Raw genomic sequence first — 53342 nt, 5'->3', positions numbered from 1 at the left:
GCGTCTTTTTATCGACATTTTCAACTTATTTCAAACTCACCCGGCTTGCTGCTTTCGCACCACCCCGTCGGCATGGCGCGCATTATAGGGCGTTTTTGAAATGGCGCAAGCGGGAATTTGAAGAAATATGACATTTTGAATTCAACCGCGCACTAAATAAACAAACTGAGGATTTAACCAACAAATATTGGTGAATAATGCCGGAGTAGCAGCAGAAGAATGCAAAAATCTTCCTTTATAGAGGTAACCATGGTTTCGGTTTATACCTGTTACAGGCTTAAAACAGCACTACATATATAAAGAAACAACAAAGCTGACACAAGCAATACAAGTACTCCTTTTGTCAGCTCTTCTATGCCTATAGCAACAAAAAGTTTAGAAGTCGTATTTGGCAGAAAACTGCAGGCGGTTTAAATCGCCTTCTAAATCTGACTCTAATACTCTGTTGGCATGGCGGAACTCAACCCCCACTGACACTTTACTGGCCAACTGATAAATCAGGTTGGCACTATAGCTGTGAGTGCTTTCAGTTTGAGCCATACCAGTGTACTGCACAGGGTTATCAATTTTTTGTGCTGAATAGAAGATGCTTGAACGCAGCTTTTCATTCCAGGCATGTTTATAAGCAAGGGTGTAACCAACACTTTTAATAGCTTCAAGTTTGTTGTTTCCACGCAGCACTGCATCATTACCGGTGTTTAAACTCATATAACGACCCAGCGCGTCACCGTAGTTCACAGCAAAACGGATATCATCGGTTTTAGAGATATTCAGTTTACCGCTGAACGATAAACCATACCCCTGCACCTGATCATCAATCGCACCGTTTTCATAAGAAAGCTGGCGCGACAATGCCGCTACCGTCAGCCCCCCCCAATCCGCCGTATGGTTATAACGTGCCACTAAATCTGGTGTTGAATTGTCATCGGTGACCAAACGGGTGCCGCCATTGAGTGGCGTGACCGTCGTTTCAGGGTTTTCAATCGCAAACTGGAAACCACCTGTGGTGTAACGGATTTGCGCCTGGCGCACGAAAATAGTGCCATCTGTAGTGCCAACAAAGTCCAGACTATCCGGCAGCGCATTCACATCCATAAAAGTCGACCAGGTTTGACCAAACAACCAACCATCATAAGCAATAAAAGCATGGCGGATTTCTGGTGCATAACCGTTACTGACGCGCTGATCGCCAATGGTGGTTGCCATCATGTCAAACTCAAAACGGCCGCTGATTTTTTTGCCGTTTTCCAGCATAGTGTCGCTGGTCAGGAAAAAGCGCGACTGGCGGGCATGCATGTCCCACTTGGCAGATTCTGAATCGCCTCCTACCGGAATAAGGCTTGGCACGTAAAAGTCACGGCCTATACCTGTGGCAATGCTACCGTCCGAAGTGTCTGTCACCATAGCGTCCAGTTTCAGGTAACCACCAATACCAATTTCGGTGTTGTCACCCATTTTAAAACCTGCATATGCACTCTGGCTGCAAAACAGCGCCAGCATCATTGCCGCCGCCGGTACTAATTTATTGTGAACATTGTTTGTCATAGGTTGTTGCATCTTGATGCTCCGCTGCCTTGTCAATTATCTTTGTTAGCTGTAGTTATGGTGTTTTATCGCCGCTTAACTGTGGTGCAGGAATACAAAGTCCTCAATTAGCCTTTAGTCGAACACTAAATAATCAACAGTTTGCAGCTAGACTAATGTCTAATTTTCGTTGCCAAGCTGATAAGGTAGAACAGCTTTATTAAAAACATCAGGCGCCTGGCGCCAACGGGGAAGACAAATCATGTCGCATCAACAACTTTATCCGGTGACTGAGGCTGCCAAAGCCAGAACTTATCTGAACAATGACACTTATCTGGCGATGTACCAGCAATCTATTGATGCACCGGAACAATTTTGGGCTGAACACGGTAAACGTATTGATTGGTTTAAGCCTTTTAGCAAAGTGAAAGACACCAGCTTTGAATTGGGTAACGTGCATGTAAACTGGTTTAGCGACGGCACGCTCAACGCCAGCTACAACTGTTTAGACCGTCACCTGCCGGAAAAAGCCAATCAGGTTGCTTATTATTGGGAAGGTGATGAACCAGGTGTAGATAAAGCTGTGACTTATCAGCAGCTGTATGACGAAGTTTGTCAGCTTGCCAATGGCATGAAAAGTTTAGGTGTTGGTAAAGGCGACAGAGTCACTATTTATCTGCCAATGATCCCACAAGCTGCTATTGCCTTATTAGCCTGCGCCCGTATTGGTGCTGTGCACTCAGTGGTTTTTGCCGGATTTTCACCGGATGCTCTGGGTAGCCGTATTGTTGATTGTGACTCTAAACTGGTGATCACTGCCGATCAGGCGTTGCGTGGCTCCCGCGTCACTGCACTCAAAGACAATACAGACCAGGCGCTGGCGCATCTGGGTAAAGCCAATCCGGTTAAACACGTGATTGTTGTCAAACATGTTGGTCAGAACACCGACGAACACGCCGGCCGGGATATCTGGTATCACGAGTTATTGGCCAGTCAGCCAAAACATTGTGAACCTGAAGCGATGAACGCTGAAGATCCACTGTTTATTCTGTATACCTCAGGCTCAACAGGTAAACCTAAAGGGGTATTACACACCACAGGCGGTTATATGGTGTGGGCCTCTATGACCCATCAATATGTGTTTGATTATCATCCGGGTGATGTGTATTGGTGCGCAGCTGATGTCGGCTGGGTCACTGGCCATACTTATATAGTGTACGGCCCGTTAGCCAATGGCGCGACCAGCGTGATGTTTGAAGGGGTGCCAACCTACCCTAACGTCAAACGTATAGCGCAAATTGTTGATAAATTTAAAGTAAATATTCTCTACACAGCGCCAACGGCTATTCGCGCCCTGATGGCGCATGGTACAGCAGCGGTAGAAGGCACCAGTCTGGCTTCGCTGAACATTTTAGGCAGTGTCGGTGAACCTATTAACCCCGAAGCCTGGCACTGGTATCACCAGCAGATGGGTAAAGGCAACTGCCCTATTGTCGACACCTGGTGGCAAACCGAAACCGGCGGTATTTTAATTACGCCATTGCCTGGTGCTACAGCCTTAAAACCAGGTTCTGCTACCCGGCCGTTTTTTAGTGTCAAACCTGCCATTGTGGATAACGAAGGCAAGCTGCAACATGGCGTTGCTGAGGGCAACTTAGTGCTGCTCGATAGCTGGCCCGGTCAAATGCGCACTTTATATGGTGACCACGACCGTTTTGAACAAACCTACTTCTCTACTTATAAAGGTATGTATTTTACCGGCGACGGTGCCAAACGGGATGAAGACGGTTATTACTGGCTGACAGGCCGGGTTGATGACGTATTAAACGTATCAGGCCACCGCTTAGGTACTGCCGAAATTGAAAGTTGTTTAGTAGCACACGAAGCCATTGCTGAAGCTGCTGTTGTTGGTTACCCACACGACTTAAAAGGCCAGGGCATTTATGTGTTTATTGCACCAAGAGTAGGTGTAGAGCCGAGTGATGATTTAACCAAAGCAGTGAAAGAATGGGTGCGACGCGAAATTTCCCCTATCGCCAGTCCGGATCTGATCCAGTGGGCACCTGGTTTACCCAAAACCCGCTCCGGCAAAATTATGCGCCGTATTTTGCGCAAAATTGCCGCCAATGAATACGATCAATTAGGTGATATTTCTACGCTGGCCGATCCGTCAGTGGTCGAGCATCTGATTGAAAACCGTCTGAATAAATAACAGCACAAAGGAGCATAAATCAGTCAATGGTTTATGCTCCGGTTGAAAGCATAGACAGTCAGCAATGTCTTGATTATGCTGGGGTCATAAACACGGCGTGCTTTTATTCTGCGCCGCCTTGTCGCACCGGAGTCCAGTATGGCCAAACTGATAGTTGCGGATGATCATCCGCTGTTTCGTAACGCCCTGATCAACGCCATCAGCAATACCTTTGTAACCAAAGCCACCATTGAAACCGATTGTTTTGAGGCCACCTGTCAGGCACTGGAGCAACATCCGGACACCGACTTATTACTGTTGGATTTGCATATGCCTGGCAACTGCGGTTTTCTGGGTTTAATTCAGCTGAGAAAAAACTACCCGGCTTTGCCGATAGTGGTGATTTCTGCCAGCGACGATCCGGACGTCATTCGGCGTGTCATGACTTTTGGCGCTTCAGCTTATGTGCCGAAGTCTGCTCATCCGGTGGAGATTGGCAAAGCATTAAATGCAGTAATGAATGGCGATATCTGGTTGCCGCAAAACATGCAGCAATTGTTTAAACCGGATCCAAATAACCTGAACGATTTGGATTTAGCCGCCAAAGTAGCGCAGCTCACCAATCAACAATATAAGGTGTTGTATTACCTGACCGAAGGTTGGTTAAACAAACAAATTGCTTATGATTTACATATTTCAGAAGCAACGGTCAAAGCGCATCTGACTGCCATTTTCCGGAAACTGGGGGTGAGTAACAGAACCCAGGTGGTGATTCAGGCACAAAGATTACAACTTGAAGCGCCGGTAGACCGTGCTATGGCGCAGCAGCAGGACGCTTAATATTGCCTTTTTTTGCGGTGCTGCTGTACTGCTGAAAAACACCCAAATGCTATGTGCCGGACATTTTAGCCGGCAAACCTAATAAAAATTTTTATGCCGACCTCTGTGTTACAGCTATCACCTGATGATTGTCGTTTAGCCGCAGTTGCAAATCTGCAGCGCTGGCAAGCTGGGTAAAACTTGCGCAGGTCAGACGTTCAAAACTTGCCATAAAAAGCTGCAGCTCAGTGTCGTTCATCCCTTTACCTGTTTTGGCTCTCAGTTCTTCTTCCTGCTGCGCCCGCCAGCGGCAAATTTGTGGCCAATCCGGCGCCTGCAGCCAAATCATGGGAGTTAATAATTGCCAAAAATCCTGATAAAAAGCGCCAAGCTGCTGATTAACAAAAAGCCGTAACTGGCAATGCGGGTCAAGCTCTTTTTCAACATCGTTAACAGGCTGTGCCAGCTCAGTTTCATTTTGCGGTTTCAGGCCGAGGCACCAGCCTTCCACAACTAGTAAATCAAGCTGTTGCAAAGGCCGCTTTGCCACGGGTTCATCCCGCGCTTTATCAAAACACGGCAATGCAACAGGCTTGCCTGCCAACACGGCCTCTGCGTCTTTAATAGCCGCCTGAATATCATGGGTACCTGGCACACCCCGTTGGCGCAACAGCGGATGTATTGTGCTCGCCAGCCAAGCTCTTTGGGCGCCGGATACATAATAATCGTCCAGCGACACAGCGGCAGCGCGAATGCCAAGCCCGCAAAAATGAGCAACCAACAGTGCAGCTAAAGTGGATTTACCACTGCCCTGCGCGCCGCTGATGCCTATCACTGCCGGATAAGCCGGTATTTTTAAGCGGGAAAGCAGCGCCGGTAAGCTGTCTTGCGGCGCATTCAGATACTGCATCTTCATTTGTTATTGCTGATCCGCATCACAGCTATCACCTATTGCGCCGGATTTTTGGCAGCAGTTTCGGCCGGAACTGAAGCTTCAGTGTCCGTGCTTGCCGTCACAGTGACTGACTGTGCTGTTGCCTGTGTTGCTGTTTGTGCTTCTGTAGCTTGCACTGCTGTTGTTTGTATTTGTGCAGCCTCAACACCAGCTGCATGCACCCTCTGACCTTCAGCTAAAAACAACGGTGGCTGGCGATGACCTTCATCATCAACAGGTTTAGCGTGGTTAAATTCGCTCATAAAAATTTGCCAGAACGCCATAAAAAGCGCTGCCACTAAAGGCCCGAGCACAAAACCATTAATACCAAGCAAAGTGATTCCACCCAAAGTGGAAAACAACACTATATAGTCCGGCAGTTTGGTATCACGACCTACCAACAAAGGGCGCAGGATATTGTCGGCAAGACCAATGACAATAGCGCCATAAGCAATCAGCACTGTTGCCTGCCACCACTGCCCACTGGAATACAGATATAAAGCAACCGGAAACCACACCAAAGCAGCGCCTATCGCCGGTAACAAACTTAAAAAGGTCATCACCACACCCCAGAGCACAGGCGCAGGTACATCTAAAATCCACAAAATCAAACCACCTAAAGTGCCCTGCACCACGGCAACCACCATATTGCCTTTGACAGTGGCGCGGGTAACTTCGGCAAATTTGGCAAACAACATACGTTCACGTTCATCACCCAACGGCAGCGCCTTCACCAACAGCTCTACCAGTTTGGCGCCATCACGCAGCAGAAAAAACGCCAGATAAAGCATTAAACCAATATTTAAAAACAAACCCGCCGCATTCTGCCCTATCGCCAAAGTTTCTTTGGCAAGCAAGCGACTGCCTTCCACTGCGGCATCAGATAACTGCTGGCGCAAATTGTCGGTATTCACACCAAACTCTTGCAGAGTTTCAGACACCCTTGGAAAAGCACTGCGGATTTTGTCCAGAGTAGCTGCCGGGTTTAATTCACCATCCTGAATACGCTGGTAAAAAGCCACCCCTTCCTGGGCAAAAGAAGCGCCTATAGCCAGCAGCGGCAGCACCACCATCACCATACAAATCAGCAAGGTTAACAACGCAATACGATTGGGTTTATCACCGAGCTTATGGGTTAAAAAAGTTTGCAGCGGATAAAAAATAACAGTAAGGGCACAAGCCCAAAAAATGGCGCCCCAGAATGGTTCCAGTACCAGACCAAAAGCGACGGTCACAGCCACCAATAATAAAAGAAAAAAACGTCGTTCCAATTGAGCCCGCATGAGCTGCTATCTCCTTGTTTGCACATTTATTTATCCTACCACGTCTGCCGGTATTTCCGCTGAAACCAATTTATTGTCGCTCAAGCGCTGTTACCGGCCTTTACTGAGCCGGACTGAATTTAAACAAGCACGCAGCGCGGCTGCTTTTATCGGTTTGGCCAGAAAAATCATGCCAAGCTCACGCGCTCTGGCCGGTAAATCCGGTTCCGGCGCCGCTGAAACTAATAATGCCGGCACCGATGGCCAGAATTGTTGTAAATCCTGATATAAACTCAAGCCATTGCCAGTGCTGCCAAGCTGATAATCAATGATCACTAAATCCGGCGCAGGTGCTTCTGCTGCCGCCAGCAACAGCTCTTCTGCACTTTGTGAACTTTGCACCTGTGCCACTTGCCACTGTTGCAACAAAGTGGTCAGAGCCGCCAGATTTGTAGCATCGTCATCAACACAAAATACCGAAAAATCAGCAAAAGGTCCGGCCTGCTCGCCCGAAATAACAGCAGGCTTTTCAGCTACATGGTCAGCACTAACACCAAGCAGAGGCACTGTCAGCCGAAACACTGTGCCTTTGCCCGTGATGGATTCAACACTGACCTGATGCCCCAGACTCTTCGCCATGCGCTGCACCACCCCCAGACCAAGGCCCACACCTTGCTCACCACGGGCTGTCGCATCAACGCGGAAGAAGTCGTCAAAAATATGTTTTAAATCAGTGCTGTTAATACCAGGTCCAGTGTCCCAGACTTCAATTAAAAGTTGGGAGCCTCGGCGCCGGCAGCCAAGTAGCACTCTGCCCGACTGGGTATATTTAATGGCATTTGACAACATATTCTGCAAAATACGACGTAAATAAGTAGAGTTGCTTTGCACCAGATAAGGCGCTTGCCGAACTTTTAGTTTCAGGTTTTTCTGGCTTGCCAATAATAAAAACTCGTCACCCAGTTGCGCCAGCATAGGCGCAAGCTTTAATGGCTGAATATCCGGCTCCATCTTGCCGTCGTCCAGTTTGGCAATTTCCAGCAAAGTGGAAATAAGCTCTTCGGTGGCTTTAAGCGAACTGTCGAGCTGCCGGATAGTTTCCTGTTGCCGTGCGGGCTCCGCTTGTCCTTGCAAAGCCGCGGTAAATAACCTTGCTGCATTGAGCGGCTGCAGAATATCGTGACTGGCCAGCGCCAAAAAACGGGTTTTAGAAGCATTCGCCGCTTCGGCTTCGGCTTTAGCCAGCAATAATTGCTGCTCAGTGGTGCGGCGCAGCTCTATTTCATCTCTGAGCTCTTCGTTGATACTGCTTATTTGTGCTGTGCGCTCCAGCACCCGCTGTTCCAGGTGTTGTTTGGCTTCGGCCAGTTGCTGCACTGCGCGCACATGTTCAGTAATATCGGTAAAGCTGGTGACAAAACCGCCACCAGGGATAGGGTTACCGCGCATTTCAATCACGGAGCCATCAGGGCGAACCCTTTGAAAAACATGGGCTGTGCCACGTTGCATATGTTGCAAGCGCTTTTGTACATGTTCTTCAGCGCTACCCTCGCCACAAAGCCCCCGCTCGGCATTAAACCGCACTATGTCGGCAATGGCGCGGCCCACCCGGACCATACCTTCGGGGTACTGAAACATTTCCAGATATTGTTTATTCCAGGCTACCAGCTGTAAATCACGGTCCACCACGCTGACACCCTGACTTAAATGTTCAAGGGTGGAAAACAAAATTTTACGGGAAAACTGAATAGCCTGACGGGTGTCATCAAAAAGCGTCACCACATCTTCAAACGCCAGCTGACGGCCATCCAATACGGCATTGACCATAGCAGCAGCACTGGAAGAACCAATCACACCAGCCAGCTCGCGCTCCACATGGCGCACCAGCGCAGGCATTGGCGTTTCATCCAGCTGCAACGGCTGAGGCTGACGGCGGCTGAATTCAGCCAGCGACTCACGGGCACGGCCTGCACCAACAAAACGTTCGAGCAGAGTTTTTAAATCATGACCATGCACGCGGGTGCGGCGCAACGATTTGTCATCATCGAGTGGCAAATTAGGTTTTACAAAAGCAACGGCCTGTAATCTGTCGTGTAAATCGGCTTTATGCAGCAGCGAAATACCAATATAAAACAGTAAATTAAGCCCCAAAGACCAAAATACACCATGACTGAGCTGGTCAAGCTCCAGCCCAAAAAGTGCCGTAGGTTTCAGCCAGCTTTGACCAAAAGCGCCGGCTAACATCCATTCTTGCCCGAGCACGCCGACACTGACCAGCTGCGGCAGCATCAGACAATAAAACCACAAGGCAAAACCAACACTCACACCGGCATAAACGCCAAGTGCATGACCTCGGCGCCAGTACAAACCACCAAGCACGGCCGGGGCCAGCTGGATCACCAGCGCAAATGCTAATAAACCGGTTTCGGCCAGCTCATAATTACGGGCAAATAAACTGTAATAGCCATAAGAGAGTGCCATCACGGCAACAATCATTAACCGCCGTACCCGTAAAATCAGCGGGCTGTAATCTTGTTCCAACTGTTCAACAGTGCGGCCGTGCAACAAAGTGGGCATCACCACATCGTTACTAAGCATATTACTCAGTGCCAGAGTGGCGATAATAATCATTGAGGTCGCGGCGGAGAAACCACCGATAAATACCAGCGCGCTGATACTTTCCCAGCCCTGACTGGCTGGCAGCAACAACACAAAACTATCTGCTTGTGCCAGTTTGTCGGGAAACAACTGTAACCCCGCCAGCGCAATAGGTAATACCACCACTGTAACCAGCAGCAGATAACTACCAAACCAGCGCCTGGCTTGTTTCAGATGGTCAGTATTGGTGTTTTCAACAAAGGTGACATGAAACTGTCTGGGTAACAAAAAAATGGCCGCCATCGCCAGCACTGTTTTGGTGATAAAAGCTAACACACCACCTTGTTCATTCTGACTATGATTCAGGGTGTAAGAAGTAAAATCTGCCACTATCTGCCAGGGGCGGTCGAGCACAAACCAGCTGACCGCCAGTGCCAGCGTTAATAATGCCGCCAGTTTAATCACTGATTCAAAAGCAATGGCCACCATCACACCGCGGTTTTGTTCGGTCAGATACACTTTGCGTGTACCAAATAAAATGGCAAACAAGGTCATGGCCAAAGCACTTAATAAAGCAGAATCCTGCCACCAGATCTGCATTGATTCTTCACTGCGCCCCAAAAGCACCTGGTAAGACACAGCCACTGCTTTGAGTTGCAATGCAATATATGGCACCACGACCACCAGACATAACAAGGCGGTCATGGTTGCTATGGTGTGGCGTTTGCCATAACGGGCACTGATAAAATCGGTAATAGAGGTGACGTTGTGTTTTTTCGCCACCAGCAGCAGTTTTCGAAGCACAGGCTGACCAAACACAAATATCAGCAAAGGCCCCAGATAAATAGGCACATAGTCCCAACCGGAACTAATGGCAGAGCCAACAGCACCATAATAAGTCCAGGAGGTGCAATAGACCGCCAGTGCCAGACTGTAAATCAGCCCCCCATACTTTCGTAGTAGTTGATCTGATGCATGGCGCTCCGCCCAGTTGGCGATGCCAAATAAACCACCGACGTACAGCAGTGCCAATACCGCTACAATCCACGCTGCCACGCCGTTCTCCTCTGTACAGATTATTTTCAGCACCAGACCTATCTTCGCAGGCGCATCAATGAAGTCAAGCCAGGGCTGAGTCTCTTCGACTAAAGTCGGGCTATCGCTTGACAAGCCAACTGCTAGATTAAGTTGGCTTTAAAAAAATAACTAGAGGAAACAACTATGGCGGACGACAAACACAACGCTCAGGCCTATTGGCAAGCCAACTTGCGCCTGATCATCATCAGCCTCGTCATCTGGACCGTCGTGTCTTATGGCTTTGGCATTTTATTAAGACCTATGCTGGCAGGTATTGAAGTCGGCGGCACTGACTTGGGCTTTTGGTTTGCACAACAAGGCTCAATTCTGACTTACATCGTGCTGATCTTCTTCTATGCCTGGAGAATGAACAAGCTCGATAAAGAATATGGCGTGGACGAGGAGTAACTCTGATGAGTCAGTTTGCAATTAATATGATCTTTGTGGTCGGCTCCTTTGCGCTTTATATCGCGATAGCAATTTGGGCCAGAGCAGGCTCTACCAAAGAGTTTTATGTGGCCGGTGGTGGTGTTCACCCCGTGATGAACGGTATGGCAACAGCCGCTGACTGGATGTCAGCGGCATCTTTTATTTCAATGGCAGGTTTAATTTCAGTCGGCGGTTACGCCAACTCAACTTACCTGATGGGCTGGACCGGCGGTTATGTGCTGCTTGCCATGTTACTGGCACCCTACTTACGCAAATTTGGTAAGTTCACTGTGCCTGATTTTATCGGTGACCGTTTTTACAGCTCTGGCGCCCGCTTAGTGGCAGTGGCCTGTTTAATCATCGCTTCTGTTACTTACGTGATTGGTCAGATGACAGGTGCCGGTGTGGCCTTCTCGCGCTTTTTAGAAGTCAGCAGCGATATGGGGTTAATCATCGCCGCAGTTGTGGTCTTTATGTACGCTGTGCTTGGTGGCATGAAAGGTATTACTTACACTCAGGTGGCGCAATATGTGGTGTTAATTGTCGCTTATACCATTCCTGCAGTGTTTATCTCTTTGCAACTGACTGACACTTTATTACCACCAATTGGTCTGTTCTCTGAACATACCCAGTCTGGTGTGCCGCTGCTGCAAAAACTGGACGAAGTGGTCCGTGAGCTTGGTTTTGTTGATTACACAGCTGATGTTGATAACAAACTGAATATGGTGTTATTCACCCTGTCGCTGATGATTGGTACTGCCGGTTTACCACACGTGATTATCCGGTTTTTCACAGTGCCAAAAGTAGCGGATGCACGCTGGTCTGCTGGCTGGGCATTAGTCTTTATCGCTATTTTGTATCTGACAGCACCTGCTGTTGCATCTATGGCACGGTTAAACCTGATGACAACCATTTACCCTGCAGGCCCAACTGCTGATGCCATTCAATATGCAGAGCGTCCGGATTGGATTAAAAACTGGGAAAAAACCGGTTTAATTAAGTTTGAAGATTTAAATGGCGATGGTCGTGTGCAGCTGTATAACCACACCCCACAATTTGCTGAAAAAGCAGCAGAACGTGGCTGGAAAGGCAACGAACTGACGGTGAACAACGACATTCTGGTATTGGCTAACCCTGAAATTGCCAACTTGCCAGGCTGGGTTGTGGGTCTGATTGCCGCTGGTGGTTTGGCTGCTGCTTTATCCACTGCCGCTGGTTTATTGCTGGCTATCTCTTCAGCCGTCAGCCATGACCTGATTAAAGGCTCTATTAACCCAAATATCAGTGAAAAAGGTGAACTGCGTGCTGCGCGCATTTCGATGGGAGTTGCCATTGTGGTGGCCACTTACCTCGGTATGAATCCGCCTGGTTTTGCCGCGCAAACAGTGGCACTTGCTTTTGGTATTGCGGCAGCTTCAATCTTCCCGGCGCTGATGATGGGCATATTCTCCAAGCGTATTAATAGCAAAGGCGCTATTTGCGGCATGCTGGCTGGTTTAATCTCAACCTGTACTTACATCTTCTTGTATCAGGGTTGGTTCTTTATTCCGGGCACAGCTTCATTTGAAAATATTCCTGCCAATTGGTTCTTTGGCATCTCCCCACTGTCCTTTGGTGCTGTCGGTGCACTGATTAACTTTACCGTCGCATTTGTGGTATCGGCTGTGACAGAAAAACCACCTGTGCATATTCAGGATCTGGTTGAAAGTGTGCGCTTCCCACGGGGTGCTGGCACTGCGGTTGATCATTAAGTAGCATAAGGCTCTGACCTTAAGCCACTTTTCACTCACGGGCTTTAGCGGTTGTTAACCCTAAGGCCCGTTTTATTTCAGGAAATACATTATGTTGTGGGAACTTGTTGCAACTGTTTTTGCCGGTTTAGGTGCCGCCGGTATTGCCTTGATGTTACGTAAAATTTCTGGTCAAAAACTGCCCCGCGCTGTGGTGCCGGTGTTTGCAGGCCTTGGCATGCTTGCTTTTCAGATCCACGGTGAATACAACTGGTACAGCCATCAGCTGAGTTTATTGCCCAAAGATGTGGTGGTAGTCAAAGCTGTGGAAGAACAAATCAACTGGAAACCATGGACTTATCTTAAACCGCAAATCAGCCGCTTTATGGCGGTTGATGTCAAAAACTCCGCCGCCAATAGCAATAATGCCAATTTGGTGCTGGCCAATCTGTATTTGTTTGAACGACGTCAGGCCGCTATCAATGTAAAACTGGTGATCGATTGCCAGGCGCAAAAACGTGCCAATTTTACCGAACAATTAGTGCTGCCGGCCCCCGGTGAAGCAAGCGGTGCAGATTTTATCCCCATCAACAATGATGAAAAAACGCTGCTGTCGGTTTGTACTACAGCCTCTGCTGCCAATACCGACTAAAGTAGACTTTCGCCACAAGGGCGCTATTGCTAGAGTGACAGTGTTGTTGGTGTCTGGTCACCACAACACTGGCATGGCAAAGGAGCCGCGATGGAAATCAGCGAAGTTATTAAATTTCTTGCCAAAACCACCCCATTTAATCATTTGTCGCAAGCTGAGCTGGCGCAGCTGTCAAAACATATCTCGGTGTATTATTACCAGGCGCAGGACAAGGTGCCGACCAACGGCCGCCGCCTGCTGATAGTACGCACCGGGGTTTTTGCACTCTACAGCGACCAACAACAATTGCTGGCCAAATTGCAGGAAGGTGACTTTTACGGATACCAGCTGCTGCTGACCGATTTAAATGATGACGATCTGCTGCAATGTGACGAGGACGGCCTGGTGTATTGGCTTGCCGGCGACATGTTTCATCATCTGCGCCACCAGTTTAAAAATGTCGATTTATTTTTCCAGCGTTTGTTTAGCCGCCGTTTGCATCAGTACAAAGAGCAACAACAAAACTCGCGTTTTACTTTAAAACTGCTTGATGTGGTGCATGCCCATAAAATTGCTATTTCGCCTGAGCAAACAGTACAACAAGCGGCGCAGCTGATGACTGAAAAACGGGTATCATCTTTGCTGGTTGAAGATGCAGAAAAACTGGTTGGCATTATTACCGATAGAGATTTACGCAGCCGTGTGTTGGCAGAAAATTTACCGGCCACCTCCCTTGTCAGCCAGATCATGACCCGTCAGCCGCACACTATCGACAAAAACGCTTATTTATTTGAGGCCGTACAGCTGATGAGCCGTTTTAACATTCACCATCTGCCGGTGACAGAACATGGCGTGAGTTTCAGCATGATCACCGCCACCGACATTATCCGCGCGCAGCAGGATCATCCGGTATATCTGATTGGCGAAATTCATCGCCAGCAAACAGTTGACGGCCTGGAACAATGTAGTCTGCACATTCACGAGCTGGTGCAAACGCTTGGCAAACAACAGGTGCCGGCAAACGAAGCTGGCCATATCATGACCACCATCACGGATGCCTTAACACAAAGGCTGATCAAACTGGCCATTCTTCAGCTTGGTGAACCCCCTTGTGTATTTTCCTGGTTGGCTTTTGGCTCGCAGGCCCGGATGGATCAAAGCCTGAACGCCGATCAGGACAATGCATTGTTACTGGAAAAAGAACCCAAAGGTGAGATTGAAGATTATTTTTCACAGCTGGCTGAATTTGTCTGTCAGGGCCTGGCGCGTTGTGGTATCAAGCTTTGTCCTGGCAATATTATGGCCAGCAATCCTGAATTGCGGCTTAGCCTCAAAGGCTGGTCGAGCCGTTTTGCCCGTTGGATCAACACCCCAACACCACAAGCACTGCTGAACGCCAGCATTTATTTTGATTTGAGAGTGATAGAAGGCAGCCGCGGTTTATTTAACGCGTTACAACAAGATATTCTGGCCAAAACGGCCAATAACGATTTGTTTTTATTGCATTTATCAAAAACAGCTCAGGAGCGCACTGCCCCGCTTGGCTTTTTTAAGAATTTTATTCTGGAGCAGGACGGTAAACATAAAAAAGGGCTGGATTTAAAAAAACGCGGTATTAGCCTGATCACTGATTTAGTCAGGGTGTACACACTGGCAGCTGGGATCAGCGAAGTGAATACCCGCCAGCGACTACAGGCTTTAGCGGCCGCTCATATGATGGATAGCCGCGATAGCCAGAATTTGCTGGACGCTTTTGATGTACTGGCGCAACTGCGCTGGGACAAACATTTGCAAGAGCTGCAGCAAGGCCATGATGTCACCAATTTGCTGGATCCGGCGGTGTTGTCTGCTTTACAACGTCATCAGCTGAAAGACTGTTTTGCCGTCATCCATGAAGCCCAGGCTGCGATGCGTTATCGTTTTAGCCGGGAGCTTTAAATGTTTGACTGGCTGAAACTGAAAAAAGAGCCGGTTCATGCCGTGGTGCAGCAGTTTGAACTTGTAGCCTGGCCTTCGCCTGACACGCCCGTGTCGCAGTGTCGTTTTCTGGTGCTTGATATTGAAACCACTGGCCTTGATGCCAAAAACGATCATATTGTCAGCATCGGCTGGTTGTTGATTGAACATCAGGAAATTAATCTGGCACAAGCCAGGCACGTCCTGATCAAAACACCGGTCAGCGTTGGGCAAAGTGCGGTCTTTCATGGTTTACATGATAAAGATTTATCAGAGGCACAAGAGTTGGCCGAGGCTATAACCGAGCTGCTACAACAATATGCCGGTGCTGTTTTTGTTGCCCATCATGCCAGTATTGAACAGAAGTTTTTAACCATGGCCTGTCAGCGTTTATACGGTCGTTCACCAAAATTTAAGTTTATCGACACTATGCAACTGGAATGGCAACGTTTATTAAATCAAGGCAAAGTGATCCACCAACGGGATTTACGTTTACCCTCCTGCTTAAACCGTCACCATTTACCTCAGAGCCAACATCACCACGCACTGGAAGACGCCTTTAGCTGCGCTCTGTTATTGCTCAGTCAGCTGAAAAAAAGCCGCGATCAGCAAATGACTTTAGGTGAACTACAGGCACTAAGCCGGGGTTAACTGAACTACTTACTGTTGGCATCAGCAACACCCGTTTTGCCCTGCCACCACCGACAATGGCTGCTGCATTTCCGCTGTACCGTACTTACGGTATATAAAAAAAGCCAGTCGGTGACTGGCTTTTTTATGACAAGCGTACGGCTAAAAATTATTTAGCACGGCCACGGTATTCGTCAGTACGGGTGTCGATTTCGATTTTGTCACCAGTTTCAACAAAAGCTGGCACCATCAGTTCAAAACCTGTGTCCAGTTTAGCTGGTTTCATGACTTTACCTGAAGTGTCGCCACGGGCAGCTGGTTCAGAATAAACCACTTCACGTACAACGAACGGAGGTAAATCTACAGAAATGGCGCGCTCACCGTAGAAAACCACTGAACATTGCATATCCGGCACTAAATATTTCAGTGCGTCAGTCATGTTTTCAGCTTCGATTTCGTATTGGTTGTATTCAGCGTCCATGAATACGTACATTGGGTCGGCATAATATGAATAAGTTACTTCTTTAGTGTCTAACATAACTTGTTCAAATTTGTCGTCAGCGCGGTAAACAGTTTCCAGACCACCACCAGACAGCAGGCCTTTCATTTTCATTTTTACAACGGCAGCGTTACGGCCAGATTTGTTGAATTCAGCTTTCTGAACAACCATTGGCTCGTTGTTGACCATGATCACCTGGCCAGCGCGTACTTCTTGAGCAGTCTTCATCATAATTGAAATATCTTCTTGTTAGGAAAAATTGCGGGGCATTTTACATTTATTTTCAGCAAAACGCACGAGGTTGCTGGCAAGATCTTCATGTGTCATTAAAAAAGAACGCCATTGTTGGTTATAAAGTGCAATTTTATCTTTGTTTTCAAGCAATAAAGGCCAAAGCTCCGCAAGAGGTAACTCATTATCCCAGCGCCTGTGTAACGCCAATAATAGTGCTTTTAACGGCTCTGGTGCTGCTGCCAGATACAGCGATAAAAATGCCTCCAGTTTCACCTGATGGGCCTGCTCTTGCTGGCGGTAAATTTGCCAGATAAAAGCTTTGGCAGCCCAGTGCGCCCGAATCACAGAATCTTCACCACGAACAAAATTAATGTCACAAGCCGCCAGCAAATAGTCGTATTGCGGCTGTGGCATAAAAGGCAAAATATCAATCCGAAGCGCTCCGCGCTGCGCAGAAGTATGGGTTGCAAGCTCTGGCCAAAGTGTTTTTAACTGATTGGCCAGCACTCCTTCAGGCACCAACAGTGCCGTGCTTGTTTGTGCTGTGCAAAGCTGCGCTAGCCATGACTCTATTGACGCCTGGCCATAAGCAAACAGCGACACTTTGGTATCAAAGTCAATCACATGCGATAGTCCCAGTTCAGTCCAGAACTGCTGTTGTGCTGCAGTGCTGCCGGCAAAAGCATCCAGCCGCTGCACCAGGTCCCGCTCCCGTAACAAAGCACCGGTTTGTTCGGTAAAACCCGGGAAGAAAAAATATTTATTTAATGACAAACCTTGTTGTGGTGATGCTAAACCATGACAACCATGCACCCAGTCTTCGGCCGATAAATACTCCAGATTCAGCCAAAGTGCCTCTGGTTGATGCTGTGCCAAAAGTTCCAGATAAGTACGGGGAATAGTGCAAGCCAAAGCTTCAATCACAAGCTTTGGGTACTCCTGCGGACTTAACTGTGGCAAGGGCTGACTCCAAAACCGTACCCATACCCCGGCGATACGCTGCGTTAAAACTGCAGGCTGAACTTCAGGGCAAATACGGGCAAAACTTTTCAGGTCATCCACCCACAAAGTCACATCCAATTGATGTTCGGCCACCAGCTGTCTGGCAAGGCGCCAACAAATACCAATATCACCAAAATTATCGATAACACTGCAAAAAATATCACAACGACGAAGCATGCTTGTCATTCAAAAACCTTTTATATCAAACGCCTGAGCAACACCGACACCAGCTTGGCACTGGCATAACAACTCAGCAGCAATAAAGCCAGTGTCATCAAAGCCAGACTGTGCAATTTCAGCCGGTAAAACATAAGCCGCAGTTTATCACGCAGGGGTTGCAAACGAGGCGCTGGCGCAGCACTGCCAAAAGCAGCCCCAACCCATAAATACAACAACAGCCATAAACCCAGCACTGCAGGCAGCAATAACCACACATTGGCGACATTCAGCCATAACAACAGCGGTAAACTTGCAAAAATAAGGCAACAACAGCCCCAAACAACGCCGTCGCGCGGGTTTTGCTGTTGTGCAAGTAAAAATAAAAGATGCAAATAACGCCGGTAATACCCAATCACCCCGGACTCCTGGCCTGACGCCATAACTCCAGCGGGAATAACGGCACTATACCCGACAAACCAAATAAGTCGCCGACTAACCAGATTTGTTCAAAAGGATGTTGGCTTGGCAATAACAAACGGGGTCTGTGTTGTTGTAAATCCTGACTGCGCCAGTGTGGGTTGGCATTGCGGATCACCAGCCACACCCTTTTACTGTCGTAACTTTTATGGCCTTTTTGTTCAATCAGCCGGTTCAGCGCTTCCAATAACCGGTCTTCAGCCGGTACTTGTTGTAACGCCAGTAATTCCTGGTGGGTTTGCAATGACAAAGGTCTGCCTAAAATCTGCATGGCTTCCACTTCACTGCCATATAAGTGGGCAATTTCCAAATCCAACCGCTCATCGGCCAGATAACAGGAAACGTCTGGTTTAGCCGGTTCGTTATGCCATATATGCCGCATAGGTCTTTGATATTGTTGTTCATACAACCGCATAAAGAGTCTGGCGGCATCATGCTCCAGCTTAAGCTTTTCCAACTGCTGCTCGCGCATCGGGCTGAAGATCCTCCGGCATCGGCAAATATTTAATAAGGGTTAACAGAAAACAGCAAAAGCCGCACCAAAGCGGCTTATTCATATGTTATTGCCCTGTTGTTTTTTTAGCTTTGAGCGCTTCATAACCGCCGGCATTCACCACTTTGCTGTATCCCAGCGCCTGCAGACTTTCCAGCGCCAAACCAGAGCGGCGGCCACTGCGGCAATACAGATAAATCACCGCATTTTTATCTGCGGTCACAGCCGCAATTTTATCGGCTATTTGTTCATGGGGAATATGTACCGCACCTTGCAGATGACCGGCGTTATATTCTTCGGCAGTACGCACGTCAATCCAGATAGCAGTTTCGGCCTGTTGTGCCTGTGCTGCAGCTACTTGTGTTGCTTCGGCGTTTGAGGCTGGGCTTGTGATGGCAAGTAACAAGGTCAGTGCCCATACTGGAGCCGCTATCAGAGTGCGGCTTAGGGTCAATTGTGTATTCATGTTGCTCTCCATTTAGTTCTTGGCCATTTAATTCTTAACCGTTTAATTTTCAACCACTTTAATGGCTGCAAGATAACCATCAGAATGGCATCTGCTGTTGCATAATTTCCTGCACTACAGGCCAAACCGAAAGCAACAACAATAACGCCATCGCCATATTAAAGATACGTTGTGCTGTAGGTTGGTTCAGCCAGCGCCTGAGTAAAGCGCCAAATAATAACCAGCTGCCGACACAAGGCAGGCTCATTAATAAAAATGCCAAAGTGATTTGCATCACATCCTGATAAAACTGGCCCTGCATAGTGGTAAAAGCGGCCACTGCGCCCGATGCCATCACCCAGGCTTTACCATTGACCCACTGAAAAGCGGCCGCCTGCAGGAAACTAAAAGGTTTGCTGTTGCTGCCTTCAAGCGAAGTGGGTCTGCTACTGGCAATTTTCCAGGCCAGCCAACACAGATACAACACCCCCAGCACTTTAATCGTCAGGTGTAACCAGGGCTGATTGCTTAGCACCACACCAAAACCCAGCCCTATCATCAGCACCATCAGCGGAAAGCCAACACAGATGCCGAATAAATGCGGCAAACTGGCTTTAACACCATAATTCACACCTGAACTCATCATCATAATGTTGTTTGGCCCAGGCGTGATGGTGCTGGAAAAAGCAAAAAACAATACGGCAAAAAATACGTCCACTGAGGCTCTCTTATAGTTCGGCTTTGTCAGTCCATGGTAATGCCCGCCAGCAGTGATTGGCAAGATTTGCCGGGGTATTGCAGGTTTTATTCAACAATCCACGCCTTGCCGCCATAACTGGCCCTTTTGCACTTTGCTGCAGCCTCGCCGCCAACAGCAGCTCCGTATAAAAAAGCATAAAAAAACCAGCACAATGCTGGTTTTTTACGGAATCACATCAGGTAACAGGATTTAATCTTCGAAGAAGGTATCCCGCAGTGCCACAGTGCGGTTAAACACCAGCTTGTTTTTGCTGAAATCTTTATTGTCGGCGCAATAATAACCTTCACGCTCAAACTGATAAGCCTGCTCAGGCTTGGCATCAACCAGACTTGGCTCGACAAAACCATGTTTGATAGTTAATGACTGCGGGTTAATCACCTGAATAAAGTCCTCTTCCGCTGCCGGATTTGGCACGGTAAAGAGCTTATCGTACACACGAAACTCTGCCGGCCTGGCCTGACTGGCTTCCACCCAGTGAATTACACCGCGCACTTTACGGCCATCGGCAGGATTGACACCTAAAGTGTCCGGGTCGTAACTACAAATCAGCTCAACAATATTACCGGCTTCATCTTTAATGACTTCGTCAGCCCGCACCACATAAGCACCACGTAAACGTACTTCACCACCAGTCACCATACGTTTGTATTTTTTATTGGCTTCTTCTCTAAAATCGGCGCGGTCGATATAAATCACTTTACCAAAAGGCACCTGACGGCTACCCATGGCTTCTTCTTTCGGGTGATTGTGTACGTCCAGCCACTCGACTTTATCAGCCGGATAGTTGCTTAAAGTGATTTTCAGCGGGTCAATCACCGCCATAGCACGTGGCGCATGGGCGTCTAAATCTTCACGGATACAAGCATCCAGCGCACTTGCTTCAATCATATTGTCTTGTTTGGTGATACCAATACGTTTGGCAAATTCACGCAAAGACGCTGGTGTATAACCACGGCGGCGTAAACCGGCAATGGTTGGCATCCGCGGGTCGTCCCAACCAGACACATGACCCCCTTCCACCAGGGTGTGCAACTTACGTTTACTCATCACCTGATATTCCAGGTTCAGACGGGAAAACTCAATTTGCTGCGGGTGGCAGGCAATAGTGATGTTATCCAAAATCCAGTCGTATAAACGGCGGTTGTCCTGGAATTCCAGCGTACAGAGCGAATGGGTAATGCCTTCGAGCGCATCCGAAATACAGTGCGTGAAGTCGTACATTGGGTAAATGCACCACTTGTCACCGGTTTGGTGGTGATGGGCAAACTTCACGCGGTAAATCACCGGGTCGCGCATACAGATAAAAGGTGATGTCATATCAATTTTGGCGCGCAGTGAACATTCACCTTCTTTAAAACCACCAGCACGCATTTTTTCAAACAGCGCCAGGTTTTCAGCAGGTGTGGTGTCGCGGTACGGGCTGTGTTTGCCAGGCTCAGTTAAGCTGCCACGGTACTGACGCATTTCTTCGGCATTTAAAAAACACACATAAGCCAGACCTTTGTTAATCAGTTCAACAGCATAACCGTACAAAGCGTCAAAATAATCAGAAGAATAACGCACTGCGCCATCCCACTGAAAACCCAGCCAGTTCACATCATTCTGAATGGAATTTACAAAATCGATGTTTTCTTTTTCCGGGTTGGTGTCGTCAAAACGCAGATTACACTGGCCCTGATAATCCTGGGCAATACCAAAATTTAAACAAATAGATTTGGCATGACCAATGTGCAGATAACCATTTGGCTCAGGCGGGAAACGGGTTTGCACTGTGTTGTGTTTGCCGGAAGCTAAATCGGCATCAATAATCTGCCGGATAAAATTGGTTGGGCGTGTTTCGATGTCCGCCATATAAATCAGATCCTTGTGTGTCGACAAAAATAAAGGAAGAAAAAAATCAGTTGGCCGCATTATAACAGCAACCTAAGCGCTGACCAGTAGCGAGTTTGGCTTTCGCTGTTTTTGTGATCGTTGTTTTTGTGATCTTTGTTTTTGTGATCTTTGTTTTCAGGCGACCACACAAAAGCTGTAATGGGCACAGCGGCGTCCCTTCACAATATCGGGCCTTTGCATCATCAAGACTTCTTACCGGCAACCAATAAAAAAGGGCTGCCTTGATGACAGCCCTCAGAACCTATTTTATAAGCTGAATTTAATACTTAGCTGCTTTATCTGCCGCAGGTAACGTCGCCTGAATAAAATCACGTAAATCCTGGTTCGACTGTTTTAAATCTTCGTAGCGTAAATACATCATATGGCCGCTGCGATAGCCTTTAAAACTCAGGCGGTTTTTCATTTTGCCGCTTGGATCCAGCTGCCACATGCTGTATTTGGCGTCAAAATAGTTGGTGGCACCGTCATAATAACCGGACTGGATCATCACATTCAGGTAGGGGTTTTGCGCCATCGCCTGCCTTAAATTTTCGCCGGTATTGTCGTCGCTGTTGTCCCAGGGCCGCACCGGACCAAACATATTGTATTTCACATCAGTTTTGTAATTCAGCTCAGTACGCAGGTAATGGTTAATAGCTGGCGTAAAAGAGTGCAGCCAGGACGTCAGCTCGGCGTTAAAATCGGGTTCTACCCCTGCGTCTTTGCGGTCAATGCCGATATAACGGGAATCTAACCGGCCCACGGTTTGGCCGCGGTCACGCAGCAGCTCTTTCCAGAAAAAATCGTTTGGAATATCCAGATTGTTCTGCAGCACGGCTTGCAGAGATAAACCGGCATATTGCGCCACCTGACGGGCTACCTGATCTTTTTCTTCCGGGCTGATAAAAGCGCCTTTGGCAAGGGCTGGCAAATATTGGTTAATGGTGAAGTCTTCGACTTTTGGCAATATATCCATTAAGTCTTGTTGCTGCAGCTCAGGGCTGAGTTTTTTGTGATACCAGGCGGTGGCGGCAAAATACGGTAAACGGTTCGCCACATCCACCGGGCCTTCCCTTTTAATACCAATTTCGGTTGGCGACACCAGCACCACACCGTTTAAATACATCCACTGCATATTTTGCAGCGCAAGAGCTAAACCAGACACCCTTGTGGTACCGTAGCTTTCACCAATCAGATACTTAGGCGACTGCCAACGTTCGTTACGGCTGACAAAAGTGTTGATCCACTCAGCCAGGTATTTGACGTCGGCGTTGACACCAAAAAACATTTTGGCCTGCTCGTCTTTACTCATCATTTTGCCGTCTTTGCCAGGCAAAACGCGCGAATAAGCGGTGTTCACCGGATTCACAAACACAATGTCAGCGGTATCCAGCACCGAATATGGGTTTTGTTTAGTGCCATAAGGTTGTAGCGGATAACCTTCACTATCAACATTCAGCGCTTTAGGGCCGGTGTAAGCAATTTGCATCCAGACCGAAGCAGAGCCAGGGCCACCGTTAAAAGAAATTAATAAAGGCCTTTTGCTTTTATCTTTAATATCAGTGCGTTGGTAATAAGTGTAAAACACAGCAGCAACAGGGTTACCTTCATCATCCCACACCGGCTGAGTGCCAGTGGTGGCGCTGTATGGAAACGACTGGTCATTCACTGTGGTTTTATGTTGGGTTACCACCACAGTGTCGGCTTCTATTTTGCGCTCAGTGGCCTGAGCCGGCGCAGCAAGCGCCAGCACACAGCAAGCGCCTAGTAAAAAGAGTTTTGTTTTCATCATATTCCGGGTATTTGTTGTGGTTTTAGTTATCCCAGCGCACCGGGTTCTTCAGCCTCATTTAACTGAAGTTTGTTCTGAAGCACAAAAAAGTTGAGACTAGCGCCAGCAAAACAGGTCGGTTGGCAAATTGTCCGCGGGTAAAAGCTCATCACAACAGCAACTCAGGCCGATGCCACACAAGCCGTTTTATCCTGAAACTTTTGTTCACGGTATAAATAAGAAGGCAACTGCACTTCAGCCAACGCTTTGGTTTTTTCGGCGTCAGATACCGCCTCTGTGCTCAAACTAAGTTGTTTGCTGGTTTTGTTGTAATGGCCTTTTACCGCTTGTTGGTTCGGTTTTAAAATCACCAGCTCATGCTGTTCGTTTTGCTGCAGAGCGTTCTGCCGGTCATCCTGCTGCATCAGGGCAAAATATTGATCAAACTGCAATAAAGCGCGGCCAGGGCTTGTGCTATCACGACTAAAATCACGCCCTGTCAGCGGATGGCAAGCGGAAATACCGGCCATCGACAATATCGTTGGCGCCAAATCAATTTGGCTGGCTAGCGTGTTAATTTGTTGCGGCTTTATATCGGCGCCTAAAATCAGTGCCGGAATTTGGAATTTTTCCACCGGCACCAGGTTACTGCCATACACCCTGTTGTCGTGATCGGCCACCACTAAAAACAAAGTGTCTTGCCAATAATCAGCTTGCATCGCCTGCCTGAAAAACTGCCCCATGGCCCAGTCTGCGTATTTCACCGCGTTATTCACCTGCGCTTTAGGCTCTTGATGCAAACTGATACGGCCGTCAGGAAACTCAAAAGGCTCATGGTTGCTGGAGGTGAAAATTAAACTAAAAAAAGCTTTGCCTTGCTGGTGTAACTGCTGCAATTGTGCGTGTGCTGTGCGAAATAAATCTTCATCACTGGCGCCCCAACTGCCAACAAATTGTGGTTTATCAATTCTTGTAAAATCAACAATATCGCTAAAACCATTGCCGGTAAAATAACTACGCATATTGTCAAAATGCGCTTCTCCACCATAAATAAACTGGGTGTGATAACCCTGTTTTTTTAAGATGGAGGCAATAGTGCTGAAGTTGTTTTGGCTGTTTGAAAGCTTCACTGTGCTTTGAGCCGGTGTTGGCGCAAAACCTGCCACCACAGCTTCAATGCCCCGTACCGAGCGGGTGCCGGTAGCGTACATATTGTTAAACCAAATGCCTTGTTGTTTCAGCTTTTCAAGTTCAGGTGTGACCCCTTCGCCGCCCAGCGACTGCACAAAAGTGGCGCCCATACTTTCCTGCAGCACTATCACTATATTCAGCGGTTTGGTCCGCACCGCTGTTGCCTGTTGCTGGTGCAAAGTCGGCAAATTTTTATCATGGAATTGCAGACCTTTCAGCCAGGGCCAATCCAGTGCCGACTGCAACATTTGCTCAACCGGCAATTTGCCGTAAATCTCGCTGGAGCTGGCTTCATGGCGCATGCTGTAAGCGGCATAAAGCACTGAATATGGCGAGCTAATCACCAGAGAATTCACCATGGCATCCGGGGTAATGGCAAAAATGGCCGGATTGGCGGGTCTGTGCTGGGTCGTTGACCGGATAGCGACAAACACCAACAGCAGCAGCAGCGGCCAGGATAACCACAAGGTTTTATTGCAATAACAATGGGACTTCGCAGCGCCCAATCGCAAATACCGATAAGCCCCCCAAAGCAATAACGCCGTGCCGCTGATACCTGCCAGGAGTGGCAGCCGGAAACCATACCAGAGGGTGGCAAACACTTCTTTGGGGTATTTCAGATATTCCAGATAAAGCCGGTTTGGCCTGACATCGTATTGCAGTAAAAACGCCGGGGTCGACAGCTCAATAAAAACCAGCAACATCAGCATCAGCATCAACCAGAAAAAACTGAACTTTTGCCAGACAAGGTGCAGTTGCCGGATGGCTAACACAGGTGCCAATAACAACGGTAGCAGCAACATCAGCCCCAGCAGAATCAGATCGGCTCTAAGCCCCTGCAACAATAGCCAGGCTGGCGCACCACTTTGTTCAACCCTGGGCCATTGCCAGATAAAAAGCAGCAGGCGGCTCAACGACAAAAATGTCAGCGCCAACAACAAAAACCGCAGATATAACAGATAAGGGCTACTTAAGCGCAACCAAAATGATGGCGCAGCAGTTGCACGCCCGGACAAAATTTCAGACAAAATACCAACCCCTGTATTATTTTTATTTTCAGAGTTTGCGTGTTAATCCTTAACAATTTCTTAAGGCGGTTTATCTCACCACTTCAATCTCAGAACTCATATTCAAGTGCAAAACGCAAAGTGTTATTTACAGTTGCAGCATCAATAGCAAAGATCACCGCAAATTCCCATTTTAATTGTTCTAAACCACTAAATTTATGCACCCCCATCATTGAAGGGCCTGCACCTTTATAATTTTCACCGGCATAAAATTCAATCGCCGGCTGCACCTGTGGCAACCAGCGATACCGATACTGCAACCGAAATTCAGTTTCGAGTTCAGACTCCAGTGTCTGACCCCATTCGTACACCAGCAAGCCGTTCAGCGTCAAACTGGTCGGTCCAAATTCTTTCTCCAGCAATAAACCAGTGCTAAATTCATAATTATCCAGATTATTTTGCCGTTCAAGTTCAAATAACAAACCCCAGTCGGCGCTGTATTCACCCTGCTCCGTTAACATCCAGCGCAGTTCCAGCTCATAACCACTGAGTTTGTAATCTTCCGGGCTGACCCTGTCGGCAATCAGGTAAAACTCCAGCGCCATGCGCTCTGCAATAGAAAAGCCATAACCAAGCTTTTGCGCCATGGCGTTATTGTCAGGATGTTCTGATTGTTTTTGATACGCAAAGCGGTATTCAAATTCCCGCTCCAGCGGCTGCACATAAGGGTGGTACACCTTGTCCACCACCCGGCCGTCCGCTAACGCCGGTACCGCAAAAAACAGCAGCAGTAGAAGTCCCGGTTTCATTTTTGTACCTCCAGCGTGCGGCTTTGCCACAATAACAGCAAGAAACCAGCAGCAAAACCGGCCAGCTGGACCAGTGTGGGTGTGGCTTCATAACCTACTAATGCATTAAAAAAATGGCCATATTCTGATTGTTCTGACAATAACCCCTGGCTATTCCAGAGTTGTGGACCGCTGGGTAACCAGTCGGTTTGCACCAATAACATCACCGCCATACTGATTTGCCGCGCCGCCAGCAAAGCCAGGCTGCACTGAAAAAAACCACGCCAGTGTCTGAGCAATTCACGTTGCAGCTGATACCAGAGCACAGCCACACTCAGTCCAATCCCAAGGCCAAGGGTCGCGCCCAATACCAAAGCAGGTGATGCAAACAAATTGCGTTCATACACAAATAAAAACAACACCAGATTACTGCCGTTGACCCAAAGCAGGCTGGCAATAGCAAGACCCGCCAGTCTGGCCGCTGCCACTGCATTGTTTTGCCGGGCAACACTCAGCACTAACAGCAAAAAAGTCAGCAAATAACAGCTGATGTACAACAGCTCAAGACCCACACCATCAGCAATAGCCGAAATCTCTCTGAACTGGCTGCTAATCAATAACAAACCAACAAAGGATGCCGGCAGCATGGTTTGTAATAACAACAACACCTGCCGTCGCTGCCACACCAAAAGTGTGCTCAGCAGCAACAATGCTGGCAATAATTCCTGTAAAAACATCACCACTGTATTAATCAGCACCCTTGACCTCCTGTGCTGACTGCTGTTGTTGCCACTTGGCTTTGGGCAGTACCACTATGACACCACGGGCGCTGTCCGGGTGATATTCACCTAAAAACGGATGTTCGCCAGCTGGCAACGGACCAATAAAAACCACCCCTTTGCTTTGGCCCAAAATGACTTTTTCCCGGTTCAGACTAAAACTTTCAAATTCTTCAGGGGTCGGATCCTGATTGTGGATCTCCAGTTTGATTTTTTCGCCAGCGGGCAGGTACAAAGTGGCAGGGCTGAATAAGTGGTCTTTTAACTGCAGCTTGACGACCAGCACATCGGCATAAGCAGGCAAAGCCAGCATGGCTGGCCATAACAAACAACGGTAAATAATGTTGGTTTTGTACCCCTGCTTCACTGCGGTAGTTCCACTGTTATTTTGAGTCCTGATGTAAAACCTGATGGCCCAAGTTGCAGGCTGCCGCCATGCAGAGCCACTATTTCTTTGACAATGGCAAGCCCAAGACCAGAACCTGGTTCACCAGACTGATGCCTGTCACCCCCCACCCGGTAAAAGCGGTCAAACACCCGCTGGTATTCTTTTGGATCTATGCCAGGACCAGAGTCTTCTACTGTCAGCCTGATTTGTTTGGTTTGTTGTGCCAATGCCAACTTTATCTGCCCGCCGGCTGGGGTGTATTTAATGGCATTACCCAGCAAGTTTAACAGCAGCAAACGCATGGCAAAAGTATCGGCACTGACACTCATCTGCTCTGCACCTGTCAATTCAACCTGCTGGTTTTTACGTAAAATTTCCGGATAAAGTTCAGCTATCACATCACGGCTTAAAGCGGCCAAATCAAAATTTTGCAGCTTGGCTTTAAAATGTTCCGGGTTGGTTCTGTTGAGCAACATAATTTGTTCAATCAGCTGACTCATTCTTTGCACACCGTCCTGCAAAGCCGGCATTAAACCGGCTGGATCAGCGACTCCGGCCTGCCGCCACTGTGCTATCGCATTGTGCAGATTCACCTGCAATACACTTAACGGCGTGCGCAGTTCATGTGCCACATCAGAAGCAAAACGTTTTTCCCTGGCAAAAGCATCAGCCAGTTTTGCCAATAGCTGATTAGTGGTGCCAAGCACCTGCGACAGCTCAACCGGTACTTCGCTGAGGCTAACCGGGGTTAAATCATCGGCTTTTTTGCCGGACAATTGTTCAGCAAACCTTAACAGCGGTGACAAACCTTTACTAACCGCCAGCCAAATTAATAAAGCCTGTAGTGGCAAACTCAGCACCACAGGATAAATAGACGCCAATACCACTTCGTCAGCCAACTGTTGCCGTTGTTTTAAAGGTTGCGCCACCAAAACCCGAAGCTCTGGCTGAACTGTTGTCTGGTTGACAGCTGCCGTTGTTGGTTTTGAGTCGGGGGAGTTTTTTGGGTTGTTTTGGCCGGCAGCACTGCTTTGCAGCTGAGCAGTACTGATTTGCACAAAGGTGCGCCAACGCTGACCAGAGAAATTTTGTTCGCTGTAACCAAGAGGTGCTTCAATACGCTGCTTTGGTGCATTAGAGGAGCTATATACCAGCTCTTTGTCACGCCAGATCTGCACCACACTACTGACGTTGTCGTCAGGCGTGATAGCCGCAAAAGGCTGTAACAAACTGGCGGCCAGCACTTTTAAATCGTCATCAAACAGCTGATCAGCCCGGCTGATACTTTCACGATAACTTTGCAGCGCCGCCATAAAACTGGTCAGCGTCAACATTGCAATCAGCACTGTGACCAGATAACGACGGATTGAACTCATGCCGGACTCACGCTGTAACCTACACCACGCACTGTTTTAATAAAATCTTTTGGCAGTTTTTTTCTAAGGTTGGAAATATGCACCTCCAGTGCATTACTCGCCACTTCTTCACCCCAGGCATACAAACTGGCTTCCAGTTGCTCGCGGGTTTTAATACGCCCCGCCGACTCCATCAAGACCTTTAACAACATATATTCGCGTCTGGACAAAGTAAGCGGCATCGCATCCACAGTCACCTGATGGGCTGTCGCATCAAGCTGCACGTTCTGCAGCCTGATCAGATGCGAACTGGCTGTGCCTAAACGCCTTTCTATTACCCTTAAACGGGCAAACAATTCGGACATGGCAAAAGGTTTCACCAGATAATCATCTGCACCTAAATCCAGACCGCGAATGCGGTCATCCACACCATCACGGGCCGTCAGCACCAACACCGGCAATTTGTTAAATTTTTGCCGGGTGATTTTCAGCACATCCAGCCCATCAATATCGGGTAAACCTAAATCCAGCACTACGGCGTCACAATCCTGGCTGCGGATTGAAGCCAGCGCCTGCTGACCCAGGCTTACATGATTGACCGTAAAACCCTGTTCACGCAGCGCCAGTTGCAGGCCCTGTGCTAAATCCATGTCGTCTTCAACCAGCAAAATCCGCATCAGTGAAGTCACCCTTAAGCTGTTTAGTGTTTAATTTTCTTCGCCACTTTGGCCATCAACATAGCAATCTCCTGCTGCCGGCCAACATCGGCACTTTCGCGACCTGGTCTTTTTGGTGCCTGTTTTGCTTGTTCAAGATAGCGCATTGCCTGGGAATAGTCGCGCTTATCTGCTAATAATTCCGCATAAAAGTAATTTGGATCAATACCTTGCGGATTAAGTGTTAAGGCTTTTGTTAAAAGTTCCGCCGCTTTTTTATTACTGCCAAAACCTATAGGCCAACCTGGTACTTTGGCATAAAGCACGCCCAGACTGGTATAAGCCGAACCTTGCAAGGCATTGGCATCAAGCGTCAGCGCTTTTTCAAAATCAGCTTTGGATTCTTCAGCCACCCCCAAAGCACCAAGGCCGCCTTTGGCGCCAGCCAGGCTGGATTTAATAATGCCACGCCAGATATAGGCTTCAGCGCTACCGGCATTGTTGGCCACCACCTGATCGGCCACTGTAACCAGCTGTTGATACGCCTTTTCGCGGTCATCTTCGTCCAGCTGATAATTAATTTCTGCCCAGCGTGTTTGTAAAGGCACAATATCTGTCAGTACATCGGCCCTAAGCGCCGTGCTTGTCAACAGCAACAATGTCATTGTTATTGCCAGTTGTATGGTTTTTACAACATTTTTCACCAGGTTTATGTTGTTTATCAATTGCTTGGTACTCATAACTACCTCGTTGCTTAAGCTGTTCAGGATTTTGTTGCGGCGTATTTTTCAATAACCGCCAGTTTTTTCTGTAATGCCTTGTCCACCAGCGCCGGAAAAAGCGCATTTAACCGGACAAAAAGTTGTTCCGGCCAGCCCAAAAAGCGCCGGCTTTGTGATGCTTTTAATTGAGATAACAGCGCTGCTGCCACTTGCTCCGGGCTATCCATCTGATTACCCAGCTGCTGATTCATTGCCACCACAGCAGCACTGTTAATGCCGGTATGGGTGGCGCGGGGGGCAAAATAAAGCACCTGAAGTTTACCGGCGCCAAGCTCGCGTTTTAGCGCCTCAGTAAAACCACGCAGGCCAAATTTGCTGGCGCAATAACCGGAGAATCCCGGATAACCTATGCTGCCAAAAGCTGAACCCACATTCACAATAAAGGCATCAGCCTGTTGTTGCAGCTGCGGCAACAGCTGCTGACACAATTGCATAGGGGCCAGCAGATTCACCTTGATTTGTGCGGCGTAATCCTGCTGTGCCACCATGTCAAACTGGCTGATACCGGCATTATTGATAAGACCATGCAATGCACCTTGTTGCTGGCAAAAAACCTGTAACCGGCGTAAAGCTTTTTCATCGGTAATGTCGGCGCTGAAAACTCTGTGTTGCCCCGGCAATTGCTGACGTAATCGCAATAACGCTTCGCTGTCACGGCTAACCAGAATCAATTCAGCTCCGGCTTTGGCAAGCTCCATCGCTATAGCCTGGCCTATACCACCTGTTGCCCCTGTTAATAAAATGGTTTTACCTTTGATGTTCATCAGACAAGCTCCCCGGGCATTGTGATCGCCGTTTTGCTTAAACCATGATTGGCATCAAGGCTGAAAAAAATGTCGCCATACAGCCGGTAAAAACGTTTTGCCGCATGAATGATCAGTTGTTGTTCTTGCTCATCAACAATTTTGTCCATCAGGCTTTTGAAAAACTTAATGTGCTCCTGATCCAAAGCACCATGTGACGTCAGGTAACTAAAGGCTTTTTTCGGCAATTGCAGTTTATTGGCGATGGTACCGGCAGCATGGTCGGCCAGTGCTGTGGAGGTGCCTTCCAGCACCAGCACCATACCAAAAAAACACAAAGGACTGATGCGACGCACAGCGTCATAGGCGTAAGCCACCATCATTTCAGTGGCAAAAGCCGGTGTACTTGTCCGCGCCGCTTCCTTGTTGTAACCACAATGCGCGATGTCATTGAGGATCCACTCCTGATGGCCAAGCTCTTCTTCGATATATTCAGCCACGGCATTGCGCAGCCACTCTTTGGATTCCGGCAATAAAGCGCCCACTGACATCAATAGCGGCGTGGTATGTTTTACATGGTGATAAGCCTGCTGCAAAAAAGCGACATAATCATCCAGACTGATTTCACCGTGAAAACAGCGATGAATAATAGGCGCAGACAATAAATAATCACGTTCGGCCTGAGTGGCATCAATCAATTGCTGGTGAAAACTCATAAAAACTCCTGACATCAAATACAAGAAGTTGCTGCACAACCAGTACCCGCAGTAGGTACTGACAATTCAGTGTGCTCCGGCTGGTACATGGCAGCTATTTCGGCCTGATAACGTTCAGCTATCGGCACACGTTTTGGTCTTTGGTTGGCGGTTAAAGTGCCGTCGGACTCAGACAAAGGAGCTGACAGCAGATGATATTTGTGTACCCTGGCATAATCGGGTAAAGATGCATTGACGCTGTTTAACCAGCTTTGCAGCGCTTCGCGGCATAGTTGTGGCTGAGCGCTATATAACAAAGCCGTACAATAGGGTTTGGCATCACCAAACAACACGGCCTGCTGCAACAAGCCATTTTTTAACAACTCGGCTTCCACCCATTCCGGGTGAATATTGCGGCCAAAACTGGAAATCAACAGGTTCTTTTTGCGACCTTTGATCTGCAAATCACCGTCCGCTGACAGACTGGCCAAATCACCTGTCGCCACCCAGCCAGACTCCGGCTCAGTCTTAGTTGCGCTTTCTGCCGACACTGTAGTGTTGTTGTCTGATAAATACCCCAAAAATGGGGTTTTCACCCAAAGTTCACCCCCGACAATTTTTAGCTGTAGGTGCGGCAGTGCTTTGCCAACAGCAAGCAATTCCTGCGAAGTTGCAGTGACAGCGTTATGTGTTGACAAAGCCACCACAGAACCACATTCACTTAAGCCATAACCCTGATAAACCGGCAAGCCAACTTTGGCCGCTGCTGTTAATAGTTCAGGTGCAACCCGGGCACCACCAACCGCAATAAATAATAAAGTTTTTGGTGCTTGCCAGCCTTGTTGACAAGCCAGCACCAGCAGCTGCAACAGCTCTGGCACCAAAATCAGGGTCTGAGGCTCTGTGCTGCTGATCAGCGCCAGCAATTTTTGTGGTTGGGTAAGACTGCTGCCGGTAAAACCTCTGTTGTGTTCTTCGGTGAGCAACACTTCGCCACCGGCCAGCAAAGGCGCATAAATACCGGCAATATTTTCCAGCAAAGTACTGAGTGGCAATAAACACAAGTGCCTTGGTTGCTTAATGCCAATACGCTCCACCAGACTTTGCGCCACCTGAAACTGGGTTGCGGCCGACAAACAAACACCTTTAGGTGTGCCGGTTGAACCTGAAGTAAAGGTAATTTTCTGACAACCTTGTGGCAACACCGGCTTCGCTTTCATTTCGCCGGTAAAAAGCTCAGCTTGTACTTGATACTGGTAGATCCACAAGCCGCCATACCGAGTGCACAGCAAATAACCGGCTTGTTTCAGTTCGGTGCTGCTGACGATGACATCAGGCTCAACTGATTGTAATACGTGAGAAATCTGGCTTTCACTCAGATAGGTCGGCAAAGGTACCAATACGGTTTCATTGGCAATACAAGCTAAATCCAGCAGCACCCATTCAACATTGCCAGGGCTTAACAACACCACTTTTTTTGCCTGCAGTGTGTTCAACTGCAATTGCCATTGTTGCACTCTGAGCATCAGTTGACTGAGATCCAGACTTTCACCACTTTGCACGTCTGTGAGTTTTGCCGTTGCCGGGAAATTCAGTTTCATACACAAACTCCACTTTCGGCAAACTGCCGGGCTTTGGCTGCTGTTATCAAAGCAGGAACTTTGTGTAATTGCACAGTCTCAGGCGATGGTACCGGCGCTCCGGCCTGCTCAAGGCTCAGTCCACTGACAGTGGCATGCAAGGCAGGCCAGAACTGGCGCGGTAACGCCAATAAACGTGGTGATTGAGCAATCAACGCCATCGCCTGTGTTAAATCGAGGGCACAGACTTTTGGATGGCTCTGGTAATAACTGCCCCAGCTGTTGGCGGCTTCGCCTAAACGGCTGGCATCGCCATCGGCTAAGTAGGTAAGCTCAAGCCCATGGCGCTGCAATAACGCCTGTACCTGCTCTGTTGCACAACACACCAGCTGGCGATAACCCAGTTGGTGTAAAGCATAAGCCAGCACCACAAACAGCAATAAAGTGTATTGGCGGTTGGCAGAAAACAGATTGCCAATTTCCACCACCTCGTCTCTTTGGGTATTAATGCCAACCGACTGCAAGATGGAGCAGATATCGGCATCGAGGTATTGCTCAACAAACAAAGACTGGTTCTGACCGCTGCGAATACCTAAGACCGCCTGCCACTCTCCCCGAGCTGACACTGCCAGTAAATCAGGCATAAAATTCCGGACTTCGGCACCATAAGCCCCGGCAAAACCACGGGCAATAAAATCTTGTAATGAAGCGCGAGCCGGATCTGCAGCATTCAGCAATAACAACTTTGCCTGACTGCCGGCATCTGTTGTTGCGCTTGTGGTCGTTGTATCCGGTGTGACTGCCTGCGGCTGCCCAAGGGAGGAATTGTCAAATTGTAACTGCAGTGCCACCATCATCATCTCCAACTTCGGATTATGTTGGTGATTCTGGCTGCTGAAACTTAAAACAACCTTAAGCCGGAAATGTCGTGTTTTAAATAGGCCAAATAAATGAGAGGGAGCAATTTAAAGATGTAACAGCATACTGCAGAACTTCGGCAGGCAGCATCAAGACTTAACCAGCTTGCAGTATTTAAGCGACGGTATAAATCATGATGAAATCGCAGAAAGTTGCGGCTGTTCACTATCGGCAACCACCTGATAAAAAGCACATTACAGCTCTTCTGTACAATGGCTACACCTTATTTTTCGTTCGCAGAAACCGTGCAAGCACCAGGCCTTTTATAGGAAAACCTTACCCAAAACACATCCATTGACAGTGCATATTACGAGATGTTAGTTTCCAATATGATGACTTGTCAGTACAGATATCGAACACTTAAAGGAACGTTCTGTGAAAACTATATTTTTATCTGGCATGGCTTTGGTGCTGCTGCTTTTTGTAAATAACGTCATTGCAAACAATAACGAGCAAGAATCAAAACCCGTCGCGAAGTTTGATATCGCTCAAAGCATCAAAGAACATGCCCGTTATTTTGGTTTTACCAATACCAAATCATATCTGCATTTTGCGCACCAGCTGGAAAGACTGGTCAGCGGTGACGCATCGATTGGTAGCCCACTCAATGAAGATCCAAGATATCTCAGTACTATTGGTGCTCGGCGTGCTGCAAATGAATTAAGTGACACTGAAAAACGTCAGCTTTCAGAAATGATGAATGAACGTAAAAATGCATTGGCCGCTTATTTAGGAGTACCAGCGAAGGATGTTTATCGTTTAATGGACGCCTATTTAGATTACACCAAGCTACAACGGAATGTTTTTTCTGCTCACTATATGGCTTCCGCTGCGCCAAAAGATGAAAAAGATCAATAAATAGCGATTATCCAGACGAGCACTGCGGCTGAAAACTCCAGAGATGGCTATCTCGAATTGATCATTTGGGACATGGCAGTCGATGCTGACATTCCACAGTACACTGCATTTTATGTATTTTTCGAATCCAGTGGTACTTACCAAGAATATAAATACAAAAACTACTCAGGTTCGTGGGCTACAACAGGTAAATTAGCATATATAGGGGATGAAAGTGCCGAAGGGTCAATTATCCCGCAAAATTAACCATTCTCCAGCGCAAGAAAACCAGCAGCAATAAAAGCCTGAAATCCTAATTTGAACTCGCAGCTAAATCATAAAAAACGCCTATTTGCGGTTCTTTATAGCTCAAGAGGCGATACAAAGCCCAAGCCCGACAGATCTTCAGGACAAACCTTAAATACAAAGTTCCGATATCCATAAAAAAACCCGCCATCAGGCGGGTTTTTTAAACACTCAAAACTAAAAAGCTATTACCAGCCAGTCAGTTCACGCAGTGCTTTACCGATGTCTGCCAGAGAACGTACGGTTTTCACACCAGCGTCTTCCAGAGCACGGAATTTGTCATCAGCTGTACCTTTACCACCAGAGATGATGGCGCCAGCGTGGCCCATGCGCTTACCAGCTGGTGCAGTTACACCGGCAATGTAAGACACGACAGGTTTGGTCACGTGAGCTTTGATATAAGCAGCAGCTTCTTCTTCAGCAGTACCACCGATTTCACCGATCATGATGATGGCTTCAGTCTGTGGATCTTCCTGGAATAATTTCAGGATGTCGATGAAGTTAGAACCTGGGATTGGGTCACCACCGATGCCTACACAAGTAGACTGGCCGAAACCTTCGTCAGTAGTTTGTTTTACAGCTTCATAAGTCAGAGTGCCTGAACGTGAAACGATACCTACTTTACCTGGCTTATGGATATGGCCTGGCATGATACCGATTTTACATTCGCCTGGCGTGATAACGCCTGGGCAGTTTGGACCAATCATACGTACGCCTTTACGGTCAACGTATTCTTTGGCAAACAGCATATCGATAGTCGGGATACCTTCAGTGATACATACAATCAGCTCTAAACCAGCATCAGCGGCTTCGATGATTGCATCTTTACAGAAAGGTGCCGGAACATAAATCACAGTGGCAGTTGCGCCAGTGGCTTCAACTGCTTCTTTTACTGTGTTGAACACTGGTAAACCAATGTGCGTCGTGCCGCCTTTACCCGGGCTTACACCACCAACCATTTTGGTGCCGTATTCCAGCGCCTGAGTTGAATGGAAAGTACCCTGGCTACCGGTGAAACCCTGACAGATGACCTTAGTGTCTTTGTTGATGATAATAGACATTATTTGCCCTCCGCGGCTTTCACAACAGCTTTTGCAGCTTCAGATAATGAGTTAGCAGCAATGATGTTCAGGCCAGAGTTTTGCAACTTCTGTGCACCTAATTCAGCGTTGTTACCTTCTAAACGCACCACGACTGGTACGCTTACACCCACTTCTTCAACAGCACCAATGATACCTTCAGCGATCATGTCGCAACGAACGATACCACCGAAGATGTTGACGAATACTGCTTTTACAGCTGAGTCAGACAGGATGATTTTGAATGCTTCGGTCACGCGCTCTTTAGTTGCGCCGCCGCCAACGTCCAGGAAGTTTGCTGGTTGGCCACCGCTTAATTTCACGATGTCCATAGTACCCATAGCTAAACCGGCACCGTTCACCATACAACCGATGTTACCTTCTAAAGCAACATAGTTCAGTTCCCACTGAGCAGCACGGGCTTCACGCTCGTCTTCTTGTGATGGGTCATGGAAAGCACGCAGTTTTGGCTGACGGTACAGCGCATTGCTGTCAGCAACCAGTTTAGCGTCTAAGCAATGCAGGTTACCGGCTGAAGTAATTACCAACGGGTTTACTTCAATCAGCGCGATGTCCAGATCAACAAACATCTTGGCGAGGCCCAAATAGATGTTGGTGAACTGTTTGATTTGTGTGGCGTTTAAGCCCAGCTTGAAGCCGATTTCACGCGCCTGGAATGGCTGAGCGCCAACCAGCGGATCAACCGCCATCTTAATAATTTTTTCTGGTGTTTCTTCAGCGACTTTCTCGATGTCTACACCACCTTCAGTCGACGCCATAAATACAATGCGACGGCTTGAACGGTCTACCACGGCACCCAGGTACAGTTCTTTTTCGATATCTGTACAGGTTTCTACCAGGATCTTGCTGACAGGCTGACCTTTTTCGTCAGTTTGGTACGTAACCAGATTTTTACCCAACCAATTTTGAGCAAAGTTACGGATTTCTTCTTTAGAAGAAACTAATTTCACACCGCCCGCTTTACCGCGACCACCAGCGTGAACCTGAGCTTTCACTACCCACTTGTTTCCACCAATACGATCTGCTGCTTCTGCTGCTGCCTGTGGAGTTTCTTCCGCATAGCCTTCAGATACAGGTAAACCGTATTCGCGAAAAAGCTGTTTTGCCTGATATTCGTGCAAATTCATGGCTTCTTTCCGTTTTTCTATTGATTGTAGCCGCCCTTTCGGTGCGGCCAGACCCATTGGATAATGGCCTTATGGCTATATCCAGATGATTTAAAAGGCTGCTAATAGCAGCCTTTCCGCTCGCTTATATTAGATATCCAACAGAATACGGGTTGGATCTTCTAATAATTCTTTTACTGTGACCAGGAAGCCCACAGATTCTTTACCATCGATGATACGGTGATCGTATGACAACGCTAAGTACATCATTGGCAGGATTTCCATCTTGCCATCTACTACCATCACGCGGTCCTGGATTTTATGCATACCCAGAATAGCGGATTGTGGTGGGTTGATGATTGGCGTTGACATCAGAGAACCAAAAACACCACCGTTAGTGATAGTGAAATTGCCACCCATCAGGTCGTCCATCGACAGTTTACCGTCGCGGCCTTTAATAGCTAAATCTTTGATGGCTTTTTCAATTTCAGCCAGATTCATTTTGTCGCAGTCGCGCAGAACCGGAGTAACCAGACCACGTGGCGTAGATACTGCAATGCTGACGTCAAAGAAGTTGTGATACACAATATCGTCGCCATCAATAGCAGCGTTCACTTCAGGGTAACGTTTCAGCGCTTCAGTCACAGCTTTCACGTAGAACGACATAAAACCTAAACGGATGCCGTGTTTTTTCTCAAACACGTCCTGATACTGCTTACGCAGTTCCATAATTGGCTTCATGTTCACTTCGTTAAAAGTGGTTAACATGGCCGTTGAATTTTTGGCTTCCAGCAGACGGTTGGCAATGGTTTTGCGCAGGCGCGTCATAGGCACACGTTTTTGTGAACGGTCACCCGCTACAGCAACTGGTGCAGCAACAGCAGGCGCAGCTTTAGCAGCCGGAGCCGCTGTTGCGCCAGACAGGAATTTTTCCACGTCTTCTTTCGTCACACGGCCGTTTTTACCAGAACCCTGGATTTTGCTGGCATCTAAGCCTTTTTCAGCAATCATGCGACGTACTGAAGGTGTTAACACTTCGTCAGCATCAGCAGCTGGTGCCGCTGCGGCAACTGGTGCTGCTGCCGGAGCCGCAGCAGCTGCTGTTGCACCTGCATTCAGATGACCAATCACCTGCTCTGCCAGCACTGTTGCGCCTTCAGCGTGGACGATTTCGCCCATCACGCCGTCAGCTTGTGCCACAACTTCTAAAACAACTTTGTCAGTTTCGATATCAACCAGAACCTGGTCGCGGCTGACGGCTTCACCTGTTTTTACATGCCAGGTAGCAATAGTTGCATCAGCAACGGATTCGGGTAGTACTGGGACTTTAATTTCCACTTTGTCACCTTTTTACAGATTGGTCTGCGTTTGTGTTCAGTCTTACAAAGCCAAAGCCAGCATAGGAAAACCCACACTGACCAGAAAATTTGCTGCAACCCAAGGTTGCAGCGATGTTTATCAGGTTACGAACCTTAAGCCAGCGTCAGCGCGGCATTAATCAGCGCTTGTTGCTGTTTGTTGTGTACCGACAGGTAACCCACAGCTGGTGACGATGAAGCATCACGGCCGGCATAAGTTAACCGGGCGCCATTTGGAATAGCGGCCCAGAAGTTATGCTGACTGCAATACCAGGCACCCTGGTTTTGCGGCTCTTCCTGACACCAGACAAAATCGGTCACGTGCTGATATTGCGCCAGCACTTTGGCCATTTCGTCTTGCGGGAATGGGTATAACTGCTCAACACGCACAATAGCAATGTTGTTCAGGCCACGTTTACGGCGCTCTTCCAGCAGGTCGAAATACACTTTACCGCTACAGAACACCACACGTTTTACGTCTTTGGCTTTGATGTCGTCAATTTCGCCAATCACGTTGTGGAATTGGCCTGATGCCAACTCTTCCAAAGTTGATGTTGCCAGCGGATGACGCAGCAAGGACTTTGGTGACATGACAATCAGCGGACGGCGCATTGGGCGCACCATCTGACGACGGATCATGTTAAACACCTGAGCCGGTGTGGTCGGAACCACTACCTGCATATTGTGATCAGCACAAAGTTGCAGGAAACGCTCTAAACGGGCTGAAGAGTGCTCCGGACCCTGACCTTCATAACCATGAGGCAATAACAATGTCAGACCACAGAGACGGCCCCACTTTTGTTCGCCTGAACTTAAGAACTGGTCAATCACTACCTGAGCGCCGTTGGCGAAGTCGCCAAACTGGCCTTCCCAAATCACTAAAGCGCGCGGTTCAGCTGTGGCATAACCGTATTCAAAAGCCAGTACTGCTTCTTCAGATAAAGCAGAATCATAAACCTGGAATGGGCCCTGCTCAGGACTTAAATGCTCAAGCGGCGTATAAGTGCTGGCGTCGTTTTGATTATGCAGTACTGCATGGCGGTGGAAGAAAGTACCACGGCCTGAGTCCTGACCGACAATACGGATACGGGTGCCTGAACCTACTGTCGCAGCGTATGCCAGAATTTCAGCAAAACCCCAGTCGATCTTCTTCTCGCCTTTGAGCATTAAAGCGCGGTCTTCGTAAACCTTACCGACCTGACGTTGCAAGCTGTGTTCTGCCGGAACTTTAATGGCTTGTTGACCCAAAGCGACCAAGTCTGCCACTGACAGACTGGCATCGTAAGCTGTAGTCCAGTCATGACCTAAAAATGGTGTCCAATCAACAGCAACTTCGGTCATTGGTTTCCATTCTTCAACCACACAGTCGCCTTTATCCAGCGCGTTGCGATAGTCATCGACCATTGCCTGCACTTCAGCGCTGGTGAACTGACCAGCTTTGATTAGCTTATCTGCATAAAGCTCACGCGGCGTTGGATGTTTTTTGATTTTCTGGTACATCAAAGGCTGAGTTGCATTTGGCTCGTCGGCTTCGTTGTGACCGTTACGACGGTAACAAACCAGGTCAATCACCACGTCACGTTTAAAGGTATTGCGGTAATCTACAGCCAGCTGAGCGACAAAAACTACAGCTTCAGGGTCGTCACCGTTAACGTGGAAAATTGGCGCCTGCACCATTTTAGCGATGTCAGTACAATATTCGGTAGAACGGGTATCTTCAGGATTTGAAGTGGTGAAACCCACCTGGTTGTTAATCACCAGACGAATAGAACCACCCACCTTAAAGGCGCGGGTCTGAGAGATGTTAAAGGTTTCAGCTACCACACCCTGACCGGCAAAAGCAGAGTCACCGTGAATAGTAATAGGCAAAGCCAAAGAACCATCGGTACAACCACGACGGTCTAAACGGGCACGCACTGAGCCCATCACCACAGGGTTTACAATTTCTAAATGTGACGGGTTAAAGGCCAGCGCTAAATGTACATCGCCGCCTTTGGTGGCGAAATCTGATGAAAAACCCATATGGTATTTCACATCACCGGCACCAACCACTTCATATTTACCGGCGAATTCGTCAAACAATTTGCTTGGGTTTTTACCCAGCACGTTAATTAACGTATTCAGACGACCGCGGTGTGCCATACCAATAATGCAGTCTTTGGCGCCTTGTTCACCGGCACGGTGGATCATGGCTTTGAGCATTGGCACCATGGCATCGCCGCCTTCCAGACCAAAACGTTTGGCTCCCGGGAATTTGGCTGATAAATAACGTTCCAAACCATCAGCGGCAACCAGACCTTTGAGAATCTGTGCTTTAGTGGCTTTGTCATAATTTGGTGTGGAACGCACTGATTCTAAACGTTGTTGGATCCAACGTTTTTCATCCGTAGACACTATGTGCATATATTCAGCACCGATAGAACCACAATAAGTAGTCTCCAGCGCTTTTACCAGTTCACCGAGTTTCATGGTTTCAGTGCCGGCAACAAAAGAGCCGACATTAAACTCAGTGTTAAAATCATCCTGGCTTAAATCATGAAATGACAACTCCAGATCACGGACACGTGGACGTTTCCAAAGTTCCAGTGGATCCAGTTTGGCATGTTGGTGGCCACGGAAACGGAAAGCATTGATAAGTTGCAGAACTTTCACCTGACGGCTGTCACCACCGCCATTTGCCACCACCACTTCGCGGTGTTTATTTTTGGCAAGTTCAGCAAACTGCTGACGGATATCGGAATGCCGCGATTCCAGTTCGACACCATCAATTTTTGGTAATTTTGCGAAAAATTCGCGCCATTCATCACCAACACTGGTAGGTTCAGCTAAGTAGGATTCATAGAGTTCATCAACATAGGCCATGTTGCCACCGCCAAGATGAGAAGACTCCAACCACGCCTTCATTACACCTTCGTGCATTTACTTTCCCTTATCTCGAAGCACCTGGAAAAAAGTAGCAAAAAAATAGCCATGGAACAGGTTTGATGGCTATTTTTTCCTGGTTGGCGGGCACTTCACAAGCTGTCCGCCACAAATTGTCAAAAACTGTTGTTACGAAAGGGGCGCTTTACAGCGCCCGGTTTAATAACATTGATTTGATTTGACCAATGGCTTTGGTCGGGTTCAAACCTTTTGGACATACGTTGACACAGTTCATGATACCGTGGCAGCGGAATACGCTGAAAGCGTCGTCCAAATCGTTTAACCGTTGTTCTGTGGCGGTGTCACGGCTATCCGCCAGGAAGCGGTAAGCATGTAACAAACCAGCAGGGCCAATGAACTTGTCAGGGTTCCACCAGAACGATGGGCAAGACGTAGAACAACAGGCACACAGAATACATTCGTATAAACCGTCTAACTTAGCTCGTTCTTCCGGCGATTGCAGATATTCACCTGCCGGCGGTAAGTCGTTATTGATTAAGTACGGTTTTACTTTCTCGTATTGAGTATAAAACTGAGACATATCAACCACTAAGTCACGCACTACCGGTAAGCCCGGCAGCGGACGGATCACCAATTTGCCGCCTTTACCTTTACCTAAAGCAGATAAAGGTGTAATGCAGGCCAAACCATTTTTGCCGTTCATATTCAGACCGTCTGAACCACACACACCTTCACGGCAGCTGCGACGGAATGATAAGGTTGGGTCTTGTTCTTTTAATTTCAATAGCGCGTCAAGCACCATCATGTCGCGGCCTTCCGGATTATCCAGAACATAGTCCTGCATCCGTGGCGCTTTGTCGACGTCAGGGTTGTAGCGATAGACAGAGAATACTAACTTCTTCATTCTGCATCCCTCTTAGTACGTACGTGCTTTAGGCGGGAAAGCGTCACGGAACTTAGGTTCCATATTCACTTTACGCTTAAACATTGATTCAGTATCTGGCGTGTAGACGCTGTGGCATAACCAGTTTTCGTCGTCACGGTCCGGGAAGTCAAAACGAGCGTGGGCACCACGGCTTTCTGTTCTGTAGTTGGCTGCAACTGCAGTAGAAAATGCGGTTTCCATCAGGTTGTCCAGTTCTAAACATTCAATACGCATGGTATTAAAGTCTGAGCTCTTGTCATCCAGACGGGCATATTTCAGGCGTTCACGAATAACTTTTAACTGCTCTAAACCTTCAGCCATCGCAGCACCTTCACGGAATACCGAGAAGTTCAGTTGCATACATTGCTGTAAGTCTTTTTTGATTTGCACTGGATCTTCACCCTGACCTGGCTTGCTGTCTTCCCAACGTTGAGTACGGGCTAAAGCAGCTTGCAGATCCGAGTCAGAAGCAGCACGGTATTCAGATGTTGCAGAGAGGGCTTCACCCAGGTGTAAACCAGTGGCGCGACCGAATACAACTAAGTCTAACAAGGAGTTACCACCTAAGCGGTTGGCACCATGTACAGACACACAAGCGATTTCACCACAAGCGAATAAACCAGGCACTACAACTTCAGAACCGTCAGCTTTTGGATGAATCACCTGGCCATGAACGTTGGTTGGAATACCGCCCATCATATAGTGACAAGTTGGGATTACCGGAATTGGCTCTTTTACCGGGTCAACGTGAGCGAATGTTTTCGACAGTTCACAGACACCTGGTAAACGGCTTTCTAAAACTTCAGCACCTAAGTGGTCCAGTTTCAGTTTGATGTGTGGACCCCATGGACCATCACAACCACGGCCTTCACGGATTTCAGTCATCATAGAACGAGCTACAACGTCACGACCCGCTAAGTCTTTGGCGTTTGGTGCATAACGCTCCATAAAACGCTCGCCGTCTTTATTTAATAAATAACCACCTTCGCCACGACAACCTTCAGTTACCAGGGTACCGGCACCTGCAATACCTGTCGGGTGGAATTGCCACATTTCCATATCCTGCAGCGGCACACCGGCACGCAGTGCCATACCCACACCGTCACCGGTGTTGATGTGCGCGTTTGTGGTAGAGGCGAAGATACGGCCTGCACCACCAGTAGCCAGAACTACTGCACGGGATTTAAAATAAACAATTTCACCGGTTTCGATTTCAATGGCAGTACAACCTACCACGGCGCCGTCCTGGTTTTTCACCAAGTCCAGTGCATACCACTCAGAAAATACCTGAGTTTTGTTTTTTACGTTTTGTTGGTACAGCAGGTGCAATAAAGCATGACCGGTACGGTCTGCTGCAGCTGCGGTACGGGCGGCCTGTTCGCCACCAAAGTTTTTCGACTGACCACCAAAAGGACGCTGATAAACACGGCCGTTCTCAAAACGAGAGAAAGGTAAGCCCATGTTTTCCAGTTCAGTAATGGCTTCAGGGCCAGTTTTACACATATATTCAATAGCGTCCTGGTCACCGATATAATCGGAACCTTTGACGGTATCAAACATGTGCCATTCCCAGTTGTCCGGGTGAGAGTTACCTAACGCAACAGTGATACCACCTTGCGCAGATACAGTGTGAGAACGGGTTGGGAATACTTTGGATAACAAAGCACAGGTTAAACCTGATTCAGTAATTTGCAGAGCGGCGCGCATACCTGCACCACCTGCGCCTATTACCACGGCATCAAATTCGCGTACTGGAATATTCAATTAAGCACCCCACAGAACAAACAGGCCAACAGCGACATAACCAAAAGCGATGGTGTACAACACAAATTGCAGCACAGCGCGTAATGTCGATGATTTTACATAGTCGGTCAGTACCTGCCACAAACCAATTTTGGTGTGAACAGCAATACAAACCAATGCCAGTAAGGTGAAGGCTTTCACCAGAATATTAGAAAATAAGGCTTTCCAGCCTTCAAAAGTAATTTCCGGGGTGCACAGGAAATAACCGAGGATAAAAAAGGTATACAGCGTTAAAATGACGGCTGTTGCGCGTAATGAAACGTAATCTTGTACGCCATCACGCTTTAATGATGCTTGATTCAGAACCATAACCAGACTCCAGCTAATACGGCCAGTACAAGCCACAACGCTATAGCTAATTTAGCGCTGAGTTTGCCCGACTCTAACTCTTCCCAATGGCCCATATCCATGATCAGGTGGCGTACGCCGCCGACCAGGTGATAAATCAGCACAGTGATGGTACCCCAGGCGATGAACTTGGCGACAAAAGAAGTCATGACTTCTTTTACCAGTGCAAAACCTTCGGCAGAAGACAGGGATACTGCCCAAGCCCAAATCACGAAAATCAGCGCAAAAAACATTGCCACGCCGGTTACACGATGCAGGATAGAAGCAGTTGCCGTTACCGGCATGGATATAGTGGTGAGATCAAGATTTACAGGTCTTTGCTTTTTCACAGTTTCTTGCCTATCGACGCCCTATTCTGAGCTTTGTTGTCATTATACGTTGCTGCATAAACAGTCAACACCCAATGGATATACAGGCTACAGCGCGGAGTGGTTCAGCCCAATTTTTTATCTATCGGTCAGTGAACTGATTTAGAACCCGCAACAGTATATATTTCACAAGTGTGGATTACAATTTATGTTTAATTTTGTTGAAGAAAATCCACGCTTGACAGGGTAAAGCTTCTGGCAGGATTGGCAATTCGACTAGAGTCGAATACTTATTATGCAGTTAAGCATTAAAATTGACTTTTAGGGTCCAGTTGCGGGTAGAATAAGAATTCCTACCGGTTAAACCAATAACAACACAGGAGAAATCCAATGGCAGATAAAAAAGCTGTCGTGCATATCGAAGGCCTGGCGCCTATCGAACTGCCAATTTACTCGGGCACGGCAGGCACAGATGTAATCGATGTACGCGCCTTGGGTCAGCACGGTTACTTCACCTTCGATCCTGGCTTTATGTCAACAGGCTCTTGTGAATCAAAAATCACTTATATCGACGGCGACAACGGCGTGTTATTACACCGTGGTTACCCGATTGAGCAGTTGGCTGTAAAATCGGATTATCTGGAAACCTGTTATTTGTTATTGGAAGGCGAATTGCCTACCAAAGCTCAGTATGACAACTTCACCCATGTCATTACCCGTCATACTATGGTGCATGAAAAGCTGGCGTCATTCTTCCAGGGTTTCCGCGTAGATGCACACCCTATGGCAATGTTATGTGGTGTGGTTGGCGCTATGTCGTCTTTTTACCACTCAGATTTAAACGTAAATGACCCTGAGCAGCGTAAACGTTCTGCCCACCGGTTAATTGCCAAGCTACCAACTATTGCTGCCATGGCGTACAAATATACGATTGGTCAGCCATTTGTGTACCCACGTAACGAATTAAGCTATGCCGAAAACTTCCTGCATATGATGTTTTCGGTACCTGCTGAAGATTACAAAGTGAGCCCTATAGTGGCAAAAGCCATGGACCGCATTTTTATGCTGCATGCGGACCACGAGCAAAATGCGTCAACTTCCACAGTACGTTTAGCCGGTTCTTCAGGTGCTAACCCTTATGCCTGTATCGCCGCAGGTATTGCATCTTTATGGGGCCCTGCCCACGGCGGTGCCAACGAAGCTTGTTTGGTGATGCTGCAGGAAATTGGTTCAGTTGAGCGCATCCCTGAATTTGTTGCCCGTGCTAAAGATAAAAACGACTCTTTCCGTCTGATGGGTTTTGGTCACCGTGTTTATAAAAACTTTGACCCACGCGCCAAAGTCATGCGTGAAACCTGCCATGAAGTGTTAAAAGAACTGAATATTAAAGATCCACTGCTGGACGTTGCGATGGAGCTGGAGCGTATTGCGCTGTCAGACCCATACTTCATTGAGAAGAAACTGTATCCAAACGTCGATTTTTACTCAGGCATTATCCTAAAAGCCATTGGTATTCCAACCAGCATGTTTACCGTGATTTTTGCAATGTCACGTACTGTCGGCTGGATCTCTCATTGGGACGAAATGTTGTCAGACAAAGGCCACAAAATTGGCCGTCCACGTCAGCTGTATACTGGTTATACCGCCCGTGATTTTGTTGATATCAAAAAACGTTAATCTGTGTATGTAAAAAAGCGCCCAAGGGCGCTTTTTTTTGCCCGCTATTTTTCAGCTGTTGTATTTTTTGGTGATATAGAGCCAAAACAGCAACTCTTCAACAGAGTGCTAAACTTGCTGCCTTTGGTAAAAAAGGGCAAAATCCGCCTTTATTTTTTGTACCTGCCAGGTGATCTTTGAGTTTTGACGTCAAGGCTTTTCGCAACGAGTTTGCATTTTTTCAGCAACATCCGGATTGGGTTTATCTGGACAGCGCCGCAACCATGCATAAACCCCTGGCGGTTATTGCGGCAGAACTGGCTTTTTATCAAAAAGATAACAGCAATGTGCATAGAGGCGCCCATCAGTTAAGCCAGCAGGCAACCACTTTGTTTGAACAAGCCCGCGACCAGATTGCAAAAGCGCTAAATGCCAAACGACGGGAAGAAATTATCTGGACCAGCGGTGCCACTCAGGCACTGAATATGCTGGCGTCCGGCTTGATGGGCACAGTGTTAAAACCAGGCGACCGTATTTTACTCACCGCGCTTGAACATCACGCCAATATAGTGCCCTGGCAATTTTATTGTCAGCAGCATGGAGTATTCATTGATGTAGTGCCACTGACGGCCGAACACGAGCTCGATTTACAAGCTTATCAACAACTGCTTGAATTAAAACCAAAAGTAGTTGCAGTGGCGGAAGTATCCAATGTGCTTGGCACCATTCAACCGCTTGAAAAAATAATCAGCCTTGCCAAAGTTGCCGGCGCTATCGCTGTGATAGACGGTGCTCAGGGTGTTGTACTGGCAAGGCCCGATGTCCAGACGCTTGGCGCTGATTTTTACGTGTTTTCCGGTCATAAACTCTATGGCCCCACCGGCATTGGGGTGTTGTATGGCCGTTATGAGCTGCTCGACTTACTAAAACCTTTGTGTTTTGGCGGTGAAATGATTAAAAGCGTCAGCTTTAGCGGCACTACACTGAACCAGTTGCCCTATCGGTTAGAGGCAGGCACACCCAATATTGCCGGTGCTATTGGTCTTGCAGCTGCGATGTGCTGGTTAAACAACTTTGATAGCGCAGCGCTTGCCGCACACAAACAACAACTTTTCACCAAGCTCTACCAGGGTTGTCTCGCCATCAAAGGCCTGGAACTGTTGTCACCACAGCAAAATAACGCCGGTATTCTGGCTTTAAATATTAAAGGTGAACATCCAACAGATGTGGCCGCAATTTTAAACGAACAAAAAATTGCGGTGCGCGCTGGTACCCACTGCGCTATGCCGCTGTTTCAGGCACTGCAATTACCAGGCGCTGTACGTTTATCATTGGCTGCCTATAACAACAGCCAGGACATAAATCGCACGCTGCAAGCACTAGAACAAACAGTGGAGTTATTGCAATGACTGCCCATGAGCTTATTTTGCAAAGTAAAGCGCCCTACCTTGCCATTGCAACGCACGAACTGCCAGCCATTGCAGCAAGCAGCGACTGGCAAAACAAATACCGTATTTTGATGAATCTGGGTAAACAACTGCCGGCTTTTAGCAGCGATCTTCAGCGTGACGAGTTATTAATTGCCGGTTGCGACAGCAAAGCCTGGTTGTTGCATCAATTTGATGGCATCACACAAACACACTATTGGGCTTTTGACAGTGAAGCGCGGGTGGTGAAAGGTTTGGTGGCTCTGGCTATTTGCCAGCTAAACGGCTTGCCTAACAACGAGTTAGCGCAGCTGGATTTCACTTCCTTGCTGAAGCCGCTTGGACTTTATCAGAATATCAGCCCATCCAGACAAAATGGTTTACAGGCTGTACTTGATAAAATGGCCAGTCAAATCAAAGCCGCAAACTAAACCAAAACAGCAAATCAGCGGCACAGCTTCAGGCTGTGCCAAATCATTGTTTTTAGATTGGTTTTTTGGTTTAGCTGTTTGATATTACGGATTCGGCTTTGGCCGCCAAAGCCGCTTCTTTTGCCGCCACATTGGCTTTATCGGCCAACTTTCGAAGCACCCTGGACACAGCCACAAAAGCAAAACTGGCGGTCACCACTGTCACAGCACCAAAACCACCACTACAATCCAGCCGCATTGCTGTTGGTTGTTCATCAGTCACTTCAGGTTTAGCCAGACAAACAGTGCCATCCGCTGCCGGATAACTTAGTTGTTCCGTAGAATAAACCGCATCTATGCCAAAACGACGTTTGATATTGCGGCTGTAGTTATAGTCTCGGCGCAGGTTATTGCGCACCTTGGCGAGCAAAGGGTCATTGATGGTCTGGGTTAAATCAGCCAGCTGAATTTGAGTGGGATCGGTCTGACCACCGGCGCCACCTATGGTGACCAACGGAATTTTATTACGTTTACAATGGGCTATCAGCGCAGTTTTGGCTTTGATGGCATCAATGGCATCAATCACATAACTAAAATCAGGCTGCATGAGTTCAAACATATTGTCGGCGGCAATAAAGTCCGTCACCTGATGCACCACACAAGCAGGATTAATTTGTAAAATCCGCTCTGCCATCACCGCTACTTTATCCTGACCAATAGTGTCAGAAAGTGCATGCAGCTGACGATTGACATTGCTGATACAAATATCATCCAAATCAATCAAGGTGATTTCACCAATACCAGAGCGCGCCAGCGCCTCTGCGGCCCAGCTACCCACACCGCCTATACCCACCACACACACATGCGCCTTGGCAAAAGCTTCCAGCGCAGCAGTGCCATACAAACGGCCAATACCGGCAAAACGTAATAAATAATCTGACATTTGTTGTGTTTTACACCTGAAAATTGCGCATAAGCGGCGCGTAACAAATCACTTTTTACCATAAAAGCGCAGCTGCTGTGCTGCGCCACCTTGTTGTTAAAAACCTTATGGTTAAAAACCTCGTAGTTAAAACCTTGTGGTTAAAAAACTTAAGCCGGCTTGTGCTGCCAATTTGGTTTTTGATAAAGCGGCCAATCCAGCAACCAGGGCGCTGCCCAGTTGCTTTTTAACTGTTGTTGCACAGCTGAAGTTAAAAAATATTGGCCGGAATCCGGTGCACAAACAAAACGCCAGTCCTGATTTTTATAATAAAAACAAAGCGCATACGCATGCAGATAAACCCTGTCTGAAGGGTCCGCCTGATACAGCTCGTCACCTAAAATTGGGGCAGAAACCGACTTTAACGCCACCCGGATCTGATGGGTTTTGCCGGTAAAAGGCTTAATCAAATACAACCTTAACCTTGCTGGCAAAGTCTCTTGTTCAGTGGCAAAACCTGCCGAAACAAAGCCTGTTGAGACAAAATAACTCACCGCCGGATTATCATGGCTGCTCAAGAGTTTATAAGCACCACGCCGGGCGGGCGCCATATCACCTTTGACCCAACCTTGTTTTTTAGTATTTTTACCTGTGCTCAGTGCCAGATAATATTTCTGAATTTTTTGTGCTGAGAATAACGCCGACAATTCTGCTGCGGTGTCTGAACTTCTGGCAAAAATAATCAGCCCTGAAGTGACTTTATCCAGCCGGTGCACCGGATACAGTGCATAACCTAACAGCGCAGCAGCCTGTACGACTAAACCAGCGCCTTCTTCTGAATGAAAACTAACTCCGGCTGCTTTATTCAGCACCACAAAATCAGCATGTTCAAATACCAGCTGAAATGTTGCTTCTGCTGAAACCGCTGCAACAGCATCTTCTTGCCCGCTCAAGCAACCAGCCCTTTGGCATAGAGATTGGCGTGGGCTAAATCTGCCGGCGTGTCCACACCCACAGGCGGCACTTGTGCTGCTTCAGCCACATGAATAGCTTCACCTTGCCATAACACTCTAAGCTGCTCCAGGCATTCAATCTTCTCGAGTTCTGACACTGGCCAGCTGACATAATCCTGAATAAAACCAGCACGATAAGCATAAATACCAATATGACGGCGGTATATTTGCGCTGTTTTGTCCGCATAAGCGCCATCGCGGTCAAAGGGCATCACACTGCGGCTGAAATAAAGTGCATAACCGTTTTTATCTGTGACCACTTTCACCACATTGGGGTTTTGCACTTCGGCAATGGCCGATACCGGCACCGACAAAGTCGCCATCCGTGCTTTATGCTGCCCCGACAAATTTTCTGCCACCTGACGGATAATGGCCGGTGGAATAAAAGGCTCATCACCCTGCACATTCACCACCACAGTGTCTTTGGCAAGTTTTAGAATATCCACCACTTCGGCCAGACGTTCAGTGCCGGATTGATGACTGGTTTTGGTCATCACCACTTTGGCGCCAAAATCCGCTGCCACTTTAGCTACGCGCTCATCATCAGTGGCAATCACCACCTCTGCGGCACCACTTTGTGTCGCTTGTTGCCACACCCACTGGATCATCGGCTTGCCGTTGATATCGGCCAAAGGTTTGCCAGGCAACCTGCTGCTGGCAAAACGCGCCGGTATCACCACTACAAAAGCCATGGTTCAACCTCAGCAGCGCTCAGCTCGCGGCTTTCTGAACTTAATAACACCGGAATATCCTGTTTCACCGGATAAGCCAGCCTGTCAAAAGTACAAATAAGCTGTTGATTTGTTTTATCAAGTTTCAGTCTGCCTTTACATAAAGGGCAGGCGATAATGTCTAATAGTGCAATATTAAAGGCCATAACGACTCCACAACTGTGTCAGTTTGGCCGCTAAAACATCCTGAGCGGCCTGAGGTAAACGGGCGGAAACGGGTAAATAAAACCAGTCAGATTTTGCAAAAGACCGGCATTTCACCGCATCTTTTTCGGTCATGAGCAAAGGCCCGGCAACATCGGCAAAATCTTCCGCCTGAAAAGCATAATGATCAGCAAAAAAGTGCGAAGCAGTGCTGTGATACCCCATTTGCGCTGCACTGCGGGTAAAACGGCGTGGATTGCCAATGCCACTGACGAGAGTCACGGCAGTGCCGGCAGCTAAATGCTGCTGCTCATTTAATAAAGCGCGGGCGCTTTGTGGCTGCAGTTCAAAGGTAAAAGGAGTCAAAGGACTTTTTACACTGTTGGACATCACTAAATCTGCCTGTGTTAACCGCCAGACACCTTCCCGTAATGGACCGGCTGGTAACAATAAACCATTGCCCAAACCACGGCTGCCATCCAGCAGAATAATTTCAATATCACGTGCCAATGCATAATGTTGCAGGCCATCATCGGACACAATAATGTTGCAGTCGCTGTGAGCCAACAAAAATTGTGCTGCCGCCACCCGGTTTGGACAGACCACCACAGGGCATGAACTCCGGCTTGCCAATAAATAAGGTTCGTCGCCGACAGTTGCGGGGCTGTCTTTTTGCACATCAACCAATACCGGCGCTTGCAGTTTTACGCCATAACCACGGCTGACAATACCGGGTTTCCAGCCTTGCTGGCGCAGGTAATCACATAACCATAAAGTGACAGGCGTTTTGCCGGTACCGCCCACCGAAATATTACCTATCACCAGCACAGGCGCTGCGACACGGTGTGATTTCAGCACACCGGTTTTAAACAGCAGTCGCCTGCTGGCGCTAAGCAATGCAAATACCAGACTCAGTGGCAATAACAACCAGCTCCAGCCAAAAGGCTGATACCAGCTGCGCTCCAGGCTGGTCATGCACTGTCTCCAAACTGCATTTTGTATAAGCTGGCGTAATAACCGTTTTGTGCCAGCAATTCGTGGTGATTGCCCCGCTCGACAATTGCGCCCTGATCCATCACTAAAATCACGTCGGCATTTTCAATGGTCGATAAACGGTGTGCGATAACCAGATTGGTGCGGTTTTTCAGAAGTTCATCCAAAGCCGCCTGAATTTTACGCTCGGACTCAGTATCCAAAGCCGACGTGGCTTCATCCAGCACCAACACAGGCGACTGGCGCAATAAAGCACGGGCTATGGCAATACGCTGACGTTGACCACCGGAAAGCGTCACGCCGTTTTCGCCAATTTCGGTATCCAGACCTTTGGGCATCTGGCCGGCGAATTCCATCACATGGGCTTTTTCCGCGACGTCCAATAAACGCTCTTTAGTTAACTCACCTTGAAAACCGTAGGCAATATTATTGGCGATAGTGTCGTTAAAAAGCACAACATGCTGGGAAACTACAGCAATCTGGCGGCGAAGTGAGTCTAAAGTGCAGTCTTTAGTGTTGATACCATCCAGCAAAATTTGGCCTTGCTCCACTTCATAAAAGCGGGGTAACAAGCTGGAAATGGTGGTTTTACCGCTGCCGGAGCGCCCTACCAAAGCCACGGTCTGACCGGCTTTAACACTAAAATTAATGTCTTTCAGCACTTGTTTGTCATGGCCGGGGTAACTGAATGTCAGAT

The 53342-nt window shown here is 47.9% G+C and carries 48 protein-coding genes; 11 read left to right on the top strand and 37 right to left on the bottom strand.

Annotation, left to right across the window (positions count from 1 at the left end):
- Positions 1-375: 375 nt before the first annotated feature.
- On the bottom strand, positions 376-1557 hold the full coding sequence (locus tag RCH83_RS01345) for a DcaP family trimeric outer membrane transporter (RefSeq protein ID WP_306518275.1): 1182 nt from the start codon (positions 1555-1557) through the stop codon (positions 376-378).
- Positions 1558-1786: 229 nt separating this feature from the next.
- On the opposite strand from RCH83_RS01345, the gene acs reads away from it, so the two are divergent.
- Positions 1787-3736 carry an acetate--CoA ligase gene (gene acs / locus RCH83_RS01340; protein WP_306518273.1) on the top strand — a complete coding sequence of 650 codons (1950 nt, stop codon included), beginning with the start codon at positions 1787-1789 and terminating at the stop codon, positions 3734-3736.
- A gap of 138 nt (positions 3737-3874) precedes the next feature.
- Positions 3875-4555, top strand: a complete 681-nt coding sequence (locus tag RCH83_RS01335; RefSeq protein ID WP_306518271.1) for a response regulator transcription factor — start codon at positions 3875-3877, stop codon at positions 4553-4555.
- 91 nt (positions 4556-4646) lie between these two features.
- Here the strand turns inward: RCH83_RS01335 and RCH83_RS01330 are convergent, their stop codons facing one another.
- From RCH83_RS01330 to RCH83_RS01320, 3 genes are all read right to left on the bottom strand, one after another.
- Complete coding sequence (locus RCH83_RS01330; protein WP_306518269.1) at positions 4647-5450, bottom strand: kinase; 804 nt, start codon at positions 5448-5450, stop codon at positions 4647-4649.
- 32 nt (positions 5451-5482) lie between these two features.
- A complete protein-coding gene (locus RCH83_RS01325; protein ID WP_306518267.1) occupies positions 5483-6751 on the bottom strand; it encodes an AI-2E family transporter in 1269 nt (422 codons plus the stop codon).
- A gap of 90 nt (positions 6752-6841) precedes the next feature.
- Entirely contained in the window at positions 6842-10384 is a 3543-nt protein-coding gene (locus RCH83_RS01320; RefSeq protein ID WP_306518265.1) for a PAS-domain containing protein, read from the bottom strand.
- A 165-nt stretch (positions 10385-10549) separates the two neighbouring features.
- Between RCH83_RS01320 and RCH83_RS01315 the strand changes: the two genes are divergently transcribed.
- From RCH83_RS01315 to RCH83_RS01295, 5 genes are all read left to right on the top strand, one after another.
- Positions 10550-10813, top strand: coding sequence for a DUF4212 domain-containing protein (locus tag RCH83_RS01315; RefSeq protein ID WP_306518263.1), 264 nt, complete (start codon positions 10550-10552; stop codon positions 10811-10813).
- Positions 10814-10818: 5 nt separating this feature from the next.
- Positions 10819-12585 carry a sodium:solute symporter family protein gene (locus RCH83_RS01310; protein WP_306518261.1) on the top strand — a complete coding sequence of 589 codons (1767 nt, stop codon included), beginning with the start codon at positions 10819-10821 and terminating at the stop codon, positions 12583-12585.
- Between the two features lie 91 nt (positions 12586-12676).
- A complete protein-coding gene (locus RCH83_RS01305) occupies positions 12677-13216 on the top strand; it encodes a hypothetical protein (RefSeq protein WP_306518259.1) in 540 nt (179 codons plus the stop codon).
- A 90-nt stretch (positions 13217-13306) separates the two neighbouring features.
- Positions 13307-15133, top strand: coding sequence for a DUF294 nucleotidyltransferase-like domain-containing protein (locus RCH83_RS01300; RefSeq protein ID WP_306518257.1), 1827 nt, complete (start codon positions 13307-13309; stop codon positions 15131-15133).
- Positions 15134-15802 (top strand): exonuclease domain-containing protein, encoded by a 669-nt coding sequence (locus RCH83_RS01295; RefSeq protein ID WP_306518255.1) that lies wholly within the window; start codon positions 15134-15136, stop codon positions 15800-15802.
- Positions 15803-15950: 148 nt separating this feature from the next.
- Here RCH83_RS01295 and efp read toward each other — a convergent pair whose 3' ends face one another.
- The 19 genes from efp to RCH83_RS01200 form a co-directional block, all read right to left on the bottom strand.
- On the bottom strand, positions 15951-16508 hold the full coding sequence (gene efp / locus RCH83_RS01290; RefSeq protein ID WP_306518277.1) for an elongation factor P: 558 nt from the start codon (positions 16506-16508) through the stop codon (positions 15951-15953).
- A 21-nt stretch (positions 16509-16529) separates the two neighbouring features.
- On the bottom strand, positions 16530-17702 hold the full coding sequence (earP, locus tag RCH83_RS01285) for an elongation factor P maturation arginine rhamnosyltransferase EarP (protein WP_306518253.1): 1173 nt from the start codon (positions 17700-17702) through the stop codon (positions 16530-16532).
- An 11-nt stretch (positions 17703-17713) separates the two neighbouring features.
- Positions 17714-18115 (bottom strand): hypothetical protein, encoded by a 402-nt coding sequence (locus tag RCH83_RS01280; protein WP_306518251.1) that lies wholly within the window; start codon positions 18113-18115, stop codon positions 17714-17716.
- Complete coding sequence (locus tag RCH83_RS01275) at positions 18088-18624, bottom strand: hypothetical protein (RefSeq protein ID WP_306518249.1); 537 nt, start codon at positions 18622-18624, stop codon at positions 18088-18090. Before RCH83_RS01275 ends, RCH83_RS01280 begins: the two co-directional genes overlap by 28 nt.
- 88 nt (positions 18625-18712) lie before the next feature.
- Positions 18713-19111: a rhodanese-like domain-containing protein gene (locus RCH83_RS01270; protein ID WP_306518247.1), complete on the bottom strand. Its 399-nt coding sequence runs from the start codon at positions 19109-19111 to the stop codon at positions 18713-18715.
- Between the two features lie 79 nt (positions 19112-19190).
- Positions 19191-19808, bottom strand: coding sequence for a LysE family translocator (locus RCH83_RS01265; RefSeq protein WP_306518245.1), 618 nt, complete (start codon positions 19806-19808; stop codon positions 19191-19193).
- A 231-nt stretch (positions 19809-20039) separates the two neighbouring features.
- Positions 20040-21701 carry a glutamine--tRNA ligase gene (glnS, locus tag RCH83_RS01260; RefSeq protein WP_306518243.1) on the bottom strand — a complete coding sequence of 554 codons (1662 nt, stop codon included), beginning with the start codon at positions 21699-21701 and terminating at the stop codon, positions 20040-20042.
- 301 nt (positions 21702-22002) lie between these two features.
- The gene (locus tag RCH83_RS01255) at positions 22003-23511 is read right to left on the bottom strand and encodes a S10 family peptidase (protein WP_306518241.1); all 1509 of its coding nucleotides are present in this window, start codon (positions 23509-23511) and stop codon (positions 22003-22005) included.
- Between the two features lie 164 nt (positions 23512-23675).
- A complete protein-coding gene (locus tag RCH83_RS01250; protein ID WP_306518239.1) occupies positions 23676-25712 on the bottom strand; it encodes an LTA synthase family protein in 2037 nt (678 codons plus the stop codon).
- Positions 25713-25801: 89 nt separating this feature from the next.
- Positions 25802-26500 carry a hypothetical protein gene (locus RCH83_RS01245; protein WP_306518237.1) on the bottom strand — a complete coding sequence of 233 codons (699 nt, stop codon included), beginning with the start codon at positions 26498-26500 and terminating at the stop codon, positions 25802-25804.
- The gene (locus tag RCH83_RS01240; protein WP_306518236.1) at positions 26497-27237 is read right to left on the bottom strand and encodes a hypothetical protein; all 741 of its coding nucleotides are present in this window, start codon (positions 27235-27237) and stop codon (positions 26497-26499) included. Before RCH83_RS01240 ends, RCH83_RS01245 begins: the two co-directional genes overlap by 4 nt.
- Positions 27227-27625 (bottom strand): cupredoxin domain-containing protein, encoded by a 399-nt coding sequence (locus tag RCH83_RS01235; RefSeq protein WP_306518234.1) that lies wholly within the window; start codon positions 27623-27625, stop codon positions 27227-27229. Before RCH83_RS01235 ends, RCH83_RS01240 begins: the two co-directional genes overlap by 11 nt.
- Positions 27622-29022 (bottom strand): HAMP domain-containing sensor histidine kinase, encoded by a 1401-nt coding sequence (locus RCH83_RS01230; protein ID WP_306518232.1) that lies wholly within the window; start codon positions 29020-29022, stop codon positions 27622-27624. Before RCH83_RS01230 ends, RCH83_RS01235 begins: the two co-directional genes overlap by 4 nt.
- Positions 29019-29678, bottom strand: a complete 660-nt coding sequence (locus tag RCH83_RS01225) for a response regulator (protein WP_306518230.1) — start codon at positions 29676-29678, stop codon at positions 29019-29021. Before RCH83_RS01225 ends, RCH83_RS01230 begins: the two co-directional genes overlap by 4 nt.
- 23 nt (positions 29679-29701) lie before the next feature.
- Positions 29702-30322, bottom strand: coding sequence for a tetratricopeptide repeat protein (locus tag RCH83_RS01220; RefSeq protein WP_306518228.1), 621 nt, complete (start codon positions 30320-30322; stop codon positions 29702-29704).
- A gap of 98 nt (positions 30323-30420) precedes the next feature.
- Entirely contained in the window at positions 30421-31203 is a 783-nt protein-coding gene (locus tag RCH83_RS01215; protein WP_306518226.1) for an SDR family oxidoreductase, read from the bottom strand.
- Positions 31203-31898, bottom strand: a complete 696-nt coding sequence (locus tag RCH83_RS01210; RefSeq protein WP_306518224.1) for a TenA family transcriptional regulator — start codon at positions 31896-31898, stop codon at positions 31203-31205. The genes RCH83_RS01215 and RCH83_RS01210 overlap by 1 nt, the downstream gene beginning before the upstream one ends.
- A 14-nt stretch (positions 31899-31912) precedes the next feature.
- Complete coding sequence (locus RCH83_RS01205; protein WP_306518222.1) at positions 31913-33478, bottom strand: AMP-binding protein; 1566 nt, start codon at positions 33476-33478, stop codon at positions 31913-31915.
- Positions 33475-34317, bottom strand: a complete 843-nt coding sequence (locus tag RCH83_RS01200; RefSeq protein ID WP_306518221.1) for a thermostable hemolysin — start codon at positions 34315-34317, stop codon at positions 33475-33477. Before RCH83_RS01200 ends, RCH83_RS01205 begins: the two co-directional genes overlap by 4 nt.
- Positions 34318-34750: 433 nt before the next feature.
- Between RCH83_RS01200 and RCH83_RS01195 the strand changes: the two genes are divergently transcribed.
- Positions 34751-35233: a hypothetical protein gene (locus RCH83_RS01195; RefSeq protein WP_306518219.1), complete on the top strand. Its 483-nt coding sequence runs from the start codon at positions 34751-34753 to the stop codon at positions 35231-35233.
- Positions 35234-35706: 473 nt separating this feature from the next.
- Here RCH83_RS01195 and sucD read toward each other — a convergent pair whose 3' ends face one another.
- The 8 genes from sucD to sdhC all read right to left on the bottom strand — a co-directional run bounded on the left by sucD (position 35707) and on the right by sdhC (position 45370).
- Positions 35707-36579: a succinate--CoA ligase subunit alpha gene (sucD, locus tag RCH83_RS01190; RefSeq protein ID WP_306518217.1), complete on the bottom strand. Its 873-nt coding sequence runs from the start codon at positions 36577-36579 to the stop codon at positions 35707-35709.
- Positions 36579-37745 carry an ADP-forming succinate--CoA ligase subunit beta gene (gene sucC / locus RCH83_RS01185; RefSeq protein ID WP_306518215.1) on the bottom strand — a complete coding sequence of 389 codons (1167 nt, stop codon included), beginning with the start codon at positions 37743-37745 and terminating at the stop codon, positions 36579-36581. Before sucC ends, sucD begins: the two co-directional genes overlap by 1 nt.
- Before the next feature lie 129 nt (positions 37746-37874).
- On the bottom strand, positions 37875-39062 hold the full coding sequence (gene odhB / locus RCH83_RS01180) for a 2-oxoglutarate dehydrogenase complex dihydrolipoyllysine-residue succinyltransferase (RefSeq protein WP_306518213.1): 1188 nt from the start codon (positions 39060-39062) through the stop codon (positions 37875-37877).
- Between the two features lie 134 nt (positions 39063-39196).
- Entirely contained in the window at positions 39197-42001 is a 2805-nt protein-coding gene (locus RCH83_RS01175; RefSeq protein WP_306518211.1) for a 2-oxoglutarate dehydrogenase E1 component, read from the bottom strand.
- Positions 42002-42149: 148 nt separating this feature from the next.
- Complete coding sequence (locus RCH83_RS01170) at positions 42150-42869, bottom strand: succinate dehydrogenase iron-sulfur subunit (RefSeq protein WP_306518209.1); 720 nt, start codon at positions 42867-42869, stop codon at positions 42150-42152.
- Between the two features lie 12 nt (positions 42870-42881).
- Positions 42882-44654 (bottom strand): succinate dehydrogenase flavoprotein subunit, encoded by a 1773-nt coding sequence (sdhA, locus tag RCH83_RS01165; RefSeq protein WP_306518207.1) that lies wholly within the window; start codon positions 44652-44654, stop codon positions 42882-42884.
- Positions 44655-45002, bottom strand: coding sequence for a succinate dehydrogenase, hydrophobic membrane anchor protein (sdhD, locus tag RCH83_RS01160; RefSeq protein ID WP_306518205.1), 348 nt, complete (start codon positions 45000-45002; stop codon positions 44655-44657).
- Positions 44993-45370 (bottom strand): succinate dehydrogenase, cytochrome b556 subunit, encoded by a 378-nt coding sequence (sdhC, locus tag RCH83_RS01155; protein ID WP_306518204.1) that lies wholly within the window; start codon positions 45368-45370, stop codon positions 44993-44995. The genes sdhD and sdhC overlap by 10 nt, the downstream gene beginning before the upstream one ends.
- Positions 45371-45739: 369 nt before the next feature.
- Between sdhC and RCH83_RS01150 the strand changes: the two genes are divergently transcribed.
- The 3 genes from RCH83_RS01150 to RCH83_RS01140 all read left to right on the top strand — a co-directional run bounded on the left by RCH83_RS01150 (position 45740) and on the right by RCH83_RS01140 (position 48863).
- Positions 45740-47026: a citrate synthase gene (locus RCH83_RS01150; RefSeq protein ID WP_306518202.1), complete on the top strand. Its 1287-nt coding sequence runs from the start codon at positions 45740-45742 to the stop codon at positions 47024-47026.
- A gap of 176 nt (positions 47027-47202) precedes the next feature.
- Positions 47203-48414, top strand: a complete 1212-nt coding sequence (locus RCH83_RS01145; protein ID WP_306518200.1) for an aminotransferase class V-fold PLP-dependent enzyme — start codon at positions 47203-47205, stop codon at positions 48412-48414.
- Positions 48411-48863, top strand: coding sequence for a SufE family protein (locus RCH83_RS01140; protein ID WP_306518198.1), 453 nt, complete (start codon positions 48411-48413; stop codon positions 48861-48863). The genes RCH83_RS01145 and RCH83_RS01140 overlap by 4 nt, the downstream gene beginning before the upstream one ends.
- Before the next feature lie 70 nt (positions 48864-48933).
- Here RCH83_RS01140 and tcdA read toward each other — a convergent pair whose 3' ends face one another.
- The 6 genes from tcdA to RCH83_RS01110 form a co-directional block, all read right to left on the bottom strand.
- Complete coding sequence (tcdA, locus tag RCH83_RS01135; protein ID WP_306518196.1) at positions 48934-49785, bottom strand: tRNA cyclic N6-threonylcarbamoyladenosine(37) synthase TcdA; 852 nt, start codon at positions 49783-49785, stop codon at positions 48934-48936.
- A gap of 149 nt (positions 49786-49934) precedes the next feature.
- Complete coding sequence (locus RCH83_RS01130; RefSeq protein ID WP_306518194.1) at positions 49935-50717, bottom strand: TIGR01621 family pseudouridine synthase; 783 nt, start codon at positions 50715-50717, stop codon at positions 49935-49937.
- Positions 50714-51469, bottom strand: a complete 756-nt coding sequence (gene kdsB, locus RCH83_RS01125) for a 3-deoxy-manno-octulosonate cytidylyltransferase (protein ID WP_306518192.1) — start codon at positions 51467-51469, stop codon at positions 50714-50716. Before kdsB ends, RCH83_RS01130 begins: the two co-directional genes overlap by 4 nt.
- Positions 51457-51654 carry a Trm112 family protein gene (locus RCH83_RS01120; protein WP_306518190.1) on the bottom strand — a complete coding sequence of 66 codons (198 nt, stop codon included), beginning with the start codon at positions 51652-51654 and terminating at the stop codon, positions 51457-51459. The genes kdsB and RCH83_RS01120 overlap by 13 nt, the downstream gene beginning before the upstream one ends.
- The gene (lpxK, locus tag RCH83_RS01115) at positions 51644-52627 is read right to left on the bottom strand and encodes a tetraacyldisaccharide 4'-kinase (protein WP_306518188.1); all 984 of its coding nucleotides are present in this window, start codon (positions 52625-52627) and stop codon (positions 51644-51646) included. The genes RCH83_RS01120 and lpxK overlap by 11 nt, the downstream gene beginning before the upstream one ends.
- Positions 52624-53342 (bottom strand): ATP-binding cassette domain-containing protein (locus RCH83_RS01110; RefSeq protein WP_306518186.1); only part of this gene is annotated, 719 nt, incomplete at its 5' end. The genes RCH83_RS01110 and lpxK, both read right to left, overlap by 4 nt.

The organism is Rheinheimera sp. (assembly GCF_030824435.1).
GTDB lineage: Bacteria > Pseudomonadota > Gammaproteobacteria > Enterobacterales > Alteromonadaceae > Pararheinheimera.
This window is presented reverse-complemented; position numbering and strand designations above follow the sequence as displayed.

Excerpts from the sequence above, each read along its gene's own strand:
- RCH83_RS01345 (WP_306518275.1), bottom strand. The coding sequence starts at position 1,557 with ATGCAACAACCTATGACAAACAATGTTCACAATAAATTAGTACCGGCG.
- acs (WP_306518273.1), top strand. The coding sequence starts at position 1,787 with ATGTCGCATCAACAACTTTATCCGGTGACTGAGGCTGCCAAAGCCAGA.
- RCH83_RS01335 (WP_306518271.1), top strand. The coding sequence starts at position 3,875 with ATGGCCAAACTGATAGTTGCGGATGATCATCCGCTGTTTCGTAACGCC.
- RCH83_RS01330 (WP_306518269.1), bottom strand. The coding sequence starts at position 5,450 with ATGAAGATGCAGTATCTGAATGCGCCGCAAGACAGCTTACCGGCGCTG.
- RCH83_RS01325 (WP_306518267.1), bottom strand. The coding sequence starts at position 6,751 with ATGCGGGCTCAATTGGAACGACGTTTTTTTCTTTTATTATTGGTGGCT.
- RCH83_RS01315 (WP_306518263.1), top strand. The coding sequence starts at position 10,550 with ATGGCGGACGACAAACACAACGCTCAGGCCTATTGGCAAGCCAACTTG.
- RCH83_RS01310 (WP_306518261.1), top strand. The coding sequence starts at position 10,819 with ATGAGTCAGTTTGCAATTAATATGATCTTTGTGGTCGGCTCCTTTGCG.
- RCH83_RS01305 (WP_306518259.1), top strand. The coding sequence starts at position 12,677 with ATGTTGTGGGAACTTGTTGCAACTGTTTTTGCCGGTTTAGGTGCCGCC.
- RCH83_RS01300 (WP_306518257.1), top strand. The coding sequence starts at position 13,307 with ATGGAAATCAGCGAAGTTATTAAATTTCTTGCCAAAACCACCCCATTT.
- RCH83_RS01295 (WP_306518255.1), top strand. The coding sequence starts at position 15,134 with ATGTTTGACTGGCTGAAACTGAAAAAAGAGCCGGTTCATGCCGTGGTG.
- efp (WP_306518277.1), bottom strand. The coding sequence starts at position 16,508 with ATGAAGACTGCTCAAGAAGTACGCGCTGGCCAGGTGATCATGGTCAAC.
- earP (WP_306518253.1), bottom strand. The coding sequence starts at position 17,702 with ATGACAAGCATGCTTCGTCGTTGTGATATTTTTTGCAGTGTTATCGAT.
- RCH83_RS01280 (WP_306518251.1), bottom strand. The coding sequence starts at position 18,115 with ATGGCGTCAGGCCAGGAGTCCGGGGTGATTGGGTATTACCGGCGTTAT.
- RCH83_RS01275 (WP_306518249.1), bottom strand. The coding sequence starts at position 18,624 with ATGCGCGAGCAGCAGTTGGAAAAGCTTAAGCTGGAGCATGATGCCGCC.
- RCH83_RS01270 (WP_306518247.1), bottom strand. The coding sequence starts at position 19,111 with ATGAATACACAATTGACCCTAAGCCGCACTCTGATAGCGGCTCCAGTA.
- glnS (WP_306518243.1), bottom strand. The coding sequence starts at position 21,701 with ATGGCGGACATCGAAACACGCCCAACCAATTTTATCCGGCAGATTATT.
- RCH83_RS01255 (WP_306518241.1), bottom strand. The coding sequence starts at position 23,511 with ATGAAAACAAAACTCTTTTTACTAGGCGCTTGCTGTGTGCTGGCGCTT.
- RCH83_RS01245 (WP_306518237.1), bottom strand. The coding sequence starts at position 26,500 with ATGAAACCGGGACTTCTACTGCTGCTGTTTTTTGCGGTACCGGCGTTA.
- RCH83_RS01230 (WP_306518232.1), bottom strand. The coding sequence starts at position 29,022 with ATGAGTTCAATCCGTCGTTATCTGGTCACAGTGCTGATTGCAATGTTG.
- RCH83_RS01225 (WP_306518230.1), bottom strand. The coding sequence starts at position 29,678 with ATGCGGATTTTGCTGGTTGAAGACGACATGGATTTAGCACAGGGCCTG.
- RCH83_RS01220 (WP_306518228.1), bottom strand. The coding sequence starts at position 30,322 with ATGACATTGTTGCTGTTGACAAGCACGGCGCTTAGGGCCGATGTACTG.
- RCH83_RS01215 (WP_306518226.1), bottom strand. The coding sequence starts at position 31,203 with ATGAACATCAAAGGTAAAACCATTTTATTAACAGGGGCAACAGGTGGT.
- RCH83_RS01210 (WP_306518224.1), bottom strand. The coding sequence starts at position 31,898 with ATGAGTTTTCACCAGCAATTGATTGATGCCACTCAGGCCGAACGTGAT.
- RCH83_RS01205 (WP_306518222.1), bottom strand. The coding sequence starts at position 33,478 with ATGAAACTGAATTTCCCGGCAACGGCAAAACTCACAGACGTGCAAAGT.
- RCH83_RS01200 (WP_306518221.1), bottom strand. The coding sequence starts at position 34,317 with ATGATGATGGTGGCACTGCAGTTACAATTTGACAATTCCTCCCTTGGG.
- sucD (WP_306518217.1), bottom strand. The coding sequence starts at position 36,579 with ATGTCTATTATCATCAACAAAGACACTAAGGTCATCTGTCAGGGTTTC.
- sucC (WP_306518215.1), bottom strand. The coding sequence starts at position 37,745 with ATGAATTTGCACGAATATCAGGCAAAACAGCTTTTTCGCGAATACGGT.
- RCH83_RS01175 (WP_306518211.1), bottom strand. The coding sequence starts at position 42,001 with ATGCACGAAGGTGTAATGAAGGCGTGGTTGGAGTCTTCTCATCTTGGC.
- RCH83_RS01170 (WP_306518209.1), bottom strand. The coding sequence starts at position 42,869 with ATGAAGAAGTTAGTATTCTCTGTCTATCGCTACAACCCTGACGTCGAC.
- sdhD (WP_306518205.1), bottom strand. The coding sequence starts at position 45,002 with ATGGTTCTGAATCAAGCATCATTAAAGCGTGATGGCGTACAAGATTAC.
- RCH83_RS01150 (WP_306518202.1), top strand. The coding sequence starts at position 45,740 with ATGGCAGATAAAAAAGCTGTCGTGCATATCGAAGGCCTGGCGCCTATC.
- RCH83_RS01140 (WP_306518198.1), top strand. The coding sequence starts at position 48,411 with ATGACTGCCCATGAGCTTATTTTGCAAAGTAAAGCGCCCTACCTTGCC.
- tcdA (WP_306518196.1), bottom strand. The coding sequence starts at position 49,785 with ATGTCAGATTATTTATTACGTTTTGCCGGTATTGGCCGTTTGTATGGC.
- kdsB (WP_306518192.1), bottom strand. The coding sequence starts at position 51,469 with ATGGCTTTTGTAGTGGTGATACCGGCGCGTTTTGCCAGCAGCAGGTTG.
- RCH83_RS01120 (WP_306518190.1), bottom strand. The coding sequence starts at position 51,654 with ATGGCCTTTAATATTGCACTATTAGACATTATCGCCTGCCCTTTATGT.
- lpxK (WP_306518188.1), bottom strand. The coding sequence starts at position 52,627 with ATGACCAGCCTGGAGCGCAGCTGGTATCAGCCTTTTGGCTGGAGCTGG.